This window comes from Bacillus atrophaeus (assembly GCF_001584335.1).
GTDB lineage: Bacteria > Bacillota > Bacilli > Bacillales > Bacillaceae > Bacillus > Bacillus atrophaeus.
The window spans coordinates 976,274-1,032,024 of the sequence record NZ_LSBB01000020.1; the positions used below are offsets into that span (position 1 = coordinate 976,274).

The following is a 55,751-nucleotide window of genomic DNA, read 5'->3' on the forward strand; positions in this document are numbered from 1 at the left end:
GGATGAATAATGGGCGTAATAGCGAATACTTGTAGAAGTACAAAAGTTCCAGCATTAAAATCCAAAGCAGAGGCAATTGCAGTAAGAAATCAAGAAGCGTTGGCTGAGGTTTATCTTGGGACAAATGAATTTGACAGAGCGGGCGAACACTATTTTGCAGGAGATAAGAAAAAAGCTATTGCTGCGATTAAAGAAGGGTTTAAAAAATTAAGGAATGCTAAAAGTCTACTAGTTGAAGTTCAACATAGAGAACTAGAAATGCATCCTCATAACACAAAGAAACTTGAGACCGAATATGAAGAATTAATGTACGATGAAAAAGAGCTGGAAGAAGTCTTTAGGGCAAGAGTTCGCGGAATACAAAGAGTCATTCAATGCATTGATCATTTGATGCATCTGAATGCAGAAGAAAAAGCAATTGAAGCATTAGAAAACAATAATTTTAATATGCTGTATAATTCAGTTTCTAATCCAGCAAGAGAGTTAATTACAGTTGCTCTTCAACATAACATGACGGTAATTCAACAATCGAAATACACACATGAAACATCAGATGTAATTAAAACATTGTTCCCAGAGGCAACAAAAATCATAGCTAATTAAAAATTTATTAGAGACTATCTTATTGGGTAGTCTCTATTCTTGAACCGGAGGCATGCTTTGAAAAACTTGTGGGTATTCAAAGGTGATTTCTTCAAATTGTGGTCGGGCACTTTTCTTTCCATATTAAGTTCTACGCTTTTCTATTATTCGTTGATTTGGTGGTCATTAAATGAAACAGAAAGCGCTTTGAGCGGCGGGTTAATTATTGGGCTTGGGATGAGTATATCAATTGTATTGTCTCCATTTACCGGATGGTTAGCAGACAGGTTTCACAGGGGGAGATTGATTGCTTATTCTGATGTCATCATTTCGATTTTATTTTTCACGATAGGACTCTTAGCTATTTTTAATTTTACATCTATACTGTTATTGATTATTACACGTGCTTTTATTTCTATTTGTTTGACTGCAATTGAACCGGCATCACGATCACTTATCTCTGATACAGTGGAAAAAGATTTAATTGAAAAAGGAATTGCATTTCAAGAAATCCTGAATCAAATCACGCAAGTGGCAGTTCCAATACTTACTGGTGTTTTATTTACCTTCCTGCCCTTTGGTTATGTATGGTTAATATGCGGCGGTTTAACGTTTGTTTCTATATTCTTAGAATTTTTGATAAAGGATAAGCGTGGAAATCAAAAACAAGTATCCTTTAATAAGAAACAACTTTTCAGTGGTTTTACTAATCTTTTTAAGAACAGACCTTTAAGAAACCTTTTATACGGTACAAGTATACAACAGCTATTATTCAGCGGTTTTCCAATTTATATAGCAATTTGGACTTCGATATTGATTAAAGACAAGGAATGGATAGGCGGCATTTTTCAATCTATCTGGGGAATAGGGACGCTTGTAGCGGCCATTACTCTTTCCTTTTTAGCAAAACAAGATCACCTAAAGATTGTCGCTCCAGTATTGATGATTATTTTTGGCTTATTGTTATCTCCTCTAGGGTGGATTAGCAATGTGTACTTAGGTTTAACACTACTTGTCTTAACTGGAGCAATCAGTGGTATTGTGAATATTTACCTTGAAGGGTATTTACAAAGGGTAACTGAGGGACGTGATAGAGGAAGGTCTCTTGGTGCATTTTTTGCTGTGAATAGTTCGTTAATGCCGTTAGGGTATGCCTTAGCTGGGATAATTTCAGAAATGGTAGATGTAAAGCTCTTATTTTTAATTGTAGCACTCCCTACACCTTTAGTTTCCTTTTTCATATTTAGATCTGTTCAAATGTGGGAAGGAAAGATTAAAAAACCATATGGGACAGAAAAAGCAACTCCTATGTAATTACACCTGCTGATTACACACACCATACAATACATGTTGTCAGCAGTATCTGTTTAAAACAATCATTTTATTTATAATTCGAAAAGAATTATTAAGCTTTCCCCTTCGTATGCATCATGAACCAGCAGGGGGAGATTAGCATTAACTAAGACCTGAAAAACAATGTGTATGGATAATCTCAGTTTGTGCTGCTATTGCATTAATTGGAAGGCATATACTGCTATCAGGTTTTAAAAAGTTTGAGCAGCTAGATGCATATTCTAAGAAAGAAGAAAATCTTGTTTCTAATATAGCTTCTCTAGGAGCAACTCCAGGAGGCAGAGTTACTGAAGTCCGAACAACCTGGCATGATGTTATCTTTTGTCCATGTATTAACAGAGAAAGCGTGCCGGAATCTGAAGCCAGGTACGCTTTTTTGTATCCAAAAGATTCAGGAATGGCGGTAGCAGCAGGTTGAAGGATGACAGAAGTAACTCTAAACAGTAGTATCAGAGGTAGATTTTTTATGAGGAAGGGCACGTTATAGATATGTCTAAGTGTGATTGGCAGCCAGCAGGCGAAACGGAATGGCGGGTATGGCAATCTGGAATCGAAAAAACTAAGAAAGTCATAGCGGCAGTCATGGCAGTCGCAGATACAGTTTTTACTAGTTTGATGGCCTCTCCCTTACAAAAAACATACCAAACGATGTTGGTATGTTTTTTGTTTTATAAATAATTCAAGTCCCCTAGTGTACCCATGACGAGACACCAAGTGTAAGTTGCAAAAAATGATTAATTTTTTAAACAAAAAAGCAGACAACAAATGAATGTCTGCTTTCCTCTTTTACGTTCACATAAGGACCTAAAGCTCTTTTAACATTACTTTTTCACCATTAAAATCCAGTTCTCCATTATATTTAAAACCAAATTTATGATAGAGGCGCAAAGCATGGGTATTGTTCTCAAAAATGCTTAAGTAAATCCTTTTACATTTATATAATTCAGCAAGGTGCTGAATGAGAGCTTGAAGCATTATGCTTCCCAGCCCTTGCCCTTGAAAGCGTTCATCGATGAAAAATCGATCAAGCCACACTCTTCCTTCTTCATTCTCTTCATCATACTCAGGAAACCAGCCGTACATTGCAAAGCCAACTAAGTTTCCTTCATAATACAGTCCGACTGGCTGATAGTAATGACATTCATCAGCTTCCTTTAAGCACTGCTCTGTTGATTCAATATATGATGTCTGACTTTTGTTGACATGAAGAGCCAGCATTGCAGCACGATTATCTTTTGTAACTGCTTTTATCTCGATACTCATACAAAATACTCCTTTTTTTCTTATTCATATAAGAAAGAAATAATCTGAGTGGTTTAGAATCTTTCATCTTAACCGATATTGAAACCATGTTTATCTATCCTTTTCATTGTTAATCAACCTTCTTTCAGGTACTATGAACATCATAAAGTATATGGTTGCCGTATAGTCAAGGAGGTTTTTATGAGCGAAGATATCAAAAAATATTTCACCACAGGTGAGTTTGCGAAGCTCTGCCACGTAAAAAAACAAACCCTGTTTCATTATGACGAGATTGGCCTGTTTTCTCCCGAAATAAAAAAAGAGAACGGATACAGGTATTATTCCTATAATCAATTTGAGCTTTTTCAAGTCATTGGTTTGTTTAAAGAGGTGGGTGTTCCGTTAAAAAGAATAAAACAGCTTTTAAAGGGCAAAACACCAGAGGATATCGTTGCACTCCTAAAAGAAAAGTCTTTCGAAATTGAGAACAAAATCAAAAAGTTTAAACATTTGCAAACGATTATACAGACGAAAGTGAAGTTAACGGAACAAGCACTGGAAACAGATTTTTCCTCAGTTTCTTTTCAGTATTTAGAAGAAGAAAAATTCATGATAAGCCGAAATACATTAAACTTACCGGAACGAAAATACATTGCGGCAATTTCAGAACTTATCCGCTATGTTCAATTACATGAATTAGATGAGGGGTATCCGGTGGGCGGAATATTTGCGCGTGAACAAATTCTTAAAAAAGATTTCTATAATTACAGTCACTTTTATATAAAAGTACAAGAAGGAATAGAGAAGATAAACTATCATGTAAGGCCAAAAGGTCTGTACGCTGCCGGATACCAAAAAGGTGATGAAGCCGAAGATGCCTACCGCAGAATCATTCAATTTATTGAAAAAAATAGAATGCGGATGGGTGAATATGCATATGAGGAATACATGCTTGATGAGGTGGTGGTCGATGGATTAGAAAATCAAATCACAAAAATTCTCCTTCAAGTGAAAGAGGGCAGCGGATAACAGAATGAAGTAGGAGTTATGCACTTACAACAGGTGATTGTGTTTTTTGGGTGGAGTTAAACGAACGTGGCACCAATGACATGTTCGTTAAGCTATCCATACCTAATAGATAAGAGAACAGATTTATTTTCGCGTTTCGCTTTTTAAATAATTCTTTCTCCCAACTGAAAATTGGACCTGAAAGCTTTACAGATTACTAAAAAAGCTCATAATATAAAGAAGATATATAGGTTGATTTACTTAAATTATGATAAAGCATTTATTTATGCTTTAGATATGTAAGAATATTTTGATAAGGGGTGTACATATGAAGTTAGACGAGTTTGCGATTGGGCAGGTATTTCATACAAAATCTTTTAAATTAACCAAAGAGAATATAATGGGATTTGCGGAAGAGTTTGACCCTCAATACATGCATTTGGATGAAGAGAAAGCGAAGGAGGGTAGATTTAATGGAATTATCGCTTCTGGAATACATACTATAGCAATCTCTTTTAAGCTCTGGATTGAAGAAGGTTTTTATGGTGACGATATTATTGCTGGAACAGAAATGAATAATTTTAAATTCATAAAACCCGTGTATCCAGATGATGAACTGCATACAATTGTTGAGGTTCTTGATAAACAGCCACGGAAAATTGACACGGGGATACTCACTGTATTGTTATCTACTTATAATCATAAAGAAGAACAAGTATTTGAAGGTGAGTTATCAGTATTGATTAAGCAATGAAGATAATGATGTAACACTTAAGGATACTTTACTTATAGAGCTAGCTGCCAATTTGGCAGCTAGTCTTTATTTAGTTATAAAAGGTAATGCCAGTTTGAATTTTAAAGAAGGCACCCCAGCTCAATTTTTTCAGTGGGGATACCTATAGATTCCTCTCTAACAATATTTCGATTTGTTCTTCCATAACATGGGGAGGATAAGGCATTTCATTCTTAAACCACCATTCCACTACTTGTACGTAAGCCGCTTCAAAAAAACTGAAGAATAACATCTTCAATTTTTCTTCTGTTGTTATATTGCATTCATTCTTAATATCTTCGATGACAAACTCAAGGAACCGTCTAAGAAAGAAAGGGGCTTCTACTGAATCATTTTTAAAGATATTAAAGATGAATTAGCCAGATACAAATTCCTCATATAACAGCAGGAGGATGATAAGTGAGATACGGTGATGTTTACTATTTTAAATGAAAGGATGTCGGACTTTCTCTTATTAACGAACGGGGGTGTTTAGTGGAAAAATACAGGATTGAAATAGAAAAGAACACTAACTCGAGTAGATAGTGCTCTTTTAATGCTTGCCAACCATTGAATAAAAGTGATGTGTTTTCTTATTTCCAGGCGGATAAATATTTCTTTTGATATTTGCTGTCTTCCTCGGACTCAATCAATTCCATTGCTATTTTCTTAATGTGCTCATCCTTGAGTTCATCGTATAATTTTCTCAAACCAACAATCAAATCATAGCGAATCAAGGTATAATGTTTTTCGTTCATTCCATTTTTGAAGCGATCAATAATATGAGTGAGCACCATTTCTCTTTGTTCTGGTCCAGCTAAGCCTACCTTCCAAATTGATTGTAAACTATGCCGAGCAGTTACAAATTTCGAATCTTTGGTCACTTCCCATAACGCTGGAAAGTCGCAAAGCATCCGTTTATCGGGATCACTGATTGCTAAACCAGCAAGAAACTGTGCAGCTCTCGCTCTCCTATGAGTATCGGGATCGGTTAACCATTCTAATAATTGATCCCAAACTTCATAAGCCCAGTCTACTTTTCCTTTAGTGGCATTAATAATATTCTGAAAGGCTTCTATTTGCAGGCTTTTATCCTTTGCTTCTAGATTTTTAAAATAAGTTTTAATTATACTGTCCATTGGACCACCTTAAAGTGATTAGTTGTTTTGATTATACCCTTTTCATTAGGGATCTTCCAAGAAATATTATTCCTGATAAATGAATGATTCGGTCTCAACTTTTTTTCAGAGCTATACATAATGGTTATGTTCAATATGTTGTATGTGTTGCCATTGTACTTAATGGGATTCGATTAGCTCAGGCGAATTGTTCTTAGGTGAGTTAACAAGTGGAGACACCTGGTATGCTTCCATGTCATCAGCATCATAGGGAAGAAGCAAGCTTTGAAGATAAGCAGCATCAGTATTCTGAGGATTCAACCATGCTGTCTGATTGTCGTGAGGGAGAATAACCGGCATCCGATCATGAATGTCTTCCATTAATTCGTTAGGCTTAGTTGTAATGATTGTGCAGCTGTATATAGGATTGCCTTGTGGTGAATTCCACTTTTCATACAAACCGGCGAAGGCAAAAAGATTGGTTGATTTAAGCTTAATGCGCATGGGGATTTTAGTCTTTGGGTCAAGACGTTTCCATTCGTAAAAGCTGTCGGCCGGTATGATGCAACGGTTGCTAATGAGCGGTTTTCTAAAGCTCGATTTCTCAGCGAGCGTTTCAGCACGAGCATTAATCATCTTATAGCCGATTTTCTCATCTTTAGCCCAAGGAGGAATTAGACCCCAACGAAGCTTTCCGAGACGATTACTGGAACCGTCATTGATAATTGTAAGTATGTTTTGTGAAGGAGCGACATTGTAACTTGGATCATATTCATCTTCAGGCAAGAATTGATCTATATCAAATTGTTCGAGTATATCATCAAACTCAGAGAATAACGTAAATCTGCCACACATGTTCATCATCCTTTAGTGTTTTTGAATATTGTACAGGCTAGAAACATGAAAATCAAAAGAGGAGGAATGTGATGCAGCAAGCAGCGATTCAACTTAAAGAAATCGAGGTATTGATAGGCGGAAGCCGCATAAACATTGACAACAAAAGAGTACCTATTTTAGATAAAAAAGTCTCCTTCTAAGTTTGTGTTAAGAAGGAGATCTCGGTATTACTCATCGAGAGGATCTTTAATATCTCTAGCCATTTAGGAACAAATGAAACACCAATTTCTTTTAAAACATAAGTTAAGATAGTTTCGTTTAGCTTTTATTATGGGTATGTTGTTTGATCAGATCAATTGTGTGGAAGAGTAAGCTCTCATCTCCCCAGTTTCCATGTCCGGGTACAACTGTTTTTACATCTGGATATTTTTCGATTACCTTTTTAACGGACTCATCCCACTGTTCTACATTTGCATCAGAAAGATTTCCAAGGTCTTTTGCATCTAATGATTTGATGAAGCATCCGCCGAATAATAAATTATATTGGGGAAGCCAAACAGTGATATTATCACTCGAATGACCTTCTCCAGGATAAAAGGCCTCAATTACTGTGTTGCCTACTTTTATCACTGGCTTTACATCGAGTGTCGGGCTGGGTGAAGGATATCCATATTCTTTAGCTAGTTTTGCTGTCAAAAGTGTACTGCGTACATCAATTCCCTGATTCAGTAACGCCCGAATACCTGAAATGCTGTCATCATGCGCATGAGTAATCAACGCGAGAACAACTTTTTTCTTAAAATGTTTTTTGATCATCTTTAATAACTCTTCAGTTTTTTGGTCATTCCCCCAAGCCGTATCAATCAGGACTATTCCTTTGGAAGTAGCAACGATTAACCCATTATGGTCATAGGTAGTACCATTCCAATCATTATATGACGTATGTGCCCATACTTTGTCATCCAATTTCGTTAAAACAATCGTCTTATCTGGATTGGTAATCTGAGTGGGAGGTGATTTTTTAGATTGAGCAATCATTTGATCATTAAACGATGTCATAAAAACGGATAATGTTAGTAACAAACTAAACACAACTTTTCCTATCCATCCCTTACTGATTTTCAAATGAATCTCACCTTTCTAAATTGGATTTCAACAAAAAAGGTTCGTTATATGTATAAAACATATTAGACATTACAGAATTAAATCCTTTTTACACGCTAACCAATACAAAAGTTTTATCAGGGAAGGATATCTTTATTCTGGTGATATTGGAGGAGCAATCTATAGTTTAACTTGTACAGATGGTTTTTAAAGTAGAAAAGAATGAACAATGAATTGGTTCAAGGTAAGTCCTATCATGGCAGCTCATGAGCGTTGCTTAAATTATTTGCGAGGAGAGCTGAAACTCGCGTTCCGGAAAAAGTGGATATGGGCTTGGTTGGACTGCGGTTATGTTGTTTTCGAATCTGAAAAACTGAGAGTATATCTTTATCGACAATTGCCTTTTGACCAGTTATCGTGTAAAAATGACCGATTATCGAAAATCCATTTACAATATGTTTCATAATTTATATATTTAGGTCGAGTGAAGGAGATGTGATGATGTGAAAGTTGAAGTGTCGATTGATCCATCTTATAAAGAGCCGAAAATCATCATTCAAACTGACAGAATGACAGATGAGATATCTGATATTTTGAAGCGGCTTTCGGAAACCTATATGGATTCATTAGCTGTTTTTTCAGATAGAGGTGTTGAAATTGTCGATTGTAAAGATATCGTCCGAATCTATGCGGCCAAACAGAAGGTTTTTGTACAAACTGGAGCTGGTATCTTTACCGTTCGCTCTAGGTTATATGAACTGGAAGAGAAACTGGAACGTCAATTTTTCGTTCGTATTTCAAATTCAGAGATCGTGAACATGAAAATGATTAAGAATATGGATATTAGTATGACGGGAACAATCGGCGTGTTATTAAAAGGGGATATCAAAACGTATGCTTCCCGGCGTTACGTTTCAAAAATTAAGAAACAGTTGGGAATATGAGGTGAAAACAACGTGAAAAGCTTAATTAGCCGAATTGTTGGTGGTTTTATCATCGGTGTGATGATCGGACAAATCGTACAAATCATTATTTCATTCAAATTAGAACAAAGAGAATATATGCCGGTTGTGGATCATTTTCGCTCTTTCTTTGTTAGTGAGACGGCAGCTGTCATCGTGCAAATACTTTTAACAGGCATTATTGGTGTTACATTCGCTACAAGTTCGCTCGTATTTGAGAAAGCGAAGTGGAGTCTGCTGAAACAGTACATCGTTCACTTTTGTATAACAGCACTAGTATGGATACCGATTGCGACGCTGCTTTGGATGCCAAAAACGTCTATGAGTACACTGATTTTCTTCATTAGTTTTTTAAGTACGTATGTTGTCACATGGGTTATTCAATATATGATTTCAAAAAATGATATTAAGAAAATAAATGCTGCGATTCGTTCAAACCAATTAGAAGAGAGAGATGATGAATAAATGGCTATTGAAATTAAAAATCTAACGAAAAAATTTAAAGAACGCAAAGCAGTCGACAATCTTTCTCTGACGATTGAGAAGGGAGAGTTTTTTGCACTTTTAGGGCAAAATGCCGCCGGGAAAACCACAACGATCAAAATGCTTAGTTGTTTAAGTACACCGACAAGCGGAGATGCATTGATGTTAAATGATAGTATTGTCAAAAATCCAGAGGCAGTTAAACAAAAAATAAACATTTCTCCGCAAGAAACCGCGGTCGCTCCAAATCTTTCTGTGAAGGAAAACTTAGAATTTATTGCGAGTATTTATGGCAGCAAAAAGCAAGAGGCTGAACAAAAAGCTGTGGAGATGATGACAAAGTTTGGACTGTTGGAGCGAGCAAAAAATAAAACAAAAACATTATCAGGCGGGTTGCAGCGCCGGCTCAGTATTGCGATGGCACTCATTTCAAATCCCCAAATCATCTTTCTAGATGAGCCGACTCTAGGACTTGATGTTCGGGCCAGACGTGATTTATGGAAGGTTTTACTTGAATTAAAGGGTAAAATCACGATTGTTTTAACGACCCATTATTTAGAAGAAGTAGAAGCGCTTGCTGATCGCGTCGGCATTATACATGGCGGTAAATTGCATGCACTTGGAACGATTGATGAGTTAAAAGAAAAAACGGGACACTCTTCTTTAGAAGATATCTTCCTTACCCTAACTGAAGAGGAGGTAACCTAATGAGATATTTAGCATTTGCTTCACGTAATTGTAAGCAGATGTTTCGAGATCCTCTGACACTCCTATTTGGGATTGCTCTCCCGATTATTGTTATGTATCTTTTTTCAATCATGCAAAAAAATATGCCTTTTGATCTTTATAGTATAGAAAACTTAACGCCAGGCGTAATCGTTTTCAGTTTTTCTTTCATTACGTTATTTTCAGGGATGCTGATTGGAAAAGATAAAAGCAGTTCGTTTTTAATGCGGATTTTTGCTTCACCAATGTCTGCGTCTGATTATATTATTGGATATACTCTCCCGCTATTGCCGGTTGCGATTCTTCAAATTGTCATTTGTTTTATCTCTGCATTTTTCTTAGACTTATCTTTTAATATGAACGTGCTCGGTGCCATGATTTTGCTCATTATCATTGCAATGCTTTATATTGGATTCGGTCTACTGCTTGGCACGTACTTTACGGATAAGCAGGTTGGTGGGATTTTTGCGATCTTCGTCAACCTTACAACATGGCTAAGCGGCACTTGGTTTGAGCTGGATATGGTTGGCGGTGCATTTAAAACGATCGGTTATGTATTGCCATTTGCTCATGCCGTTGATGCTGCACGATTTGCTTTATCTGGTGAGTATGCTGATCTCGTCATGCCTTTATTATGGGTAGTTGGCTATACGGTCATTATCTTTGTTATTGCAGTATTGGGTTTTAAGAAGAAAATGAAAAGCTAGATAAATTGTATTTGAAATACTTTATTATTTTAAGTAATGAAAACAAGATACAACTTTATTATTCTTGTTACTTTTAAACATACTGTTCAATTTAATAGGAGGGAAGTAGTGCATTGTATGCACATTGTTCAAAGGAAGAGTATTTAAAAAAAGTGATTTACGTGTTGCTCTCATTATTTAAGTGCCAGTAAACCTAAAGACATGAGGAGAAAACAGGGCTGTTTTATCACTTTACTTTATTGTCATTGGCTTTCTAGTCAGTGATCTTTATATTCATAGAAAAAAGCATGGTTATTGGAGAAACACTGTACACATTAAATACTGCAAAACCCCCTAACTATTTATCGTAAGGATTAGGGGGTTTTTCTAGTGACTGTCTTAATAAAGTAATGGGCAATTAGCCTCCTTACTTTATATTGGTGTCGATAAAGAAGAGAGGGCGTTAGCTTGGTCTGCACAGAAAGTTTCTTCAAAGGTGTTAAAAGGAAGGCAGCTGAGTCCTTACCTGCAAATACTCAAACTGCTTTTAAACGATTGTAAAGCAATTTAATGCACACAGTACCCGATATTAAAGGGACTGCAAACAATATAATGACTGCTATGGTTTCCCAGCCGTCAAAGAAGGCGTGGTTTTTAATGAAAACTTGTCCTTCTAAAATTATAAAAGTTAGGATTCCTATCAAGAAAAGAAAGCCTGCAAACAGAATAATCAGGGCTTTAAGTGTTAATTCTTTAAACTTATCTTTAAAGTAAATTAAAATGAAAACTAAAGAGCCAACGGTTGCTGCTGTACTTATTACTTGATGATTTTTCAATAAGCTTGCTACGATGACGCAAATGAGAAAAAGGTAAAATGCTAAGTTTTTAGACAAAAAATCTCTCCTTCTTGTAAACTAAGAAAAAGTTTACAAGTTTTTCTTAATAGAATCAATTAAATTTTCAAATAAAATGGTTACTTTATTGAAAAATGAACTAAAAAATCTATGTACCAAATTTTCATTATTGAAAATTGCTTTGTCATTAAGGAGTTATGTAACGGAGAGGGTTGAGTCTCTAAGATTTAAATGATGGTTACAGAGACAACTTACTATAGAATTTAGTTTATTCTAGTCATTCAATCAAATTAAACGCAGATTGTTTTACTGAGACCATTAAGGCTGCAATGCCTGTAGAGTTATTTAAGGCGTTGCACAAAGACCTTATTGAAGAGAAAATTTAAATGACATTAGAATATTAAAGACAATCGCCATCTATTCATGTTCATTTAGGAGGTTTTAAAATTGAGAAGTGAAAGCGAAATGATGAGATTAATTCTTGATTTAGGAAATAGGGACAAAAGAATCCGATTGGTAACCCTAGAGGGTTCCAGGACAAACAAAAATGTACCCAGAGACAAATTTCAAGACTATGACATTTCTTATTTTGTAACTGATATAGACTCTTTTAAATCTAATGATGAATGGCTGAAGCACTTTGGTGAAATGATCATGATGCAAAAACCTGAGGATATGGAGCTTTTCCCTCCGGAACTGGGAGATTGGTTTTCTTATTTAATGCTCTTCAAAGATGACTCGAAGATTGACTTAACTCTAATCCCAATCGATCAAATGGAGCAGTACTTTTCAGACAGTGATGGTTTAGTGGAAGTATTATTGGACAAGGATTTACGAGTCAAGAACACGATTACTGCTACTGATGAGAGGTATCACATTAAAAAGCCTACAGCACGGGAATTTGATGATTGTTGTAATGAATTTTGGATGGTCTCAACCTATGTTGTCAAAGGGTTAATGAGGAAAGAAATACTTTTTGCATGGGATCATTTAAATGAGATTCTTAGACCCAATCTTTTACGTATGATTTCTTGGAATATTGGGATACAACACAATTTTTCTTTAAGTGTCGGCAAGAATTACAAATATATTCAAAGATACATGGATGAAAAAGACTGGGGGCACTTGCTCAATACTTGTGTGGGTGATACATATGAAAACATGTGGAAGTCATTATTCGGTTGCTACGAACTTTTTAGAAAATACTCGCGCACAGTGGCTGCCCAATTTAATTATGATTATCCTCACTATGACGAACAACTCTCAGCTTATTCAATGAAATTTTATAACGCCTTTTCTGAAATGGACTAAAAATGACGAGGGGGTTTTGAATATCCATGCAAATATGTAACAGTTAAACAAGAAGTAACGGGTGTTCCTGTCACTATCCTTAAAACTGCATATGAAGTTGGGCGGAGCCTAATCTCTGAAGAGAAAAATAAACCTGTAATTGAAACGATTTTCAGACCAAGTTTAAAGACGTGGATACAAAAAAACCCGGTGGGTTGAACCGGGTAAAGAAAAGTGTATTTTGAGGAGATATTTAAAGGGATTCTAGTAGTATTTTTTATGGTTTTTATATTCAACAACATAATCATAATCTTTATCATGATCATAATGCTTTTTATAACGCTTTTTGTCTTGATAGTAATCTTTTTCATCATGGTCATCATATTTTTTGTCATAATCGTAGTACTTCTTGTAGTAAGTCTTTTTACAAGAATAAAATTCTTCTTTATACTTTTTGTAATAACCCATATATACTCCTCCTTTATATATTTATCGCTTTTATTATATGAAAGTTGGAGTATGTGGCTTGGACAAATAAATCATGAGAACAAAAAAGGGCTGTCCAATATTCAAGATCAACAGATCAGATTGCAGACGTAGCAATGGAGCTGTTTATGAGAGGACTCCGGAAGAGCTCAATGGTTTTGCTATATTACATGATGATCAGAGGGGATATGGGGTGCTTTTACATATGATGAGAGAATACTATAAGCAAATATAAATTACCTAGACTATTTGAGAAAATGATTTTCATGAATCGCCTAAATGCCTGATCATTCATTTCTCAATAAAATAAATATTTCTTACAAATGCCCATTTTTGTATGGACGACTAACGCGAATGTCATCTTTCAAATACAATATCACTGCAGGTTTAATGACTGGGGGTTTGATTTTGTATAGACAATACCCAATGGTATACTCCCCATATCCATACAACACAAATTACTATTCGCCATATTATCAAGTGTACTCAACTTATGGGGGAGACCGTTGCTTTCAACGCTGCATGTATCAAACTGGTGGAAATTATCAGCTGTGTGACACTCTTTGTTACGAAGAGTTTCCAGTGTAAAGGAGTAACACATAAAGAGGAGGGCGTTCCTCCTCTTCATAAATAAAAAATTAATGTGATAATAAAAAGCGGATATGAGATGATTGCCAAGAAATTCGTTGCTCTGTTTTTATTTCTTTGAAAAGTAAATATGAGAGTGAAATCTAAAAAGAACATGATACGAACAAGTTTTTGGATGGCCGAAGATTTTATCTGCGAAAATATTTGCTAATTCAAAAGAATTTTACGATTACATTAGTTCTCTTGGCATATCTCGTGTTAAGGCAAAGTGTTTCTCCGCGGGCAGTAAAATCTATGCTATTCTTAATTAGACCAGGTAAAATCATTTTTGTTATTTCACTTATTCATCGATTATAAGACTGGAGGGACAATTTTGCGATTTAATGTTGAATTTGAGTTCAGTAATGGAAATTATAGGGATGCGATTATTGAAGCAAAATCGGAAGAAATACTTATAAAAGAAATAAAAGAGTGTGCAGATTGGTATGAATACACTAAGAATAAGACTACATATAATATTAATATACGCAGTGTAACAAGTTTTTCGGTTAAAGCAAAATAAGCATCCTTCTGGGTGCTTTTTTAATATACTGAAAGCGGAGGTGTTTGAATGATTGGCCGAATAAAAGCGGCAATTGATAACAGCCCGGGAAAGCCGGAGAAAATTCTAGTCAGCGAAACCGTTCTTTATCAATTGGCATCTGAAACAATTTTTATTAACATCCCGAAGCCTAAAACGATCATGGGTATACCTATTGAAGTATCTGATGAAGTAGAAGATTTTGAGTTGAAGTATTAGGGGAGATATCCTAATGGGGTGTCTCTTTTATCTCTAGAAATTGATTTTAATTTTGTTTTTGTCTTTTCGCGATTGATCATCTGAAGTGAAAAAAAAGCATTTGATTGTCTCGTCGTTCTTCAAATGCTATTTTTGCTGAATTGTCATATATAATTGTTAGCTAACCCTGCTAGGCGGCAGCCGGTCCAAGTTAACTCCAGCTCCCCAGATTCATTCATTGCGGGTGAAAACTTTTTATATTGTTATCCGTAGAAGAGGTACAGAGTAAAGGAGGGGAAACGGTGTTGGACAAATGACTCTTGATTTCTATTATATTTCACTTATAAATTTGCCCAAGCTTATCAAGTCAAAGGAGTCCCCAGGTCAAATGAAAAATGGCCAGTGTATTGTATAGGTTTGTAATAGCAGGACTATCAGCGGCACAATTCAATTAAACTTTATCAATTGTACGATTTCAGGAAGAGAGGAAGATAAAATTGAGAAAATTTTTATCCATTTTTACGATGTTAATGTGTATATGTCTATTTTCTAGACATGTCGGTGTTGAATTTGTAAACCAGTACTACTGGTGGTTTGCCTTTCTATTTCTGATTGGGCTCTTCAGTCAAATTATTTTCTTTATCATGCATAAAAGAAATAAACCAACCGAACAATAAGCCATGAAACTAGTAAAAATGAATCCACAATGGAGTTTAGCTAAATTGAGTAAGCAGACAAGGAGAGAGTGATGGAAACAAGAAATACTTTGATGATCCTTCGCGGTTATTCAGTCAACATTCAGAAATTTTATTTTTTGAGGGGGACGTATGGTTAATAAAGAGAAAATCATTCACATCGTTTTTGGCATGTCGATTGCCGGTTCTTTAAAGTTTGCTCTCAAAAAGTTGGGAAAAGAAGATAAGGAGAAAGTGATCTGTTTTTCTGACATTTTTTCTGTAGGTCCCATAAAGCGTTTGCATGAAAAGGAAGGTCTTGAAGAAAGGAAAAATTGGTTGCGATCACATTTTAGTACTTATGATGATTATTTTAATCACGATTATATACACGACTTTACGGAAGCTTTGATTGCCCTCACTCAGGCGCCAGAATACATTCCTTTAATGATTTGGACAGGGGAGAATTCCCACGAACAAACAGGACTAAGGTTGGCTCTGTTTTTATTAAAAGACAAGAAAAATGACATTGTGTTAATCAATACGAATCAAGCTTATCAAGAACAATTTCAAAGACCCGACCGTGATTATACTCCTCTCTGCTCGGGTGAAATTTCTCCAGAGAAATTCGGAATCCTTTACAAGAAGTATAAACTAACCAAGCCAATTTCACTTGAAATGAAAAAAAGTTTAGCAAAAGAATGGGAAACACTATCAGAATCACAAGACAAGCTGCGTTTATGGACAGATAAAATACATAGTGTTACAGAAGATCATTATGACTCTTTCATTATAAAAATGGCACAAAAATTACACGATAAGCTGGGAGGAAAAGAATTTATAAAATCTGTAATGTTAGTTGGAGAGGTGCTAGGACATTTAGAACAATATCTAGGCGACCAATTTATTGAATACCGAGTGAGACATTTAATAAAAAACGGTACGTTTGAAATGAAAGGCTCATCGAGAGCGATGAGATACTATAGCATAAAACTTGCAAGGCAGAATAGATGAAATGTAGTAAATTCTAGAAGTATTCATATTCTCTTTGTTCTAAATATAGTATTATATGGAAAAAGGAGGAATGTGAATGAAGAGGTTGATTATTGTTGTAGCATTGACCTTGTTATTAGTCTGGAATTTGAGTGTGCAGCAAGCATATGCAAAGATCACACGTGATGAAGAAAAAGTGAGTTTTACTATGTCTGAAGATGTAAAAGGTTTCTTCATGGCAGACGATACTAACTCAAATTATTATCCGACCAGGCTCGGCTACAGATTCACGATATTCGATGCAGTAGGTTGTACTCTCAATATCAAGCTGCAGAGGATTACGCTTGACGGTTACAGAGTTACATTAAGTGAGAAAGAATTCAAAGGAAATCACTTTGATTTCAGTGCAAGAGACATGGTAAGTGGTACACCGAATAGAAACCACTACTTAGAAATCACCAAAAAACCTGGCTGCGGAGATGTAAAGATTAAGGGAGTATACGGGTTTGAGCATGACGAACCAGACGATTATTCTTTTGATTAAAACGAAGGTCAAGGCGATCACGAGCCTTGACCGTTTTTTCGGATGTTATAAGGGAAAGAAAACCGCGAAAAGAGGGTAACAGATGTACAAAAATGAAGAATTGCTCATTCGCCCGATGAATGAATCTGAATTACCCAGACATAAGCTCGGCATGCAAATGGAGGCTGGAATTAGAAAAGTAAGATACTATAGCTGTGTTCTGAATATCAAAGCTTAAAGAACGAGTGGAAAAAAGACTCAAGGAAATAAAAACAAAATTTAAAACATACAAGATCAGAAAGGGTGATTTCCTCACGTTTTCTTTTTATATTGGTTCATTCCGTTAGGCAGACCTGCCTTTATCAATTAATGAAAAGTTTGAACTAAAATAATTGATAACAATTAAAAAAGGAGAGAGAGTCAGTTTATGTCTAACAAGAAAATGATCAACACGAGAAGAACAATAAAACTTTTTTGTTTCTTGTTTGGGCTGCTTGTGTATCTCACTGGTTTTTTTCCAACGATGGTATATGCTTTTTCCACGGATATGTATTGCAACTTTGAAGATCTGAAGGCACATGAAAGTCCTGATCATTATAATGTTTATACAAGATCTGCAGACTCCAATATTTTAATTTTGGCTCCTCACGGTGGCGGAATAGAAGGGGGCACTAGTGAGTTGGCGAGGGAATTAAGCAAAACATATTCTGTCTTTCTATTTGAAGGCCTAAAAAATGATTGCAACGAGAATCTCCATGTTACAAGTGAAAACTTTGATGAACCTGCAGCTGTAAAAATGGCAGCCAAACATGACAATGTTATTTCCTTACATGGATATGCGGATGCCAAACAGCACATTTTGATTGGCGGAACAGATGAAAAAAGAGCCGTAAAACTGGCTGAACTTTTTAACAAAAGTGGGTTTTCTGCAGAAGCGATTTCTCGCAATCATCGTTTTGGAGGTCGTGAAGAGGATAGTATCGCAAACCGCAATAAATCAGGCAAGAGTATTCAGATTGAAATCAGTTTGGCGCTTCGTGAATCTATGTTTGATCATTTTACTCTTGATGGCCGAGAGCATTCTAAGAACAAGACATTTTATCAGTTCACTGAGTCATTATCAGATTTTATTGCGGAGAATTACTAAAAAGCAGCGGAACTGGACACGCTTGAAATGAAATTGTAGACTTACGAGTTAGAATATGCTCGGAAAGGATTGAATCGTATTTGACAGATGCTATTTATCGAAACATCATGATTTTACTTCTTTGTCTGACAGCAGGCATAGTGGATGTGATTGGTTATCTAAGTTTGGATCACGTATTTACCGCTAACATGACGGGGAATATCATTCTTTTAGGCTTAGCTATCGGCAACTCTTTTCAAACGGCAATACTGAATTCGCTTACGGCCTTGGCCGGTTTTATTACTGGAGTAATCCTTGCGTCGGCTATTGTCACAAACAAAGAAAAAACGTTTTGGCCTCCTGCTGTTACAACAGTACTTGCAGTGGAAGGAGCCGTTTTGCTGCTATTTGCACTCCTTTCTTATTTTGCAGTATCTTCCAGTTTCCCATACCTTCTTATTATCCTGCTGAGCATTGCAATGGGGCTTCAGACAACTGCTGCAAGAAAACTGGGTATAGCAGGCATTTCAACAACTGTGTTAACCGGAACGCTCGCTACCTTTTTTGAAGATTTCACCGCCCGCTTTTTCGGCGGAGGCAAAAAGAAAGGCTTCACAACAGATGCTTTGTTACGCGCCGCAGCACTTGTTTTATATTGCTCTGGTGCCGTCATCGCAGCCCTTGCCGAACCCTCTTATCAATTTGCAATCATTTGGCTTCCAATTGCCATTATCATCGGAATTATTATCCTTGCTGTGACTAGGTTTCACAATGCTTTTGAAAAAGATTGAAGAAAGCTGGCGGCTTGAACGTCAGCTTTCTTAATAACTCTGCCGGGCCTTTGTGGATACCTGCAAAGAAGAGGATAAAACTATCCTTGAATTCGGAGTGGAAAACAAAGGAGCAATTCTTCTGCACAAGCCCTCTTTGGTAAGAGTTCATTAGGATTAATGTTTTTGGCGATTGCGTTTTCTGAAAACAGTAGATATCGCGACAGCTAGTACGATAAGTAATGAACTTCCTATTATAATGATGGCTTCCAATTCAACGACCTCCGTTCATTGAGCATTCCTGACATCTATTCCTATAGTATAAGAATTTGACATGCATCGTGATAATCCTTTGACATATTGTCATATTCAGATGTGAAAGAAAAGAAAAATCCATTTTTTACAATCTGGAAAAATGGTATTCTAAATATGCGGGCAAATTACTAGAGAGGGGGGCGTGACGAATGAAGCAAGCTCCCATTTATGTTGAAATACAAATTGAATCAGACGTTGAACGGCTTTGGGAGTACACGCAAAACCCATCGCTTCATAAAGAATGGGATCTTCGCTTTTCAGATATTACTTATCTTCATAAAAAAGAAAACGAACCGCAGGCATTTTTATATGAAACTAGGATTGGATTCGGTTTGAAAATAACAGGTACCGGAGAATCCGCAGGAAGCATTCATAAAAATTCTTCCGAAAGAGCATCATCCTTAGTGTTTTATTCCGGTCACCCGTTATCTCTTATAAAGAAGGGAAGAGGGTACTGGAAGTACAAACAAATAGATAATCGTCACGTCACGTTTATCACTGAGTACCAATATGAAACGTCTTACGGTGCATTCGGGCGATACATAGACCGGTTTATGTTCAGGCCGCTCCTTGGCTGGGCAACCGCTTGGAGCTTTGATGCTTTAAGACTATGGCTTGAAAAAAAGAAGCATCCAAAACAATTGATCCGCAGAACAATGGTATATAGTATCATCAGTTTGTTTTTCTCATTTGGCTGGATATTCCACGGAATAAACGGTCCCTTTCCTGAAACAATCAATTTGTTAAAGAATATTCAGGCTGAATGGCTTGCTGGCTGGCTTGAAGCAGGAATTGGCGTCTTATTTCTGCTTCCTTTACGCAGGAAAAGTATCCTGTATAGTGTGCAAATGCTTATTCTGGCGTTGCTGTGCTTTTACCAATCAGGAGAATTGTTTTCTTTCTTTTGTTACATATTCTTTTTTGCGCTGTCCTCAGCCGGTTATGCTTGCTCCCTTCAACTTCCAAGCGCCTTAAATACAAAACGAAAAAGAAAGAAGTGAAATTGTGGTCTCCATTTATGAACATCATATTGTCAATAGTCATTTGCTGCACCCCAAGCTACGAAAACGATATCAGTTAGATCTTACACACACGTTCCGGGCAAAAGGGGTTATGTCTGAAATAAGCGGCGGTTCCTTTATTGCCAGGGGGCTTTTAAAGTTTGGGGTTCTCTTTCGCTGTTTTTTTTCGGAAAGAGGAAAGGATGTTCCTTTTATCATTGAGAATAAAACATTCAGCACAGAGCAGCATGAGGTTGCTGTGCAGTGGAATCGTACTTTTTTCTTTAGCGGGAAAAACCGATTTTTTGACGCCGTCATGATCCATGATGAAAAAGAAAAAAGAATTCTTGATTATTTCGGAAAGCCCCATCTGCTGCTTTCTGTTTTATCCTTTGAAGCGGAACAAAACGGAGCGCTTAAAATAACGTCAGGACAGCAATGGTTTTTAATTTTCGGCAAGAAAATCCCTATCCCTAAGTGGCTTCGTGGAAAGTCAACTGTTTATGAGTCCTATCATGATGAAAACGCCTGTTTCACTATAGAAGTAAACGTGGAAAATGATATTCTCGGAACTCTTTTCTATTACAAAGGATCATTTCAGGAAGTCGGGACAGTTGAATGATGAAATTAAATATGTCTGTAAGCACTTTTTGTTTTCTCGTGTTTTTCTTTATTGAAACGCCGGATGTATCTGTCGCGGAAGCCCTTGTTTTACTTTCTGTTCTTTTTTTCGTTCCAAACATTTTTCCATTTGTGTTTTATCAAACGGCTGATCGGCTAGTTATTATTTTGGAAAAGACACTTATGCTATGTTACCCGATTGCTGCAGTTTCGGCTTCTTTAGCGTTTTTAACTGATGCTGTATTGTTTGCGCTGATATGGTGGGCCTATACGTCTTTACTGGCAGCATACGGAGTGATTCGGCTTCGGAAAACAAAAATACATAGAATTGAAGAGACATCCATTTATCTGGGTCTTATTTATTTGTTTATGGGCGGTTTTTGGTTTTTTGCTTATACGTCAAATATGAATATCATGAATTTTAGCCGTCTCATTATTTTGCTGACAGCGGTGCATTTTCATTATTCAGCTTTTCTGATCCCTATCTTTAACGGCTTACTAGGGAGAAAGATAAGAGTGAAACGGAGACTTTATCTTTGGGTCACATGGACGATTTTACTATCGCCTATGCTTATAGCAGCCGGCATTTCTTTCTCGAAAATCCTTGATTTCATTGCGGTCTCACTATATATGATCGCTTTGTATGTGAATGGTTACTTGGTGTTTCATACACCCTTTCATCGTAAACTTGCAAAAATACTTGTTGCGATTTCCGCCATTGTATTAATGATTACGATCCTCTTCTCTCTTATCTATTCTTTTGGCGTATTTCAGGAGAAAGTGACCCTTTCCATCAGCCAAATGATTTGGATTCATGGTTTTTCCAATGCTGTTGGTGTGATCATCCCGGCGTTGTGTGGGTGGAGGCTTGAAAATCCGCAGCCGACAGATAATAGCTGCGAAAAACCATTCAGCCGTATTTATGGAAAATGGAAGATAGGAAAAGGCTTTTTGAAAAGAAATGATTTGGAAACGTCAGACTCGTATTCAGGGCTTGTTGAGAATATGAAAAACTTGGAATCAAAAGATTTTTCAACTGAAAATCTGCAGCCATTGATCAAGGATTTTTATGAACAGACAAACAATTTTCGGTTAAAAGCAAAAGTGACATGGACTACTTGGTTTAAACCGTTTGCTTTCATTTACAACGGCATCAGCAAAAGAACCGGCCAGATTCATCTTTCAATGAATCCTGACTGGTATATGATGCATAGTGAAATAACGGGTGTGGATTCTCAAAAGGACGGCAGAGAAAAGGTTCGTGCCTGGATCAGAACAAATGAAAAAGATGAAACGATTTTCACAGCACTATATTCGCTGCATAAATCCAACGGGACAGGCTATATGAATATCTCACTTCCATTGCCTTTTTCAAACATGACTGGTATTTTAAAGCCTTATCCTCATAGTGGCGGAATGACGCTGACTAGTAAACGAAGAAGAAGCGGAGCAGGAGATGAGGGGATCTATCTCCATACTGCATGCGGAACGATCCCATTGCCTTTATCGGAAACCTTCTATATAGAAGCAAAAGGTCTAAACCGCTTGACGGCTACTCACCATATGTGGATATTTGGCTTTAAATTTTTGTTTGTCCAATACGAAATTGAAAAAAAGTGATAAAAATCAAAAAACAGATGCACTTGACCATTTACCGGCCAGGGCATCTGTTTTTTTCTGTGCAGGAAAAAAGGACTAAATCATAAGTGGAATTCTAGTTGAAGTAACAATGGGGCGGAGTAAAGACCATTAAAATATTACAAATGTAAGAACGATGTTCGGGATAAAAGTATATAATATTGTGAATTTAACAAAAATTTAACAAAGGAGAAGAGATTGATTCATGAAAAACTCTCGGCGAATCATTCATAATGTTCATTCGGGATTAGAGGCGGAGTAGATGAAACCGGCCAAAGTAACCCTACTCCACCGTATGCTCCATTGCTTGAAGCATGTTGATTGTAACATAGTAAAGTATTTCACTTCAACTTATCTTCTGGTAAATATTTCATTGTTTGCAATAATCTTATTTCCATTTTCCGTCATAGCAGAAGCTGAGGATGAATATGCAAACTTTGAAGAATTAAAAAACAATACAAATCCATCTGATTATGGCATATCAACGCAGGAAGGAAACACCAGCGTCTTAGTGTTAGCCATACACGGAGGCGGGATTGAAGGAGGTACAAGTGAATTAGCAAGAGAACTCAGCAAACATCATTCCATGTATTTGTTTGAAGGGTTGATGCCCTCCGGCAATTCCGTTTTGCATATCACAAGCACTCACTTTGATGAACCTGCCTCGCTTACTATGGTCAGAGGACACAGGAGTGTTATATCTTTACACGGTTACTCTGCTGATGAAAAAAATATTAAAGTAGGCGGCACTGATCGAAACAGAGCCGCATTGCTGGTGGAAACGCTTCATAAAGCAGGATTTCCGGCGGAATTGCTGAGTGCGCAAGATAAGTACGCGGGAGTCAGCCCGGACAATATAGCGAATAAATCAATATCAGGGTTGAGTATCCAGCTGGAATTGAGCATGGGATTTAGGAAATCTATGTTTGAAACGTTCTCATTAAAAAGCAGATCCAGCACGCAAAATCAAACGTTTTATAAGTTCACCGAAACTATTTCAGATTTTATTAACGCTCAATATTAAGCCAGCTTCAAATGTATAAAAATAAAACCCAAGCGACTCGATGATTTCTATTTTTTTGAGTTTACTTGGGTTTTGATACATATAAATGATAAAAATATAAAGTTATGATTTAATTTATGAAACTTTAAGGTCATACGATCGTATATTAAACAGAGTAAGTTATTTTGCTATTAAATGATAAAGCTGCAAGAGAGGTGAAATATATGAAGGTCATAATTGGTTCCATTATTCTTCTGGTCATCATTGGATTCGGTTTATGGCTTATGTTAAGCCCATTCTTTAAAAAGGTGGGAAGCGGAGCAAGCAAGTTTAAAAAATCATGGGAGGAAGATCGTAATGAATGAAAATAAAAAAAACAGCACAAAAAAGATTATAGGCGGAATTATTGTAGGCGCAGCGTTGATCCTTGGAGGGATTACAGCCTCATTATTTATTGAAAAGATTCCAAACGGCTATGTCGGCGTTGTTTACTCACCGAATGGCGGGGTGAAATCAGAAACGCTTGATCAGGGCTGGCATTTAGTCGGGCTGTTTAATAAAGTTACTGAATATCCGGTGCGTATGCAGACAGTAGACAATGAAGATATTAAAGTAGCAACCTCTGACGGTAAAAACATTTCTATGGATATTGCCTACAACTATGTTGTGCAGCCTGATAAGGTGGTGGAACTGTTCAACAAGTTTGGAGCGGTTGACATTGAGACAATTGAAAATACATACCTCAAAACAAGATTGTGGGATGCCGCTAGAAAATCCATTTCTAAATACTCCGTAATTGATACATACGGTCAGAAATCATCTGAGGCCGCGTCAGAAGTTCAAAAAACATTTGCTGACGATATGAAGGACCTGGGCTTCCTTATCGATGATTTGACGTTAGGTGTTCCTAAACCTGATAAAGCAACACAAGAAGCAATCGACGCGCGTGTGAAATCTTCACAAGAGCTGGAAAGAACACAAACGGAAATCAAAATTGCTGAAGCAGAAGCCAAAAAGAAAAAGATCGAAGCTGAAGGAATCGCCGATTATAACCAAATTATCAAGAAATCGATGTCAGATGAAATGATTAAATACAAATGGATTGAAAAATGGGATGGTAAAACACCAAAAGCGACAGGCACTGATTCATTGCTTCAGCTGCCATTGGATGACGAAGAAGAAAGTAAATAAAAAAAGGAGGCGATTTCGGCCTCCTTTTTGTGTTTTAAGAATCTTCCCAAACAAAAAGATCTTCAATATGGCAGCCGATTGTTTTTGCAACCGTCATAGCAACATTCATTGTCATGGTTGTCTTGATTCCATCTATATAATCGTTCAGCCGTCTTTCACTGAGGTTGGTATTTTCAGCGATGTCAGAAATGGTCATATCGTATTCCTTCAGAACATCTCCTAATCTGCATTTGAGCACTCTATAAACAGGCATTTGTGAACCCCTTTTTAGACATATTGTAGCATACATGCCGCAGATAAAACATAAGGCTCTCGTGATAGAGATTTACTCCTTATGTTTATTAGGCAGATCTGGAGATAACTCGTCTGACACTTCAGTTTGATATTGCAACCGGCTGTCTCTTGAAGCAAGTTGGTCACGGTAATCTTCATTCAACACATTAGCCAGCAAATATCGATGAAAAAAGTATTCAAATACGCCTACACCAAGTGAGGCGATAAGAGCCGCAAAAAATGGAGAAAAATCACCGCCGGTGCGATTGATAAGAAATACCCAGAGGATAATTAACGACAACCCAAAATCAGCGGCTGTGGCAATAAAATTGCTAGCCCTTGGCAATATAAGCATATCCCCTGTAAGATAAGAGATCAGCCCTAAAACAAATGTGATGAATAATACACTTAAAAAAGATACATGATAGATTCTGTCCAAAATGACATATAAAAGGGAAAGGGTCAAAGTGATTTTTGATGCGAGTGCAATTATATGTTTCATTTTACCACCTTACTGATTATTTAATGAAAGCACAAACTTATTTTTTCACTTTTTTATATCCAAATGAATAGAAAAACTGTCGAGAAAGTCTCAGCAGCTTGAATGAAGAGAGCATCCGAATTTAAATTTGAGGCAAGTCTTTAGCTGTTTCAGCGGCCTGAATATCAACGTTTATCTGTTCGGATAAATTTCTGGGGTGATAAAAGCCCTTTGCAACCATGTAATTGAAAATTTGTTCATGTGTATCAATAGCATCGTGCAAATACTCATGTAATGTATCTCTCACTTCCGGAGAAGCCGTCTCGGTAATGGCTATGGCAATATCTTTAATTCCAGTTTTTGCCGAAATTAAAAAATCAGTGGCAATGACCTGTTCTGTCATACTGCCCATTCCGGCAAGCTTTTGAAAAAATTCATTCATATTTGTTCACCTCGCTCAGCCAGTAAGCTTTGCAAACGCTCAACCTGCCGTCTTGTTTTTAACGCATCCTGTTCTAAAATGTCTCTTAATTCTTGATCCTGCACTAAACCGGTCATCGTTGAAGACTTAGTCAAACAAAGGTTTTTAAATACAAGCAGTTCATGAAGATCTAAAGTCTCATGAAACCCATTCATATAAGTCATTCCTTTCTAAGAAAAGTTAGACAATCAATATTATTTTGAGCAATGGGGTGCTGCTTAAAACAGGAACTTTGTGGAATGCATTATTTTTGAAGAGAGAAGGATTATTATCAGAAGAAGCAGCTATTGGCGATATGTATCAGGTTTAACCGAAACTGAGTGCACGTAGTTCATTAGGCAGATGGGGAAAGGGTGGGAGGAGGCAGCGAATATCAAAGAAGATCATTCACTGTTTACTTTCAGTAGTGCAAATGCCGAAACAATTATCGTAAAGCTGAAGCAAGCATAATTTGGGGAGATATCGGGGACTGGTTTGATTTTACGCTCACAAGTTCTATGATAAGTGAGTTTATTACATTGAATAAACACTAAAAGAACTAATTAAACTATGTACTAAATTTTCAATTTATTTATTATCATCTCGCCCCAAAATATCATAAAACTTGTCACTTCTCACGAACTAAAACATGAAACAAATTAGGAATAAATTCGACTACTTATAAACAAGGCTGATTATGAATACTTAACAAACGTATTTTACTAAGTGCTTACTTACACTTGGATGGGGCTTGTTCTCAACTGTCAAGATTTATTTCTCGGCAGAGAGACACCAGAAACTCAGAAAAAGTTTCCTTAAGGAAAAATTATTTGTTGACTTCAACTTAAAAATGTAGGATAATAATGGGTGTAAACATGATGTAATTTTTTCCTCCTTTTCAGGTTCGTTTCTAAGCCAGGGCGAACCTGCTTTTTTTGTTTTGTTATGAATAGAACCCCCTTTATATAAAAGAAGGGGGTTTTATCTATGAAAAAAACTGCCGAAATGAAGTTCGGCAGTTTAAAAGTTTCTAATGAACGGTTCTGAATACACCGATCACTTTTCCTAGTATACTGACATTCTGTAAAATAATCGGCTCCATTGTTGGATTTTCCGGCTGCAGCCGCACATGAGTATCTTCTTTATAGAAGCGTTTGACTGTAGCTTCATCATCCTCCGTCATGGCGACAACGATCTCTCCGTTGTTGGCAGTGCTTTGCTGCTTTACAATGACGTAATCTTTATCGAGAATTCCGGCATCAATCATACTTTCACCCATAATCTCCAGCATAAACACGTGCTCGTCCGGCGGAACCATCCGATCAGGCAGCGGGAAATACTCCTCAATATTCTCTACTGCTGTAATGGGGCTTCCTGCCGTTACTTTTCCGATAACAGGCACATTAACAACTTGGCTTTTCGGAATTTGCACTTCTTCTTCATCTAGTATTTCTATCGCTCTTGGTTTTGTCGGATCACGCCTGATCAGCCCCTTCGTCTCTAAACGAGCCAAATGCCCGTGGACAGTCGAACTGGACGCAAGGCCTACAGCCTCCCCAATCTCCCTTACAGAAGGCGGATATCCTTTTGTTTTTACCTCTGCTTTTATAAAACGGAGGATATCAAGTTGCCTTTTTGATAGCTTCGTCATTTTTCGCACCTCTAACGTCGATTTTAAGTAGATTATAGCATGATTTTCCTTACAGTACAAACATAGGTTCGAAAAAAACAATTGACAGAAACATTTGTTCGTATATACTTGAGTTATAAAAAGCGAACAAACATTCTTATCGGAGGTTGTTTTTATGATTAAAGAATTTATTATCTTTGTCGGCCTGTTCACGGGAGTTTTAAGTGCTGTTATTCTTCTTTTATCATTTACAAACAATGATCAAGAGCAAAATCAATATGTTAAAATAGAAGTCCAATCGGGAGATACGCTTTGGTCGTTGGCTGATCAGGTGTCTCATACGAAAAAGATAAACAAAAAGGATTTTATTGAATGGGTAACGGAGGAAAATAATCTTCAGACTTCTGATATACAGGCGGGAGATGTATTAATGCTTCCCTTAAAAAAGGAACATCCTGCTGCATATCAATTGGCAACTGTTAAATAGAGAGGAAAGATAGCAAGAAATGAAGGCGCTCATTTATGCCCGCGTTAGTACAAACAAAGAACAGCAGCAAACCTCTTTAAAGCGGCAGGAGGAGGAGCTTGCAGCGATTGCATCCGAAAATGGCATGGAGGTCGTTAAGGTAATATCCGAAAAAGCCAGCGGATATGAAATGGACCGGGACGGTGTGTTTGAGATGCTTGATGAATTGAAGAAGTCCCATATTGATGCGATTCTCGTTCAAGATGAGACTAGGCTTGGCAGAGGGAATGCAAAAATCGCTCTTCTCCATTGCATTTATCGGGAAAATGTAAAAATATACACGACAGCGCACAGAGGAGAACTTGAGCTGTCCGAAGCCGATTCTATGGTGCTTGAGATCGTCAGCATTGTGGAAGAATATCAGCGGAAGATACATAATATGAAAATCAAAAGAGGAATGAAACGCGCGGTGAAAAATGGATTTAAACCGCAAAAAAATCTTAAAAACCAACATGAAAACAGCGGGAAAGTCAAAATTGAGGTTCCTATTTCAGAAATTGTACGACTGAGAGCCAATAAGCTGACCTTCGCTGAAATAGCCGCTACATTAAGAGGCTTTGGTTATGAGGTATCAAAAGCAACCGTTCACCGGCGTTTTCAAGAATATATGGAGAACGAAACAGACAAATAATGAGTGAATCGTTTGTAAAACCTCTGCTGATTTAGTAGTATAAAGGCAAAATGGAATAAAGGAGTTTAACATGATTTCAAACGAAAAAATTGCCAGAATCAATGAGCTTGCTGCAAAAGCGAAATCAGGCGTTATTACTGATGATGAAAAAGCTGAGCAGAAGAAGCTTCGTGAAGAATACCTCAAAGGATTTCGCTCTTCTATGAAAAACACACTGAAAAGTGTTAAAATCATTGATCCTGAAGGCAATGATGTAACACCAGAAAAACTAAAAAGAGAAAAAAGAAATAACAAGCTGCACTAATATAAAAGGAATACGTCAATATCGTATTCCTTTTTGGTATATACTAACAACGTCAGTGTAAGCGACATTTTTCAACAAGTTTCTCTCAAATTTAAGCTGAAACAGTTGAGAAAAACGCTTCGGAGATTTATGATGAAGAGGTACAACACATATGGAAGGGGATTTTTATGGATACAATTGAAAAGAAATCAGTTGCTACCATACGCACACTATCTATAGACGCTATTGAAAAAGCAAACTCCGGTCATCCGGGAATGCCTATGGGGGCTGCTCCTATGGCATATACGCTATGGACAAAAATTATGAATGTAAGTCCGAAGAACCCTGGCTGGTTTAATCGTGACCGTTTTGTTTTATCTGCGGGACACGGCTCAATGCTTTTATACAGTATGCTTCATTTAAGCGGGTACGATCTCAGTATTGATGATCTAAAGGGATTCCGCCAATGGGGCAGCAAAACACCTGGACATCCTGAATACGGGCATACAGCAGGTGTTGACGCGACAACAGGGCCGCTCGGACAGGGAATCGGAATGGCAGTTGGGATGGCTATTGCAGAACGCCACTTAGCAGAAACATACAACCGCGATTCATTCAACGTAGTAGATCATTATACATACAGCATTTGCGGTGATGGTGACTTGATGGAGGGTATCTCTTCAGAAGCGGCTTCACTGGCAGGCCATCTTCAGCTGGGACGTCTGGTCGTACTTTACGATTCTAATGACATCTCGTTAGACGGAGACTTAGACCGCTCATTCTCAGAAAATGTAAAGCAGCGTTTTGAGGCAATGAATTGGGAAGTTCTCTATGTCGAAGACGGTAACAATATCGAAGAATTAACTGCCGCTCTTGAAAAAGCGCGCCAAAATGAAAAAAAACCTACATTAATTGAAGTAAAAACAACCATTGGATTCGGTTCACCTAACCGCGCAGGTACATCAGGTGTTCACGGTGCGCCGCTTGGTTCAGAGGAAAGTAAATTAACTAAAGAAGCTTATGCATGGACATATGAAGAGGACTTCTATGTACCGTCAGAAGTATACGACCATTTTAAACAAACGGTAAAAGAAGCAGGAGAGAAGAAAGAGCAGGAATGGAACGAGCTCTTCGACAAATATAAAGAAATCTACCCTGAACTTGCTGAACAGTTAGAGCTTGGCATCAAAGGAGAACTTCCGAAAGATTGGGATAAAGAGGTTCCTGTTTATGAAAAAGGAAGCAGCTTAGCTTCACGCGCATCTTCCGGAGAAGTTTTAAATGGCATTGCAAAGCAGATCCCTTATTTTGTAGGAGGATCGGCTGACCTTGCAGGGTCAAATAAAACCAATATTAAAAATGCCGCAGATTATACGGCAGCCGACTATTCAGGCCGTAATTTCTGGTTCGGTGTTCGTGAATTTGCAATGGGTGCCGCATTAAACGGAATGGCGCTTCACGGCGGTCTTCGGGTATTCGGCGGAACATTCTTTGTCTTCTCTGATTATTTAAGACCGGCAATCCGTCTCGCTTCATTAATGGGGCTTCCGGTAACCTATGTATTCACTCATGACAGCATTGCTGTAGGAGAAGACGGACCGACGCATGAGCCGGTGGAACAGCTTGCTTCTTTACGTGCTATGCCTAATCTCTCAGTCATCAGACCGGCTGACGGCAATGAAACGGCAGCTGCTTGGAAGCTCGCATTACAAAGCAAGGATCATCCGACGGCCTTGGTGCTCACCCGTCAAAACCTTCCTACTATCGATCAAACTGCTGATGTAGCTTTAGCAGGTGTTGAGAAAGGTGCTTATGTCGTATCTAAAGCACAAAATGATTCACCTGATGCCCTTCTTTTAGCTACAGGTTCTGAAGTAGGACTTGCGATTGAAGCACAGGCTGAATTGGCAAAAGAAAATATCCACGTGTCAGTCGTAAGTATGCCGGCATGGGATCGTTTTGAAAAGCAATCAGACGAATATAAAAATTCCGTACTTCCAGCAGATGTGAAAAAACGTCTTGCTATTGAAATGGGAGCTTCATTTGGATGGGGTAAATATACAGGGCTTGAGGGTGACGTGCTTGGTATTGATCAATTCGGCGCCTCCGCTCCTGGTGAAACCATTATGAAAGAATACGGTTTCTCTGTATCAAACGTAGTTGATCGTGTGAAGAAATTAATAAGCAAATAAGTGTTTGTAAGGGGATGAGTCAAATCATCCTCTTTTTCATGTTTATACGACAAAAATAGTATAATGATTTTAACAGTAATAGACATTTCTTTCTTTTCTTCTTTTGTATAATAGAGAGCATATTAAGGCGCTGAATAAGGGGATGAGAGAATGGAACGTCATTACTATACCTATTTAATTAAAGATGAGTTTGCCAATCACTATTTTGGTCGGGAATCAGTCATGTTTAAGCTTTTTCAAGACTATCATTGGACGAATCTGACACCTCAGCAATATCAAATGACTGAAAGACAAATTCAATATATTACGAAGCCGATCCCGATGTTACATATGCACCAGCGTTTAAAAATGAATTTAAGCAATGTAGATTATACGCAGCTGGATCATATTTATAGATTATCTCTTCCGAAAGCAAAGGGTTATGCAACGTTTATGATGAAAGAACAGATGATTGAGATTGTAGCATCCGGAGATTACGAGTCAGAAACGATTTTCTTTGAAGTTCTTCGAAAAGTGAGCCCTTGTTTTCTCGCAATGGATTTTGGAGCGCAGCGGTATGGGTGGCTAAATCCGGTGAAAGAAAGAAATTTTGTCTAAAACCGAAGAAAAAGAGATGTAAATGTTGTATAATAGCCTTTGGTTTAGTACACTTTAAACTAGACAACATGAAGGAGGAAGTAAAATGGATTTATGGGTTGTCATCCTAGTGGGCGTTTTAGCATTGCTCGCGGGTGTTGCACTCGGATTTTTTATCGCTCGTAAGTATATGATGAGCTACTTGAAAAAGAATCCGCCTATTAATGAACAAATGTTACGCATGATGATGATGCAAATGGGAATGAAACCTTCTCAAAAGAAAATTAATCAAATGATGAAAGCCATGAATAATCAAACGAAATAATACGTAAAGATTATGACATAGAAGAAACATGGTTATGAAATAAAAAACCCGCTTAAAGGGTTTTTTATTTTGGAATCATTATTAACCGGTGCCTCCGGAATGCTGTTGTTTTTGATATTGTATGAGAAGGTGGTCAAGCTCCTGACTGAGTTCTATCGTAATGTGGGACGTCATTCCATTGGCCATGACAATTTGCAAAAGCTCGGCTCTCTTTTTTTCAATTTCATTTAATAGATGCTCTCTAATCACAGGGATGTATCCTTTCATACATAGATCTTTCATTTTGAATGCCATTATTATATCCCATATTTATACTGATTTTCAAATGAGAAGGAGTATAATATCTCAATGTCAAATTAAATTATATAAGGTTTTTCTCTAAATAGAAATCCTTCAGGCTGAAGTGTTAAAAAAATGAAATGATTTTGTCATAACTTGAAAGGTTTGCTAACTTGAAAGGAGTTTATATGCATGGATATTAATTATTTTTTGGCATTCGGAGCCGGCTTCTTATCGTTTATTTCACCTTGCTGCCTTCCGTTGTACCCTGCTTTTCTGTCATATATTACTGGTGTCAGTATGGATGAAGTCAAGTCGGAAAAGCTTCTTTTGCAAAAAAGGAGCCTGATTCATACACTGTTTTTTTTGCTGGGTTTTTCAGTGATTTTTATCGCACTTGGTTACGGCACTTCGTTAATCGGCGGCTTTTTTAGAGATTATCATGATGCCATCCGTCAAATAGGAGCTCTATTCATCATCCTGTTTGGCTTCATCACACTTGGTGTGTTCCGTCCGGACATACTGATGAAAGAGCGCAGAGTTCATTTCAAACACAGGCCTGCCGGGTTTGTAGGTTCTATTTTAACGGGAATGGCTTTTTCAGCAGGGTGGACACCGTGCACAGGACCGATTTTGGCTGCCCTCCTTGCGCTTGCTAACACAAATCCTGCCTCAGCTGTTCCGTACATGATTTTATATGTTCTTGGTTTTGCAATTCCTTTTCTATTATTGTCTTTCTTCATTACGAGATTGAAATGGATAAGAAAGAATCAGCTTCTAATCATGAAAATTGGCGGGGTCCTTATGGTATTGATTGGTGTGCTGTTATTTTTTGATTGGATGACCTTAATCATCATTATGTTATCATCGCTATTCGGAGAATTTACAGGTTTCTGACACATAAACAACTTTTGAACTACTATTTACCCCTTTGTTTTTGGTACAATAATACTATTGATAAAGGATATCGTTTTATTTGGAGGGGAATATGACAAGAGTTTTAGTTGTAGACGACGCCAAGTTCATGAGGGTGAAGATTAGAGAGATCTTAGAAGCCGCAAATTACATAGTAGCAGGTGAAGCGGCGGACGGTGAGGAGGCAGCTGATTTGTACCAGAGGCTCCGTCCTGATCTTGTGACAATGGACGTTACAATGCCGCTCAAAAACGGCATACAGGCGCTTCAGGAAATCATGTCGTTTGACCCGAAAGCAAATGTCATCATGTGCACCGCAATGCGGCAGCAGCGGATAGTAGTGGAAGCAATTGAACTGGGTGCAAAGGATTTTATTATGAAACCATTTGAGGAATCAAAAGTTTTGGAAGCTGTTAATCGCGTGATGGGAAAATGAAGGATTAATCTTTTCGAAATGGTTTTTTTTATTGTTTTGGAGTATAGTATATAGTATCAATACTCAGAGCAAACAAAGGAATGATATGTATGATGATTATAATTTCATCAATTATTGCCGTCTTAATGGCTGCAGCAGTGATGGTTGTCAGAATTAAATCTTCCGATAAGCCAGTTTCACCGAAAAAAATTATTCTTCCGCCGATTTTTATGAGTACGGGTGCATTAATGTTTTTGTTTCCGGTTTTCTGGGTGACGGGTGAAGAGTTTTTAGAAGCGATCACGCTAGGCGTCATTTTCTCTATTTTTCTTATAAAAACGTCTAAATTCGAAATTAAAAATAATGAAATTTACATGAAGCGGTCCAAAGCATTCGTTTTTATACTGGTCGGCCTTTTGGTGATCAGGATAGTGATGAAATCTATTTTGAGCACATCAGTAGATTATGGAGCCTTGAGCGGTATGTTTTGGATCTTAGCCTTCGGAATGATAGTGCCTTGGCGAATCGCAATGTATTTATCTTATCGCAAGCTTCATAACGAGATGCAAGCTGCTGATATTCAAATGAATTAAACCTTTCCTATTAGGGGAAAGGTTTTTTACTTGAGGAGGGATTTGTAAGGGTTGATGTCTATATCTTTTTCTCGAAGGTGTTTCTTTAAAAAGGTTTGGTCTCTTTTCGGGGTTGCCAAAATATAGCCTCTGATGATAAGGTCCTGATTGATTGCAGATGCCTGTTCCTTGATGGAAAGCTCTCCGATTTTTCCGGCAATTTTTGCTTTTGCGATGTCCCGGAACAGCTCTGGCACAGGCTTAACCAACTCTTCAAGAAACTCTTTGTCTTGTTTGCTCCATAAATGCCTGCTTTTTTCAATATAGTAATCCTGCCAGTCCAGCTCTGATCGGCCATCTTCTTTCGGTAAGCGCTTTAGAAATTTGCGGAACATAAAAAAGCCGCCAATAGATAATAAAACAACCATCACAATGACCCAAAACAAAATAAACCACATAAATAAGCCCTCTAGCATCTATGTTCACCCCCTTATTCTATCCATATTGTACATGAAGAAAGTTTAGAAGAACATCATAAAAAATAATAGAAAGAAATGATAGATGTCTAGTCAAACGAGATGATAGAGCATACTCTATTGTATAGTGATTCTGCTATTTGGCCATGGGAGTTTCACTATGAAGGGTATTTGACGACAAACGGACGGAAGAAAAGTCACTTTCACATGAAAGTGACTTTTTATGTTAGGAGATAGGAAATTGAAGAGAAAAGGAAGTCTGTTCTTCACTCTCTTCCTTATTCATAGCGACTGTCAGAATGCTGTTGGTATAATCGGTCTGAATTGTTTTGTTACTCAGGTAAAAGGGAAGCAAGAGGCTTTTTTCTAGAGACTGTTCCGCCGTCTTGACTATCAGAATGAACTCGCACCCGCACAGGGTAATGGTCAGCTGAACCGGCTGTAATGACGTCAAGTCTGCTTCAATGATATATTGCTGACTTGTTTCATATAAATCAATAGGCAGTGTTTCATCATACCAAGCATAAGGATCCTCGTAAAATTGGCGCAGCCAATCCTCCATACCGTCGAAGTCATTGGAGCCAGAACGTTTTGAATGAGTCATGGAAGCATTCCTCCATATATAAATCCTTGCGTTATGTTATGCGGAAAATAATAAATGGGTGAAGATATAAAAAAACAGACGCTAAGGTCTGTTTTTTTATTTACATATCATGGCTTGAGTTATGCTTTTGTCTTGTGTGGTTGCGGTTCTTTACTTTTTTGCTCCCGCTTAAAGGTTCCGGCTGTCCGGGATTATGCCCTTTAGGCGCATTTTTATGCATATCTTTACTTGTATTTTTATTCGTCACGTAAAGAGCCTCCTGCCGATTTTATTATTGGTTTGTTTTTCTTTTTTTATTGTTCTGCCGTTCTTCTTCGGTCAGGACAAGCTGATCATTTTCAATATAGCCAGCACCTTTGCCTTGGCTTTTAGCGTCATTCATTCCATTTATGACATGATTGGCTTTTCTTTTCACCATGATAATCACCTCATGTATAATATGGCTTTCTCTTTTGATTTGTATGAGGACGAAAAAAAACAAAAATTTTCCGAAAAAACGCTCTGATAAGGTGATCTTATTATATTTAATAAAAACATTGATATTTACTTATGTATGATTTTGTTTTAAGATGAAATTGTGAGAAAATTGTGGTGAAAAATAGCGTTTCATCGAAGAAGGATCTTGATCTTTGAAGGGGGATTTTGGAGAATGGCAAATCAGAAAGTCGCAACTCAAGATGTTTTCCAAGCAAAAAAGACGTTTTCAACTAATGGAAAAACTTATCATTACTATTCCTTAAAAGCATTGGAGGACCTGGGTGTCGGGAATGTTTCAAAACTTCCATACTCCATTAAGGTTCTTTTAGAATCTGTTTTACGCCAGGTTGACGGGCGAGTGATTACGAAAGAGCACGTGGAAAATTTAGCAAAGTGGGGAACTGCTGGATTAAAGGATATTGATGTACCATTTAAGCCTTCACGTGTTATTTTGCAAGATTTCACCGGTGTTCCTGCTGTAGTTGATCTTGCTTCACTGAGAAAAGCGATGGATTCTGTCGGCGGGGACCCTGACAAAATCAATCCTGAAATTCCTGTGGATCTGGTTATTGACCACTCAGTACAGGTTGATAAAGCAGGCACAGAAGATGCTTTAGCTATTAATATGGACTTAGAATTCGAAAGAAATGCAGAGCGTTACAAATTTTTAAGCTGGGCAAAGAAAGCGTTTAATAATTATCAGGCAGTGCCGCCTGCTACAGGTATCGTGCATCAGGTCAACCTTGAGTTCTTGGCAAGCGTTGTACATGCGAAAGAAGTGGACGGTGAGCTTATCACTTATCCTGATACACTTGTGGGTACGGATTCCCATACCACTATGATTAATGGTATCGGTGTTCTCGGCTGGGGCGTAGGAGGAATTGAAGCGGAAGCGGGCATGCTTGGCCAGCCTTCTTATTTCCCGGTTCCAGAAGTCATCGGCGCAAAACTTGTCGGAGAGCTTCCAAACGGAACTACTGCCACTGATTTGGCATTAAAGGTTACGCAAGTGCTGCGTGAAAAAGGCGTTGTAAACAAATTTGTTGAGTTCTTTGGCCCGGGAGTGGCAGAATTGCCGCTTGCAGACCGCGCAACCATTGCAAATATGGCTCCGGAATACGGCGCAACATGCGGATTCTTCCCGGTTGATGAAGAAGCGCTGAATTATTTACGTCTGACAGGCCGGGACGCAGAGCAAATTGACATTGTAGAAGCGTATTGCCGAAATAATGGATTGTTTTATACTCCGGATGCAGATGAGCCAAACTTTACAGATATTGTGGAAATTGACTTGTCTCAGATTGAAGCCAATCTTTCAGGTCCAAAACGTCCGCAGGATCTGATTCCGCTTTCTGTCATGCAGGAAACCTTCCAAAAACACCTAGTCAGTCCTGCGGGTAACCAAGGATTTGGTCTGGAAGCTGCTGAAGCGAACAAAGAAATTAAGTTTAAACTGCTTAATGGCGAAGAAACAGTCATGAAAACAGGCGCAATCGCCATCGCTGCCATTACAAGCTGTACAAACACGTCAAACCCTTACGTCTTAATCGGTGCAGGCCTAGTCGCTAAAAAAGCTGTTGAATTAGGACTGAAAGTGCCAAACTACGTAAAAACATCTCTGGCGCCGGGATCCAAAGTCGTTACAGGATATTTGGTGAATTCAGGTTTGCTGCCTTATATGAAAGAGCTTGGGTTTAACCTTGTCGGTTATGGCTGTACAACTTGTATCGGAAACTCAGGCCCGCTGTCTCCGGAAATTGAAGAAGCCGTTGCGGAAAATGATCTTTTGATTACGTCAGTCCTTTCCGGAAACCGTAACTTTGAAGGCCGGATTCACCCGCTTGTGAAAGGAAACTATCTTGCTTCTCCGCCGCTTGTCGTTGCATACGCATTAGCGGGAACGGTTGACATCAATTTGAAAACTGACCCAATCGGTGTAGGCAAAGATGGTCAGAACGTATATTTCAGCGATATTTGGCCGGAAATGGACGAGATTAATTCAATCGTGAAACAAACGGTGACTCCTGAGCTGTTCCGTAAAGAATATGAAACCGTGTTTGATGACAATAAACGCTGGAATCAAATCGAAACGACGGATCAAGCATTGTATAAATGGGATAATGATTCAACCTATATCCAAAACCCGCCGTTCTTCGAAGAAATGTCAGTGGAGCCGGGCAAAGTAGAACCGTTAAGAGGGCTGCGCGTTGTCGGTAAATTCGGTGATTCAGTCACAACTGACCATATTTCACCTGCCGGCGCAATCGGCAAGGATACTCCTGCCGGAAAATACTTGCAGGAAAAAGGCGTTTCACCTCGTGATTTCAACTCTTACGGATCACGACGCGGAAACCATGAAGTCATGATGAGAGGAACGTTCGCTAACATTCGGATTAAAAACCAGATCGCTCCGGGGACTGAGGGCGGATATACAACATACTGGCCTACCGGTGAAGTGACGTCCATTTATGACGCTTGTATGAAATATAAAGAAGATAAAACGGGTCTTGTTGTTATTGCGGGCAAAGATTATGGTATGGGATCTTCCCGTGACTGGGCAGCAAAAGGAACCAATCTTCTCGGAATCAGAACGGTTATTGCCGAAAGCTTTGAAAGAATTCACAGAAGCAACCTTGTATTTATGGGCGTGCTTCCGCTTCAATTCAAAGCAGGTGACAACGCAGAAACACTAGGATTAAGCGGAAAAGAAGTGATTGAAGTAGATGTTGACGAAACAGTTCGTCCGCGCGATCTTGTAAAAGTAAGAGCAATTGATGAAGATGGTAATGTAAAATCGTTTGAAGTTTTAGTGCGCTTTGACAGTGATGTTGAGGTTGATTACTATCGCCATGGCGGTATTCTGCAAATGGTGCTTCGCGATAAAATGAAAAAGTAAGCTTGTAATTGGGAAGAGAGGGCAGAGGTGCTTTCTCTTCTTTTTATGAAATATTGGCCGCGGGGGTGGCATATGCTGAAAAAATGGCTTGCGGGAATTTGTCTCAGTGGACTTGCTGTGTATATGTGCTGGACTTTCTATGAGAACTATACGAAAAAAGAAGAAGTCGGCATTGAAGAAGGGCAGAAAGCACCCGATTTTAGTTTGAAAACGCTTTCTGGGGAAGAAGCCTCTTTATCGGATTATAAAGGAAAAAAAGTTCTTCTTAATTTTTGGGCCACTTGGTGTCATCCTTGCCGAAAAGAAATGCCTGCAATGGAAGAGCTTCAAAAAGAGCACTCAGAGATTGCTGTGGTTGCCGTTAACTTTACCTCTGCTGAAAAGGGGGAGAAAACGGTCAAACAATTTGCTGACTCGCTCCATTTAACTTTCCCGATCCTTATTGATAAAAGCGGAATCAATGCGGATTATAGTGTTCTAACATATCCGACGACTTATATTTTGGATGAAAAAGGTGTCATTCAGCAAATTTATGCCGGCACGATGACAAAAAAACAAATGAAACAAAAACTGGGTCTCAACTAGGACCCAGTTTTTTAATTATTGAAATGCAACAATGCTTATAATTTTCAAAATTGGTAAAAATAAAAGAATACCCGGAGGTGAGAAGTATGAAAAAAATGAGAAAACGTTCTTTTCATGAACTGGTCATGGAAAATAAAAAAGAGCTGATGACCAATACTGAGTATTTACATCAGCTTGAAGAAAAGCTTGAACAGCGTTTTAAGCAAAAATAACCTTTAATTTGTATTCATGTTTACTCCTCCTTTTGAGAATCCTACTTGTTAAGGAGGGATAAACATGGGTACCAACAAGAAAAATGGTCAGCCTCAATATGCTCCGAGCCACTTGGGCACGAAACCTGTTAAATATAAGCGTAATAAAGGGGAAAAAATGCACGACACATCTAATGAGCAGCCAATTATTATGCAAACAAAGGGCGAATAGTGCCCCGTAATCATCATAAGGAGGGCTAACAAGTGACAAAACAATATCAACCAAACCCTGATGACCGTTCGGATAATGTAGAAAAATTGCAAGACATGGTTCAAAATACAATTGAGAACATTGAAGAAGCTGAAGAATCCATGAAAAACGCTTCAGGTGAAGACAAACAGCGCATCAAAGAAAAAAATGCCAGACGAAATGAAAGTCTTGAAGCCTTCCGCAGTGAAATTCAAGATGAATCCCAAGCAAGAGAAAACGGTTATCAATCGTAAAAACCAGGGAAACCTGGTTTTTTCTCTTTCATCATTTGATGTGATAGAATAGGGCTAAATCGTGAAAAAGGGAGCAGAGAATCTTGCATGTTTCAAAAAAAGAAATAGAAGTGCGTTATTCAGAAACGGATCAAATGGGGATTGTATATCATGCCAACTATCTTGTCTGGATGGAAGTGGGCAGAACCGCTTTAATTAAAGATCTTGGTTTTTTATACAGCGATATGGAAAAGAAAGGTGTACTGTCACCTGTCGTAGACATCAATATTTCTTATAAAAAACCGCTTCATTACGGAGAAACGGCTGTTGTGCATACCTGGATAGAAGAATACAACGGATTTAAAACGATATATGGCTATCACATATTAAATCCTGAGGGAGATATCTCAATTACAGCAAAGTCCTCACACATTTGTGTTGATAAAGAAAGCTTTAAACCGATTCAGTTTCGCAAAGCCTTCCCTGATTGGCACAAAGCTTATGAAAAGGCCAAAAAATAGGGAAGTGAAATATGATGGCGTTTGGAATTCATCGCGGTGAACTGAATCGCTGGAAAGAAGCTGTTAAGAGCGGAGAAATCGCGTTTTTAACCCATTACTGGCTGGATGACCGCTTTCCGGAAGCGAAAACAGTGACAAAAGTCGGTTGCAGTGACTTAGAAAAGCTGAGTTCGTGGGGTGAAAAATACGGATTAAAAAAAGAATGGATACATAAAAGAGATGAATTTCCACATTATGACCTTCTTGGTGAAACCCAAAAAATGATTTTGGAAAGGGAGAGGCTGACCGATCATCTCTCACGTTTTAAATTATAAAAAAAGAACGCACATCACATGCGTTCTTTTTTCTTATTGATATTCGAATACCGGCTCTTCGGATGCTTCAGAATAACTGACGAGTAGATCATGATTATCGAAGTACCAAATATCACTTTCTTCAATAAAGAAGGTAATGCCTTCTACTTCAGTGCTGATTCCGATATCCTGGGGTTCATCTTTTGAGACACCGAGGGAAAAGCCTTTTTGAACGCTGCTGCAGCCTCCGTAACGGACAAAGAACCGAACTTGATCGCCGTTCTCTAGCTCTAGCTCATCTTTATACCAATTCAACGCATCTTTCTGAATTTCCATATTCATACACGGCCACTCTCCTTTTATTATCAAAATGAATTTTCTCTATTATAACCGTACACGGTTTTACTGTGTCAAAAAAAAGCTCTTACCCCGAAGTTAAAGCCACTTCACCTTAGGCTCGGTTTTATTGATAATCCGTTTGATGTTTGTTCTGTGTCTGTAAACGACAAAGGCAGTCAGCAAGGTGACCACAATCAATAAATATGTATCCTGTTCAAAGAGGCTGTATATAATGGTATAAACCCCTGTTAACATTGAAGACAGAGAAACATATTTCGTAATGAATAAAAATATGAAAAATACCGCCAGCATTGTAACAAATAAAAGCGGAGCATAAAACAGCAAAACGCCTCCGGAAGTCGCCACGGCTTTACCGCCTTTAAATTTTGCAAACAAAGGAAACACATGGCCTATAACAGCTATAACCCCGGCAAGCAGAGGATGAAAATCAATATGCATGAGGTACGGGAGAGCAGCGGCAAGCGTCCCTTTTAAAATATCCCCGGCAATCACTACAGATCCGGCTTTCACACCCAGTGTCCGAAACGCGTTGGTGGCTCCTAAATTTCCGCTGCCGTGTTCCCTTATATCAATCCCTTTGGCAAGCTTGCCGACAATTAAGCCTGATGGAATGCTGCCTAGTAAATAAGCTAAAATAATCAATAAAGCAATTAACATCTACATTTCTCCTTTTTCCAATGTTCCTGATCTTTATTTTAACATGAGATGTCATGATCTGATGATAAGTTTTTTGTGAAGTTTGCTAACAATAACATAATGGCAGGCCATATACAATCACATCAGGCTTTGATTTCGCGGCTATCCTTCCTGTAGAATAGATAAAAAGGAGATGATGAAAGGTGCAAAATCCAACAAAAGCTGAGATCAAAGCGATTCTGGAAAAAAGCAAGCGAATAGCGGTCGTCGGTCTTTCTGATCGGCCGGATAGAACGTCTTATATGGTTTCAAAAGCCATGCAGGATGCAGGGTATGACATTATCCCTGTGAATCCGACAATTGACGAAGCGCTTGGCGTAAAAGCCGTGTCGTCTTTAAAAGAGGTTGAAGGGCATATTGATATTGTAAATGTATTCAGACGGTCAGAACAGCTCCCAGGCGTTGCTGAGGAGTTTTTAGAAACAGATGCTGACGTTTTTTGGGCGCAGCAAGGACTAGTAAACGATGAAGCTTATGAAATGTTGAAAGAAAAAGGCCGCACGGTGATTATGGATCTGTGTATAAAAGTTGCACATGCTGTAACAAAATAGATGAAACCAGTCAAAAATCCTTGTGAATTCAAGGATTTTTGCTTTTTTATTTCAAGATTATATTTGCGTATTATTGTGAAACAGATACAATAAAGCTTGAACAGCTTTTTTGCATACTTTGCCAAGTAAGGCTTTTACCCGCTCCATTTGCTAAGGTTCGCTGAATTATATATAATAAAAACAAACGTACGTTCGATTTTCGAAAAACGGCACCAAAAAGCCGAAAAGCGAATCGAATGTATGTCTTGCGGCGTTTATCAAAATGGATTATTAGCTAAAATGTTGCTAAATCAAGCACATTGGTTATAATGATGAGTCCGAGGAGCAGAAAGACAGAATCAAAAGCCTGCTTTGATACTTATGACAATGACATGTAAGATGAAAAAAGAGAAAGACAATGTTAGTTTTTTGAAAGGGGTTTGTACGTTTGGCTAGAAAACAGCAACAATTTGATTACAACGAAGATGCCATACAGGTGCTGGAAGGCCTTGAAGCTGTCAGGAAAAGGCCGGGAATGTACATTGGTTCAACCGATTCCCGGGGTCTGCATCACTTGGTATATGAAATTGTAGACAACTCTGTCGATGAGGTTCTCGCCGGTCACGGAGATCATATTATCGTAAAAATACATAAAGACAATAGTATTTCAGTACAAGACAGAGGCCGGGGCATGCCTACAGGGATGCATAAACTCGGTAAACCGACCCCAGAAGTGATTTTTACAGTGCTTCACGCCGGCGGTAAATTCGGACAGGGCGGCTACAAAACAAGCGGAGGCCTCCACGGAGTCGGAGCGTCCGTCGTAAATGCCTTATCCGAATGGCTTACAGTTACGATTGAGCGGGATGGCTATGTATATAAGCAGCGGTTTGAAAATGGCGGGAAACCCGTTACATCTCTTGATAAAATTGGCACAACCAAAAAGACCGGGACCCTGACACATTTTAAACCTGATCCTGCGATGTTCAGTGTGACGACCTACAATTTTGAAACGCTTTCGGAACGATTAAGAGAATCAGCATTTTTATTAAAAGGATTAAAGATTGAGCTGATAGATGAACGTCATCAAGTGCAAGAGGTTTTCTATTATGAAAACGGAATTGAAGCATTTGTTGCCTACTTAAATGAGGAAAAAGACTCCTTGTCTGAAGTGGTTTCCTTTGAAGGGGAGCATAATCAGATTGAAGTGGACTTTGCATTCCAATTCAATGACGGTTACTCCGAAAACATCCTCTCTTTTGTAAACAACGTCAGAACAAAAGACGGCGGAACCCATGAATCAGGCGCCAAGACAGCTATGACAAGAGCTTTTAATGAATATGCGAGAAAAGTGTCTCTTTTAAAAGAGAAGGATAAAAACTTGGAAGGAACCGATATCCGTGAAGGGCTTTCAGCCATTATTTCGGTGCGGATTCCTGAGGAGCTTCTTCAGTTTGAAGGACAAACGAAAGGGAAGCTTGGCACAAGTGAAGCAAGGTCGGCAGTTGACGCAGTAATATCAGAACAGCTTGCTTACTTCTTAGAAGAAAACCGTGAGACTGCCACACTTCTTGTGAAAAAAGCAATTAAAGCGAGCCAGGCCCGGGAAGCTGCGCGTAAAGCGCGGGAAGAGGCAAGAAGCGGGAAGAAACGCAAAAAATCAGAGGCAACGCTAAGCGGAAAGCTGACACCGGCGGGTTCCAGAAATCCTGCGAAAAATGAATTGTATTTGGTTGAAGGAGACTCAGCAGGCGGATCAGCGAAGCAGGGCAGAGACCGGAGATTCCAAGCCGTCCTGCCGCTCCGCGGAAAAGTTATCAATACAGAAAAAGCAAAGCTTGCTGATATTTTCAAAAACGAAGAAATCAACACGATTATCCATGCAATCGGCGGAGGTGTCGGAGCGGATTTTGAAGTCGAGGACATTAACTATGACAAAATCGTGATTATGACGGATGCCGATACAGACGGCGCCCATATTCAAGTGCTGCTTCTCACTTTTTTCTATCGCTATATGAAGCCGCTTATTGAGCACGGAAAAGTGTTTATCGCATTACCGCCTTTATATAAAGTCAGCAAAGGCAGCGGCAAAAAGGAAATTATTGAATACGCCTGGTCTGACGAAGAGATGGATGATGTATTGAAAAAAGTCGGCAAGGGCTATACGATACAGCGTTACAAAGGTCTTGGAGAGATGAACGCGGACCAGCTGTGGGAAACGACAATGAATCCTGAATCACGTACGCTGGTAAGAGTGAAAATTGATGATGCGGCGCGTGTAGAGAGACGTGTGACAACGTTAATGGGCGACAAAGTAGAACCGCGCAGAAAATGGATCGAAAAGAATGTTGCATTTGGTTTAGATGAAGAAAGCAATATTTTAGAAAATGAAAACTTATCGGTCGCTGAGGAGGTTTAATGATTGCAACAGCCAGAAATTTTTCATGATTTACCATTAGAAGAGGTGATCGGCGACCGTTTTGGACGCTACAGTAAATATATTATTCAGGACCGTGCACTTCCTGATGCAAGAGACGGATTAAAGCCCGTGCAGCGCAGGATTCTTTATGCGATGCACGCTGAGGGTAACACATCAGATAAAAACTTTAGAAAAGCGGCCAAGACGGTCGGAAATGTCATCGGGAATTATCATCCGCATGGAGACAGCTCTGTATATGAAGCTATGGTGCGGATGAGCCAAGATTGGAAGGTACGGAATGTCCTGATTGAGATGCATGGAAATAACGGAAGCATAGATGGCGATCCGCCGGCGGCTATGCGTTATACGGAAGCAAGGTTATCTCCGATTGCGTCAGAGCTTTTGCGTGATATTGATAAAAACACGGTTGAATTTGTTTCAAACTTTGATGATACGAGTAAGGAGCCGGTCGTTTTGCCGGCGATGTTCCCTAATTTGCTGGTCAATGGTTCCACGGGGATATCGGCAGGCTATGCGACAGACATACCTCCACATCACTTAGGAGAAGTCATTGACGCCGTCATCAAACGGATTGATTCACCTGACTGTACTGTAACTGAACTCATGGAAGTGATCAAAGGCCCTGATTTCCCGACAGGCGGGATTATTCAAGGCGTTGACGGCATCAGAAAAGCTTACGAAACAGGTAAAGGGAAAGTCATTATTCGCGGAAAGGCAGAAGTTGAAACCATCAGAGGCGGCCGTGAACAAATTGTAATTACGGAAATTCCGTTTGAGGTCAACAAAGCCAACCTTGTGAAAAAAATGGACGAATACCGAATTGATAAAAAGGTGGAAGGCATTTCCGAGGTCCGCGATGAAACGGATCGTACAGGCTTGCGTGTTGTCATTGAGCTGAAAAAAGAAGCGGATGCAAAAGGCATACTTAATTTCTTATATAAAAATACGGATTTGCAGATCACTTATAACTTTAATATGGTGGCCATTCATAATCGCCGCCCGATGCTGATGAGCCTGACTGCCATTTTGGACGCTTATATCGCTCATCAAAAGGAAGTTGTGACAAACCGGTCCATTTATGAGCTGCAAAAAGCAAAAGACAGACACCACATCGTCGAAGGGCTGATGAAGGCACTGTCTATATTGGATGAAGTGATCGCAACCATCAGGTCTTCAAATGACAAGCGGGATGCTAAGAACAATTTAATCTCGAAGTTTGAATTTACTGAGCCTCAGGCGGAAGCGATTGTATCCTTGCAGCTTTATCGTTTAACAAACACCGACATCACCGCTTTGAAGGAAGAGGCGGAAGAGCTCAGCAAAAATATACAAGAGCTTGAATCTATTTTGAACAATGACAAAAAGCTGTTAAAAGTCATCACAAGCAGTTTGAAAAAGCTGAAAAAGACTTATGCGGACGGCAGACGATCTGTCATTGAAGAAAAAATTGAAGAAATTAAGATTAATCTTGAAGTAATGGTTGCTTCAGAGGATGTCTATGTGACTGTAACGAAGGACGGATATCTGAAACGCACGAGTCAGCGGTCATTTGCCGCTTCAAACGGACAAGATTTCGGGATGAAGGATACAGACAGGCTGCTTCATCAATTTGAGATGAATACAACAGACGTGTTGCTGATGTTCACCAATAAGGGGAGCTACATCTATTGTCCTGTCCATCAGCTTCCTGATATCAGGTGGAAGGACATGGGGCAGCATTTCACAAATATGATCTCCATCGACCGAGATGAAACGATTGTCAAAGCCGTCCCGATAAAAGAATTTGATCCGTCCGCTTATCTTTTATTTTTTACAAAGAACGGTATGGTGAAAAAGACAGAACTCACGCACTATAAAGCGCAGCGTTACTCAAAAGCGCTTGTTGCCCTTAATGTAAAGGGAGACGATGAACTGACAGATGTGCATGTAACAAATGGTGAAAGTCAATTGTTTATTGCGACTCATCTCGGATATGGCTTATGGTTTGGGGAAGATGAAGTGAATGTTGTCGGAGCTCGTGCAGCCGGCGTAAAAGGAATAAACCTGAAAGAAGGAGACTTTGTCGTATCAGGCCAAATTCTTCACGAAGCAGACTCGCTTGTTCTTGCTACGCAGCGGGGAGCGGTGAAAAGAATGAGCCTTTCTGAATTCGATAAGACTTCCCGCGCCAAACGCGGTGTCATCATGCTGCGTGAATTGAAAAAGAATCCCCATCGCGCAGTTGCGGTATTTGCTTGCAGGCTTACTGACCGATTGATGTTTGAAACGGAAAAAGGGGAAACGAAGGAATTACTAGTGAAAGAACTAAGAACAAATGACAGGTACAGTAACGGCTCTTTCCTTATCGATGAGGAAGAAGCAGGCAAAGTTATTGCCGCATGGCGCCTGGAGAAAGAAGAATAAACAAAAAAACCCGCTCGGCAGTATACCTGAGCGGGTTTACTTATATGCTGATCAGCTTTCGTGAGAGCTGAAAAGTTCGGTAACGGCGTGAATGACTTCAATTCCCTGCCAAACAAATAGGTTTAATGCAGTGAATGAAAACAATCCTAAAATCACCATTCTTAAGATAAACAACATGTTTAACGACCTCCTCATATTATGTTACATAAGCGGGCGATGTTGAACATGAAGTTGATCGAAATAATTCGACTGATAAAATTTAGCCAGTAAAAAGCTTTTTTTGCGCCGCGGCCGCCGGGAGAAAAATGATTCCCTGTCTGCCATGGCGACAAGCAAAACGCCCATCGTCAAAATAGCTGTAAGAGCAGCTGCTCCCGCTATTGCTTTTTTTTCATCATCTGCATTCTGTCCGGCCTTCAGATCATGGATTTCCTGCTGATCGGCCATAGCTTTGTAATGATGTCCTATATCAAAAGTATGGGGAATGGAGAGCAAATGAAAACTGGCGATAGCCAAGAATAAGATAGACGCTTTTAATATCATTACTTTTTTCATATGATCGATCTCCCCCTTTCGATATACTGAATATTTTTATAATTATATCCTGCTTCATTTGAAAAGTAAACCTGATTAAATAAATTAAAAAACGTTTTCCGTATTTTTCTTAAGTATATACTGATTGATTACTCATTTCACCCATAAAGTACTGTCGTTTTTTAGGGAGATAGGATTAAAGGTGCATTGTAGTGTTACAACGTAAAAGATTGATAATATGGTTTATGAACAATAATGCTATTTCGTGACTATGCCGTGGTCTTTTTAGATTGTATGCTCGATCTGCCGCTTTTATATTGATTTCTCGTTTTAAGAGGTTTTGAAACATGCTGTGTGTTTGTTGAGACACATTTGGATGTAATTGAGCATGGGGGAGACGTACTGCGATAAACGTTTGCTCTGGCTGCAAAAGATAGGGAGGAGAAGGCATGAAAAGCCATTGTTTCGCTGAAATTTCTTATAAAAACTTCTCAATTCAACATATTGTGATATAATTATACTCGTTGTGTTAAAAAATCTAACATGAACTGTATTCACAGTAAATGATGAAAAACGGGAGGTTAAACATGGAGGCTTTTTTAAATGATGTCATTAATATACCAAATAACTTCATTTGGAAATACCTGGTTTATATTTTGGTAGGGACGGGCTTGTTTTTTACATTCCGCTTCCGATTTATTCAATTTCACTATTTTATTGAGATGTTTAGAATTGTGGGAGAGAAGCCAGAAGGGAATAAAGGCGTTTCCTCTATGCAGGCTTTCTTCATATCAGCGGCTTCCCGTGTCGGAACGGGGAACTTGACCGGTGTTGCCTTGGCAATATCAACGGGCGGACCCGGAGCGGTTTTTTGGATGTGGGTCGTTGCAGCCGTAGGAATGGCTTCCAGTTTTGTTGAGAGTACTTTAGCTCAGTTGTATAAAGTGAAAGACGGAAGTGAATTCCGCGGCGGTCCAGCTTATTATATGCAAAAAGGGCTCGGTTCCCGGTGGCTGGGCATTGTGTTCGCCGTCTTAATTACAGTCTCGTTCGGGCTGATTTTTAATGCTGTACAATCAAATACGATAGCAGTCGCTTTTGATGAAGCATTTCATGTGAATAAAACGATAATTGCTATTATTCTAGCTGTATTGACAGCTTTTATTATTTTCGGAGGATTACAACGGGTCGTGTCGGTCTCACAGCTTATTGTACCGGTAATGGCAGGCTTATACATTATCATTGCTTTGTTTGTTGTTGTTGTAAACATTAACACAGTACCAGGCTTGCTGATGACCATTGTGAAAAATGCTTTTGGTATTGAGCAAATTGTCGGCGGCGGTTTAGGCGGCATCATCGTAATTGGTGCCCAGCGGGGACTTTTTTCCAACGAAGCGGGAATGGGGAGCGCTCCGAATGCGGCCGCAACCGCTCATGTATCGCATCCTGCAAAACAAGGTTTAATTCAAACGCTAGGTGTATTTTTTGATACTTTTATCGTCTGTACGTCAACAGCGTTTATTATTTTATTGTATAGTGTAACGCCAAAAGGCGACGGCATCCAAGTGACGCAGGCGGCTTTACAGCACCATCTCGGAAGCTGGGCGCCGACATTTATAGCAATCGCAATGTTTTTATTTGCTTTTAGTTCGGTTGTCGGTAACTATTATTATGGACAAACGAATATTGAATTCATTAAAAAGAGTAAAGTATGGCTAAATTTATATCGAATCCTTGTTGTTGCAATGGTCGTATACGGATGTGTGGCGAATTTTCAGATTGTTTGGGACATGGCCAACTTATTTATGGGATTATTAGCGTTGTTTAACCTAATATCGATATTGCTACTGTCAACCATTGCGTACAAAGTGTATAAGGATTATGCGAAACAGCGCAAGCAAGGACTTGATCCGGTGTTTAAAGCCAAAAATATTCCTGAACTGAAAAACATTGAAACCTGGGAAGATGAACATCTTATGCAGGAAGAAAATAAAGCAGCTAACTAAAAACATTTTTCTGCACTCAATATTTGTTGAGTGCAGTTTTTTTGTCTTTCGTCTCAATATCTTAAGTATACTTATTTAATGAGACGTAATTTATGTCTTTATATATAACTTCCTAGAATATATATTATGTAAACTAATTATTTTTGGCATCATTCTGTCATTACAAATTAAATGACTGTCTGACGCCTCCTCCATCGGTCTCTTCCGCAGGTCTCCATATTGATGTGATTAATAATGACCTTATTTTGCAGTACTTGGTGACTCAATTGTACTAGATGATGTCAAGCTAAGACAGAATATGTCACTTGTTGCTGGTCTTCTTGATCAAGTCCACGCCATCGTATGCCAGACTCTCCACACTTGCAGCCTTCTGCAGTATGTAATGATCAAAAAAGTTCTTCGTATAGTCTGTAACAAGATTTCGCATCTCCATAGCATCCCGTTCGCCTCTGAGTTCCTCATTAACACTGGTAAACACGATGTCGCAGTAATCTAAATGCGCAACACGATCAACAGAGAAATAATAGGTTTCAATGCTATTGTTAGCGCCAATTATCGCATTCATGTTATAGTTAGGTTCACAAAACAGTAGCAAAAAGGGTTTCTTAAGGTCGCTGTCGAGAAGGCCGAACGCACCGCTATCCAAGCCAATCCCGCAGGCGAACCGGTCGTCGTCCCGGCAAACAATCGCCGTCGTGGGCCCTCCATAAGAATGTCCGACTATGCCCATACCGATGTCAAGCAACAATCTGCCCTTAAAGATGGAATTCAGCTCTCCAGAGTCCAGTTTGTAAAGATAATCGGCTACACACCTTACATCTTCTGCCTGTAATTCACTATACTCTGTTAACTTGGCAAGTATCGGCAGTGTAAGCACGTTATGGCACATCTCAATGGCAGTTTCATCGTCAGGCCGCATCTCCATCTTACCAGCCAACGCCAGCATCTCCGGATCTTCAGAAAACGCCATAATGACATCCGAAAAATCCTTTGATACATTAAACAGGCGCCCATCTTTACGCTTATACATCGTGCTATTCTGATGGCCGATGCTTACCACAACATATCCCATGCTTGCCAAGTCTGTACAGATCACTGTACCCCATTCTGGAGAACCTCCCCCGCCGCAAACATAGAATAACACCGGATAGCGCTTTTCCTTCCCGGAGAGAGCAAGGTCGTCGTAACACTGGGTCTTGATATCTATAGAGAAAACATCCTTCCCTTTAAGATACGCAGTGATAAGTGGCTGCTCATTAAACATTTCGTAGACTTCAGGAAACATGTACGTTGATGTAGTCTTACCTTCGCTACTGTCGGACGGATAGTACACAAACGCCGTCAGTTCTCTTTTTGAGTGATCTGATGCCGTATACTCAAAATCCATCTGGGTTCGACCGACAGTATAGCCGCCAATTGGTTCTGGAAATGCGTCATAAGTTTTCATTCTCTTGTTCCCCCTTAATTAATAAAAGTGGCGAATGTGAAATACATACATTGCGCTATAAGCGCTTTTCAAAACTGTGAAACTATTACATCCTATCTTCAGTGAATCATATCTACTCCTTGGCTTTCTTGAGATCGCTAACAATTTCAGAATATTTATGATCTTCAAGCCCCATGACCCTTAAAGTCAGCAAAGTACTTGCTAATCTTATGTTGCAGCTTAGAGTCCTTAATATCGAATTCCCTAAAAAACATGACTAAATTAAACTGCATTGACTCAAACATAAAAGAAATCAGGTCGTCGTCAATATCAGGTCGGAGATATCTATCAACCCTCATTCGGCGTAAAATGTCCTTGATTAAGAGGAATGACTCGCCCTTTAGCACATTCAGATATATTTTAAGCAAAATGTTCTCAGGAATGTATAAAAATGTTTCAGTGAGTTTGATTTCCAACTCATTCAGTGGCTCGGTCACAATGCCATTAACGTTGCTGCTTCTTTTAATGTTAATGGGTGAATACATGTGCACACCTCTTTTAACAAGATTTTTCTATAAAATTTCGACAAGGTTCTACAATACCCTTCTATAAATATTCATAATATCTCAGTAATAGTGCATCAGTCGTTCAGAATGGATCTACTTTTACTTTACATATAAATGATAAAATACTTATTTGACTAGTGTTTACAACGCATAAAATGGATCTATGTTTACTTCCTTGTACACCATCTTAGACTTAAAGTGACCTTCCCCACCTGTATTACCATCCCGGAGGGTTTCCAATTTATCACCATCAAATGTTTAATTTTAATTTCCACTTTACTATTTGAAATATCCCTACCTGTACGATTTTTTAAATCAATTTGAATCTTAACATTTTCCCCTGGTCTATACTTTGTGAGCCAGATATACCTATTATCATAGGTGGAATTGGTAACTATTTAGGAAGTGGTTTTCTTGGTCATTACTTTCCAGAACACTCTGAGGTTAATCAGGAATTACTGGAGTTTGCTAAAAAGGAAAAGAACTGTTATTTTGCAACAGCATTGGGACTAACACCTAATCCTGACGGTATTCATTTGAATGCAGTTTCACAGAGAATATTTGGTCTTCGCTATTTTGAGGCATATAATAAACGAGAGCATATATTAGAACCCCTAGAAGGTGAAGAAAATGCTATTAATATCGATAGTGAAAGACCTTTAACAAAGACTGAAAAGACTGCAATACTAGAAAAACAATTTGCTGGAGGAGAGATATCTTTAGAAGAGTATCAATCGCAGTTGATGAGTTAAAATCTAGAAAAATGCACATATATTTCTGTCATTCGTACATCAGGGTAACACAATTCTGTCATTTTCAGTGACAGAATTGTGTTACCAACTTCTTCTCTTCTTCCTGCGGTACCGCTTGCCTTAGGTGCCCTTAACGATTTGCGACAAATGTTGTCACGCTTTGAGCTGGAAGATGGGCCCAAAAATGATTGCCCGTTACATTGAGATTCGTTCCAGGTTGAAGATTGCCGCTTCCGCTTGTTATCCATCTAGATACCTGAGAAGCAGATCCATTCTGCAAAACAAAGTTTTGGTTGACCCCTGTGTTGCTTTTGTTAATGGCAACAATAACAACCTTGTTGTCACCTTTATAGGCCGACACGTAAACGTTCGCATTAGGATTTTTCGTTGCATCAACCCTTACATAGCCGGGACGCACAAACTTCGAGAAATGAGCCATATTGTAACCGCGTTTGCTGATCGTACCGTCTTCTTTCATAGGACTGTATGATCTGCGGATGTACCACCAAACATAAGCTTGAAAATCTCCCTCCACCATTGAATGGTGAATATGCTCTGAAACGCCTAATGCCTCGGGCCAGCGATCCGCTGAATTGTTGTCACTGTTTGGATAGTATACTTCCGTCATCCATAGCTCTTTCCCTGCTCCTTTTTGTTTGAAAAGAGGATAAGGAAACTGACTGACCTGAGTACCGTACAGGTGAGTTCCGAGAATATCCATGTTCCTAAGCGCCTGTGGATCGTTCAAAATGGGGTCCGATATATTTTTCAGGTATTGAAATGATTCTGGTGCAATGACACGTGCATTAATAGAACCGGCATTTTCTCTCATGAAACGAAGTATTTCTTGCGGCGTCCACCACGTCCATTCGTGTGCATAATCAGGCTCGTTTTGAACAGAGATCGCATAAAGATTCACGCCATTATTCTTCATGTAGGTAACAAAATCGTTAAGATGCTGCGCGTATGCGGCGTATTTATCGTATCTTAGCCGTTTAGCTGATGCGTCACCATTACGATTGAAGGTTTCAACCATATCGCTTGGAGGATTCCAGGGAGAAGCAAAAACGATTGCTCCATGTTTGATTGCACTCTTTGCAGTCTCCACTTCTCTGTACCAATTATTTCTATTTTCATCTATATGAATTCTTAAAATTGAAAAGCCTAACTGATTCTGTCCATTACCAAAAGCGGTTTCTCTTTGAGCAGCTGTCAAATCTCCAATCCAAGCCGGGTGGTTCATTCCTCCAAAACCGCGAATCACTTGTTTTTCTGCAGATAAATTAACTGTCACATCACTTGCTGCCAAAACTTCAGTAGCACCTGGCCCTGCTAACATGACTGACAGCATAGTGAAACATACCAACAATAAACAAATTGGTTTTTTTACGCATGACATCATTTTTTTTCCTCTCCTTCATATATCTTTTTCTGTCTCCTTTTATATTGCAAACAAAAGATTTTTATCTCTTTTGAAACAGCCCTTTGCTTTCATGCGATATATCAAACTTTTCAGCTGAACCCGTTATAATTACCTAAACCATTTTTTCGCCCAAGTCGCACGCGCATTAGAGTTGACTTATCCAATCCAATCAATGGAGGGCTGCTCCGGCGTTGGTCAGTTCTGCACCCTTCTCGTTTCTTAAGCGGTGCCATTACAGGTGCTATCGTTGCGTAAACTGCCAGTAATCAAAATTAAACAAGTTTCCTGTACCTGTTCCGGTAAATACAAAGAATACTTTGTGCACACCGGTTACACCGCTTACCGCAGTTTCTATTTCTCTCCAGGTTTGCGCTCCACCTGTGGAAGGTACATTCAGGGTTCCTGCAAGCTTACCGTTTGCACTGTCGAGGCGCACTTCTATTTTCCCGCCTACAGTGGATGCTACATTTGCTTTAAACGTCCTGGTACCGCCCGCCCCGAAGTCTGCATTTCCAACAGCAATCCAGTCTCCGTTATGAATGCTTGTTACATGGTGATTATTTACCGGCCCGCCGGGTGCTGAGGATTTCTCTGTCAAAATGCGTCCATTCCAGGCAAACGTTTCAGCTTCTACCCGGTTATATGGATTCAAATTGGAAAGCTGTGTTACGCCTGCATAATTTGCCGCAACCTCTTGAATGGATCCATCTGCATTGTGCACCAGCTTATTAATATGGGGAGAACGGTATCCTTTCCCGGCCCCGAACAGAGCGGAACTGACAGTTTGAGTATGGTACACCACATACCACTCGTTTTTAAAATTGAAAACAGCATGATGGTTGTTTCCGCCACCTCCGAAAAATGCTCCCGGATTTTTCAGGAAGTGCCCTCTATCTGTAAAGGGACCCATGGGACTTGAGCTGGTCATATAGCCGATCTCACCTGGGGGTTTATCGGCCGGGTGCGTGCCCCCGAAATTGATGCAATAGGAATAATAATATTTTCCGTTATGCTTATGCATTCCCGAATCTTCAAACATAAAAGGCGCATCAATTGTAGCTGCACTTCCAACAACACTGGTCATATCAGGTCCCAATTTCATGACTCTTGCTGTTTTAGGATTGGCCCATTGTCCCTGCGTTGGATTTGAACCGCCAGGAACGCCTCCCCCGGCATACAGGTAACCAGTGCCGTCATCATCTACAAATACTGCCGGATCAAAAAGCCATACAACACCAGACATTCCTGGCGTACTTGGCGTTACGAGCGCTTTTCCGATTGGGTCGGTCCATGGACCAATCGGGCTGTCTGAGGTGAGAACCCCGATACCTCCGCCGCTGTTTGCGAAATAAAGGAAGAATTTATCCTTGCCGTTTATTTTTTTAACTGCGATTGACGGGGCCCAGGACGCACCTGCCCATTTCGCAATCCCCTGGCCGCCATTAGCCCCGTTGGCACCTGCTACCGGAATGGCTCCGTGGTCTGTCCAGTTCACCATATCCGCTGAAGATATAACGAATATTTTATTCAAATTGGCAAAAGAATTATCCTTAATCGTTCCGTCGCTATTATATTCATAGTCATCACTTGACATATAGATGTAGACTCTTCCGTTATAAGTCAGCGCAAACGGATCCGCTCCCAAATGATGGTCTATAAGCGGGTTTGAATTCCCTACATGTTTTGCAATTGTAGTACTGGCAGCATACGCAGACTTCCCAGATAAGCAACTCAATAATAAAGCAAGAATCCATAAACATACGCTACACTTTTTACTCATAATTTAACATCCTCCTTTTTCCTAAAA

66 protein-coding genes are annotated in these 55,751 nt (G+C 39.0%); 42 read left to right on the plus strand and 24 right to left on the minus strand.

Annotated elements, in window-relative coordinates; translation table 11 throughout:
• The first annotated feature begins 9 nt into the window (after nucleotides 1–9).
• Together AXI57_RS22210 and AXI57_RS18280 are read left to right on the plus strand one after the other, a co-directional pair.
• Nucleotides 10–603, plus strand: a complete 594-nt coding sequence (locus AXI57_RS22210) for a hypothetical protein (RefSeq protein ID WP_238380198.1) — start codon at nucleotides 10–12, stop codon at nucleotides 601–603.
• 57 nt (nucleotides 604–660) lie between these two features.
• Nucleotides 661–1,896, plus strand: coding sequence for an MFS transporter (locus AXI57_RS18280; RefSeq protein WP_003328682.1), 1,236 nt, complete (start codon nucleotides 661–663; stop codon nucleotides 1,894–1,896).
• An 843-nt stretch (nucleotides 1,897–2,739) separates the two neighbouring features.
• On the opposite strand, the gene AXI57_RS18290 is transcribed toward AXI57_RS18280, so the two are convergent.
• Nucleotides 2,740–3,198 (minus strand): GNAT family N-acetyltransferase, encoded by a 459-nt coding sequence (locus tag AXI57_RS18290; protein ID WP_061670861.1) that lies wholly within the window; start codon nucleotides 3,196–3,198, stop codon nucleotides 2,740–2,742.
• A gap of 180 nt (nucleotides 3,199–3,378) precedes the next feature.
• Between AXI57_RS18290 and AXI57_RS18295 the strand changes: the two genes are divergently transcribed.
• Both AXI57_RS18295 and AXI57_RS18300 read left to right on the plus strand, forming a co-directional pair.
• Nucleotides 3,379–4,206: a MerR family transcriptional regulator gene (locus tag AXI57_RS18295; protein ID WP_061670862.1), complete on the plus strand. Its 828-nt coding sequence runs from the start codon at nucleotides 3,379–3,381 to the stop codon at nucleotides 4,204–4,206.
• Nucleotides 4,207–4,513: 307 nt separating this feature from the next.
• Nucleotides 4,514–4,939, plus strand: coding sequence for a MaoC family dehydratase (locus AXI57_RS18300; RefSeq protein WP_003328688.1), 426 nt, complete (start codon nucleotides 4,514–4,516; stop codon nucleotides 4,937–4,939).
• 142 nt (nucleotides 4,940–5,081) lie between these two features.
• Here the strand turns inward: AXI57_RS18300 and AXI57_RS22405 are convergent, their stop codons facing one another.
• The 4 genes from AXI57_RS22405 to bla form a co-directional block, all read right to left on the minus strand.
• Nucleotides 5,082–5,330 (minus strand): TetR-like C-terminal domain-containing protein, encoded by a 249-nt coding sequence (locus AXI57_RS22405; protein ID WP_307724901.1) that lies wholly within the window; start codon nucleotides 5,328–5,330, stop codon nucleotides 5,082–5,084.
• 220 nt (nucleotides 5,331–5,550) lie between these two features.
• The gene (locus tag AXI57_RS18310; protein WP_061670863.1) at nucleotides 5,551–6,096 is read right to left on the minus strand and encodes a hypothetical protein; all 546 of its coding nucleotides are present in this window, start codon (nucleotides 6,094–6,096) and stop codon (nucleotides 5,551–5,553) included.
• A 159-nt stretch (nucleotides 6,097–6,255) separates the two neighbouring features.
• Nucleotides 6,256–6,930: an SOS response-associated peptidase gene (locus tag AXI57_RS18315; protein ID WP_061670864.1), complete on the minus strand. Its 675-nt coding sequence runs from the start codon at nucleotides 6,928–6,930 to the stop codon at nucleotides 6,256–6,258.
• A 300-nt stretch (nucleotides 6,931–7,230) separates the two neighbouring features.
• The gene (gene bla / locus AXI57_RS18320) at nucleotides 7,231–8,037 is read right to left on the minus strand and encodes a subclass B1 metallo-beta-lactamase (RefSeq protein WP_061670865.1); all 807 of its coding nucleotides are present in this window, start codon (nucleotides 8,035–8,037) and stop codon (nucleotides 7,231–7,233) included.
• Between the two features lie 482 nt (nucleotides 8,038–8,519).
• On the opposite strand from bla, the gene AXI57_RS18325 reads away from it, so the two are divergent.
• From AXI57_RS18325 to AXI57_RS18340, 4 genes are read left to right on the plus strand one after another with little or no spacing between them, the layout of a single operon-like run.
• Entirely contained in the window at nucleotides 8,520–8,960 is a 441-nt protein-coding gene (locus AXI57_RS18325; RefSeq protein ID WP_061670866.1) for a LytTR family DNA-binding domain-containing protein, read from the plus strand.
• 12 nt (nucleotides 8,961–8,972) lie between these two features.
• Nucleotides 8,973–9,443 (plus strand): DUF3021 domain-containing protein, encoded by a 471-nt coding sequence (locus AXI57_RS18330; protein WP_061670867.1) that lies wholly within the window; start codon nucleotides 8,973–8,975, stop codon nucleotides 9,441–9,443.
• On the plus strand, nucleotides 9,444–10,169 hold the full coding sequence (locus AXI57_RS18335; RefSeq protein WP_061670868.1) for an ABC transporter ATP-binding protein: 726 nt from the start codon (nucleotides 9,444–9,446) through the stop codon (nucleotides 10,167–10,169).
• Nucleotides 10,169–10,894 (plus strand): ABC transporter permease, encoded by a 726-nt coding sequence (locus AXI57_RS18340; RefSeq protein ID WP_061670869.1) that lies wholly within the window; start codon nucleotides 10,169–10,171, stop codon nucleotides 10,892–10,894. The genes AXI57_RS18335 and AXI57_RS18340 overlap by 1 nt, the downstream gene beginning before the upstream one ends.
• Before the next feature lie 515 nt (nucleotides 10,895–11,409).
• Here the strand turns inward: AXI57_RS18340 and AXI57_RS18345 are convergent.
• The gene (locus AXI57_RS18345; protein WP_061670870.1) at nucleotides 11,410–11,766 is read right to left on the minus strand and encodes a YoqO family protein; all 357 of its coding nucleotides are present in this window, start codon (nucleotides 11,764–11,766) and stop codon (nucleotides 11,410–11,412) included.
• Nucleotides 11,767–12,174: 408 nt separating this feature from the next.
• Between AXI57_RS18345 and ant(6) the strand changes: the two genes are divergently transcribed.
• Nucleotides 12,175–13,038 (plus strand): aminoglycoside 6-adenylyltransferase, encoded by an 864-nt coding sequence (gene ant(6) / locus AXI57_RS18350; RefSeq protein WP_061670871.1) that lies wholly within the window; start codon nucleotides 12,175–12,177, stop codon nucleotides 13,036–13,038.
• A 243-nt stretch (nucleotides 13,039–13,281) separates the two neighbouring features.
• Here the strand turns inward: ant(6) and AXI57_RS18355 are convergent, their stop codons facing one another.
• Nucleotides 13,282–13,485, minus strand: coding sequence for a hypothetical protein (locus AXI57_RS18355; RefSeq protein WP_061570442.1), 204 nt, complete (start codon nucleotides 13,483–13,485; stop codon nucleotides 13,282–13,284).
• Between the two features lie 979 nt (nucleotides 13,486–14,464).
• Between AXI57_RS18355 and AXI57_RS18360 the strand changes: the two genes are divergently transcribed.
• The 12 genes from AXI57_RS18360 to AXI57_RS18410 all read left to right on the plus strand — a co-directional run bounded on the left by AXI57_RS18360 (nucleotide 14,465) and on the right by AXI57_RS18410 (nucleotide 24,724).
• Nucleotides 14,465–14,653 carry a hypothetical protein gene (locus AXI57_RS18360; protein WP_061670872.1) on the plus strand — a complete coding sequence of 63 codons (189 nt, stop codon included), beginning with the start codon at nucleotides 14,465–14,467 and terminating at the stop codon, nucleotides 14,651–14,653.
• Nucleotides 14,654–14,701: 48 nt separating this feature from the next.
• The gene (locus tag AXI57_RS18365; protein ID WP_061670873.1) at nucleotides 14,702–14,890 is read left to right on the plus strand and encodes a hypothetical protein; all 189 of its coding nucleotides are present in this window, start codon (nucleotides 14,702–14,704) and stop codon (nucleotides 14,888–14,890) included.
• A gap of 806 nt (nucleotides 14,891–15,696) precedes the next feature.
• Nucleotides 15,697–16,557 (plus strand): DUF1835 domain-containing protein, encoded by an 861-nt coding sequence (locus AXI57_RS18370; protein ID WP_061670874.1) that lies wholly within the window; start codon nucleotides 15,697–15,699, stop codon nucleotides 16,555–16,557.
• Nucleotides 16,558–16,633: 76 nt separating this feature from the next.
• Nucleotides 16,634–17,080 carry a hypothetical protein gene (locus AXI57_RS18375; protein ID WP_061670875.1) on the plus strand — a complete coding sequence of 149 codons (447 nt, stop codon included), beginning with the start codon at nucleotides 16,634–16,636 and terminating at the stop codon, nucleotides 17,078–17,080.
• Between the two features lie 406 nt (nucleotides 17,081–17,486).
• Nucleotides 17,487–18,206 (plus strand): poly-gamma-glutamate hydrolase family protein, encoded by a 720-nt coding sequence (locus AXI57_RS18380; protein WP_081112791.1) that lies wholly within the window; start codon nucleotides 17,487–17,489, stop codon nucleotides 18,204–18,206.
• An 80-nt stretch (nucleotides 18,207–18,286) separates the two neighbouring features.
• A complete protein-coding gene (locus tag AXI57_RS18385; protein ID WP_061670876.1) occupies nucleotides 18,287–18,976 on the plus strand; it encodes a YoaK family protein in 690 nt (229 codons plus the stop codon).
• Between the two features lie 443 nt (nucleotides 18,977–19,419).
• On the plus strand, nucleotides 19,420–20,271 hold the full coding sequence (locus AXI57_RS18390; RefSeq protein ID WP_061670877.1) for a hypothetical protein: 852 nt from the start codon (nucleotides 19,420–19,422) through the stop codon (nucleotides 20,269–20,271).
• A 4-nt stretch (nucleotides 20,272–20,275) separates the two neighbouring features.
• A complete protein-coding gene (locus tag AXI57_RS18395; protein WP_061670878.1) occupies nucleotides 20,276–20,893 on the plus strand; it encodes a DUF4166 domain-containing protein in 618 nt (205 codons plus the stop codon).
• Nucleotides 20,893–22,512 carry a YndJ family protein gene (locus tag AXI57_RS18400; protein ID WP_061670917.1) on the plus strand — a complete coding sequence of 540 codons (1,620 nt, stop codon included), beginning with the start codon at nucleotides 20,893–20,895 and terminating at the stop codon, nucleotides 22,510–22,512. The genes AXI57_RS18395 and AXI57_RS18400 overlap by 1 nt, the downstream gene beginning before the upstream one ends.
• A 280-nt stretch (nucleotides 22,513–22,792) precedes the next feature.
• Nucleotides 22,793–23,554: a poly-gamma-glutamate hydrolase family protein gene (locus AXI57_RS18405; RefSeq protein WP_061670879.1), complete on the plus strand. Its 762-nt coding sequence runs from the start codon at nucleotides 22,793–22,795 to the stop codon at nucleotides 23,552–23,554.
• Nucleotides 23,555–23,757: 203 nt separating this feature from the next.
• The gene (locus AXI57_RS21810; RefSeq protein ID WP_167375101.1) at nucleotides 23,758–23,898 is read left to right on the plus strand and encodes a hypothetical protein; all 141 of its coding nucleotides are present in this window, start codon (nucleotides 23,758–23,760) and stop codon (nucleotides 23,896–23,898) included.
• Nucleotides 23,891–24,724 (plus strand): prohibitin family protein, encoded by an 834-nt coding sequence (locus AXI57_RS18410; protein ID WP_003328719.1) that lies wholly within the window; start codon nucleotides 23,891–23,893, stop codon nucleotides 24,722–24,724. Before AXI57_RS21810 ends, AXI57_RS18410 begins: the two co-directional genes overlap by 8 nt.
• Nucleotides 24,725–24,758: 34 nt before the next feature.
• Here AXI57_RS18410 and AXI57_RS18415 read toward each other — a convergent pair whose 3' ends face one another.
• The 5 genes from AXI57_RS18415 to lexA all read right to left on the minus strand — a co-directional run bounded on the left by AXI57_RS18415 (nucleotide 24,759) and on the right by lexA (nucleotide 27,589).
• Complete coding sequence (locus AXI57_RS18415) at nucleotides 24,759–24,977, minus strand: helix-turn-helix domain-containing protein (RefSeq protein ID WP_061670880.1); 219 nt, start codon at nucleotides 24,975–24,977, stop codon at nucleotides 24,759–24,761.
• A 72-nt stretch (nucleotides 24,978–25,049) separates the two neighbouring features.
• Complete coding sequence (locus tag AXI57_RS18420; RefSeq protein WP_061670881.1) at nucleotides 25,050–25,499, minus strand: YndM family protein; 450 nt, start codon at nucleotides 25,497–25,499, stop codon at nucleotides 25,050–25,052.
• Between the two features lie 121 nt (nucleotides 25,500–25,620).
• A complete protein-coding gene (locus AXI57_RS18425; protein WP_003328722.1) occupies nucleotides 25,621–25,920 on the minus strand; it encodes a spore coat protein in 300 nt (99 codons plus the stop codon).
• Nucleotides 25,917–26,114 (minus strand): hypothetical protein, encoded by a 198-nt coding sequence (locus tag AXI57_RS18430; RefSeq protein ID WP_061570428.1) that lies wholly within the window; start codon nucleotides 26,112–26,114, stop codon nucleotides 25,917–25,919. The genes AXI57_RS18425 and AXI57_RS18430 overlap by 4 nt, the downstream gene beginning before the upstream one ends.
• Nucleotides 26,115–26,968: 854 nt before the next feature.
• Nucleotides 26,969–27,589 carry a transcriptional repressor LexA gene (gene lexA / locus AXI57_RS18435; protein WP_003328724.1) on the minus strand — a complete coding sequence of 207 codons (621 nt, stop codon included), beginning with the start codon at nucleotides 27,587–27,589 and terminating at the stop codon, nucleotides 26,969–26,971.
• Nucleotides 27,590–27,743: 154 nt separating this feature from the next.
• Here lexA and yneA point away from each other — a divergent pair, with 154 nt between their 5' ends.
• From yneA to AXI57_RS18465, 6 genes are all read left to right on the plus strand, one after another.
• Nucleotides 27,744–28,055 carry a cell division suppressor protein YneA gene (yneA, locus tag AXI57_RS18440; RefSeq protein ID WP_003328725.1) on the plus strand — a complete coding sequence of 104 codons (312 nt, stop codon included), beginning with the start codon at nucleotides 27,744–27,746 and terminating at the stop codon, nucleotides 28,053–28,055.
• A gap of 19 nt (nucleotides 28,056–28,074) precedes the next feature.
• The gene (locus AXI57_RS18445; RefSeq protein ID WP_003328726.1) at nucleotides 28,075–28,725 is read left to right on the plus strand and encodes a YneB family resolvase-like protein; all 651 of its coding nucleotides are present in this window, start codon (nucleotides 28,075–28,077) and stop codon (nucleotides 28,723–28,725) included.
• A 70-nt stretch (nucleotides 28,726–28,795) separates the two neighbouring features.
• Nucleotides 28,796–29,029: a DUF896 domain-containing protein gene (locus tag AXI57_RS18450; protein WP_003328727.1), complete on the plus strand. Its 234-nt coding sequence runs from the start codon at nucleotides 28,796–28,798 to the stop codon at nucleotides 29,027–29,029.
• Nucleotides 29,030–29,196: 167 nt separating this feature from the next.
• Nucleotides 29,197–31,200: a transketolase gene (gene tkt, locus AXI57_RS18455; protein ID WP_061670882.1), complete on the plus strand. Its 2,004-nt coding sequence runs from the start codon at nucleotides 29,197–29,199 to the stop codon at nucleotides 31,198–31,200.
• A 150-nt stretch (nucleotides 31,201–31,350) separates the two neighbouring features.
• Nucleotides 31,351–31,797, plus strand: coding sequence for a sporulation inhibitor of replication protein SirA (gene sirA / locus AXI57_RS18460; protein ID WP_061570424.1), 447 nt, complete (start codon nucleotides 31,351–31,353; stop codon nucleotides 31,795–31,797).
• An 85-nt stretch (nucleotides 31,798–31,882) separates the two neighbouring features.
• Nucleotides 31,883–32,101 carry a YneF family protein gene (locus AXI57_RS18465; RefSeq protein WP_003328731.1) on the plus strand — a complete coding sequence of 73 codons (219 nt, stop codon included), beginning with the start codon at nucleotides 31,883–31,885 and terminating at the stop codon, nucleotides 32,099–32,101.
• Between the two features lie 81 nt (nucleotides 32,102–32,182).
• On the opposite strand, the gene AXI57_RS18470 is transcribed toward AXI57_RS18465, so the two are convergent.
• Nucleotides 32,183–32,350, minus strand: a complete 168-nt coding sequence (locus AXI57_RS18470) for an aspartyl-phosphate phosphatase Spo0E family protein (RefSeq protein ID WP_010788816.1) — start codon at nucleotides 32,348–32,350, stop codon at nucleotides 32,183–32,185.
• Between the two features lie 222 nt (nucleotides 32,351–32,572).
• Between AXI57_RS18470 and AXI57_RS18475 the strand changes: the two genes are divergently transcribed.
• The 3 genes from AXI57_RS18475 to AXI57_RS18485 all read left to right on the plus strand — a co-directional run bounded on the left by AXI57_RS18475 (nucleotide 32,573) and on the right by AXI57_RS18485 (nucleotide 34,303).
• On the plus strand, nucleotides 32,573–33,277 hold the full coding sequence (locus AXI57_RS18475; RefSeq protein WP_003328733.1) for a cytochrome c biogenesis protein CcdA: 705 nt from the start codon (nucleotides 32,573–32,575) through the stop codon (nucleotides 33,275–33,277).
• 91 nt (nucleotides 33,278–33,368) lie between these two features.
• Nucleotides 33,369–33,731 (plus strand): response regulator, encoded by a 363-nt coding sequence (locus AXI57_RS18480; protein ID WP_003328734.1) that lies wholly within the window; start codon nucleotides 33,369–33,371, stop codon nucleotides 33,729–33,731.
• Nucleotides 33,732–33,811: 80 nt separating this feature from the next.
• Nucleotides 33,812–34,303 (plus strand): CcdC family protein, encoded by a 492-nt coding sequence (locus AXI57_RS18485; RefSeq protein WP_087941786.1) that lies wholly within the window; start codon nucleotides 33,812–33,814, stop codon nucleotides 34,301–34,303.
• A gap of 26 nt (nucleotides 34,304–34,329) precedes the next feature.
• On the opposite strand, the gene AXI57_RS18490 is transcribed toward AXI57_RS18485, so the two are convergent.
• From AXI57_RS18490 to sspO, 4 genes are all read right to left on the minus strand, one after another.
• Nucleotides 34,330–34,758, minus strand: coding sequence for a DUF2621 domain-containing protein (locus AXI57_RS18490; protein WP_061670883.1), 429 nt, complete (start codon nucleotides 34,756–34,758; stop codon nucleotides 34,330–34,332).
• A 226-nt stretch (nucleotides 34,759–34,984) separates the two neighbouring features.
• On the minus strand, nucleotides 34,985–35,362 hold the full coding sequence (locus AXI57_RS18495) for an Hsp20/alpha crystallin family protein (protein WP_061670884.1): 378 nt from the start codon (nucleotides 35,360–35,362) through the stop codon (nucleotides 34,985–34,987).
• Between the two features lie 100 nt (nucleotides 35,363–35,462).
• Entirely contained in the window at nucleotides 35,463–35,609 is a 147-nt protein-coding gene (locus AXI57_RS18500) for a small acid-soluble spore protein P (protein WP_003221237.1), read from the minus strand.
• Between the two features lie 24 nt (nucleotides 35,610–35,633).
• Nucleotides 35,634–35,780: an acid-soluble spore protein SspO gene (gene sspO, locus AXI57_RS18505; RefSeq protein WP_003153982.1), complete on the minus strand. Its 147-nt coding sequence runs from the start codon at nucleotides 35,778–35,780 to the stop codon at nucleotides 35,634–35,636.
• 231 nt (nucleotides 35,781–36,011) lie between these two features.
• Here sspO and acnA point away from each other — a divergent pair, with 231 nt between their 5' ends.
• From acnA to AXI57_RS18535, 7 genes are all read left to right on the plus strand, one after another.
• Nucleotides 36,012–38,735 (plus strand): aconitate hydratase AcnA, encoded by a 2,724-nt coding sequence (acnA, locus tag AXI57_RS18510; protein ID WP_010788820.1) that lies wholly within the window; start codon nucleotides 36,012–36,014, stop codon nucleotides 38,733–38,735.
• Nucleotides 38,736–38,807: 72 nt separating this feature from the next.
• Nucleotides 38,808–39,320, plus strand: a complete 513-nt coding sequence (locus AXI57_RS18515; RefSeq protein ID WP_061670918.1) for a redoxin domain-containing protein — start codon at nucleotides 38,808–38,810, stop codon at nucleotides 39,318–39,320.
• Between the two features lie 86 nt (nucleotides 39,321–39,406).
• Nucleotides 39,407–39,532, plus strand: a complete 126-nt coding sequence (locus tag AXI57_RS21140) for an FbpB family small basic protein (protein WP_003328742.1) — start codon at nucleotides 39,407–39,409, stop codon at nucleotides 39,530–39,532.
• Between the two features lie 64 nt (nucleotides 39,533–39,596).
• A complete protein-coding gene (locus AXI57_RS18520; protein WP_003328743.1) occupies nucleotides 39,597–39,743 on the plus strand; it encodes an acid-soluble spore protein N in 147 nt (48 codons plus the stop codon).
• Nucleotides 39,744–39,775: 32 nt separating this feature from the next.
• Nucleotides 39,776–40,015, plus strand: a complete 240-nt coding sequence (tlp, locus tag AXI57_RS18525) for a small acid-soluble spore protein Tlp (protein WP_003328745.1) — start codon at nucleotides 39,776–39,778, stop codon at nucleotides 40,013–40,015.
• Nucleotides 40,016–40,098: 83 nt separating this feature from the next.
• On the plus strand, nucleotides 40,099–40,515 hold the full coding sequence (locus AXI57_RS18530; protein WP_061670885.1) for a YbgC/FadM family acyl-CoA thioesterase: 417 nt from the start codon (nucleotides 40,099–40,101) through the stop codon (nucleotides 40,513–40,515).
• Between the two features lie 14 nt (nucleotides 40,516–40,529).
• Nucleotides 40,530–40,829 (plus strand): hypothetical protein, encoded by a 300-nt coding sequence (locus tag AXI57_RS18535; protein WP_003328747.1) that lies wholly within the window; start codon nucleotides 40,530–40,532, stop codon nucleotides 40,827–40,829.
• Nucleotides 40,830–40,862: 33 nt separating this feature from the next.
• Here the strand turns inward: AXI57_RS18535 and AXI57_RS18540 are convergent, their stop codons facing one another.
• Both AXI57_RS18540 and plsY read right to left on the minus strand, forming a co-directional pair.
• Nucleotides 40,863–41,150, minus strand: coding sequence for a HesB/YadR/YfhF family protein (locus tag AXI57_RS18540; protein WP_003328748.1), 288 nt, complete (start codon nucleotides 41,148–41,150; stop codon nucleotides 40,863–40,865).
• Nucleotides 41,151–41,243: 93 nt separating this feature from the next.
• Entirely contained in the window at nucleotides 41,244–41,825 is a 582-nt protein-coding gene (gene plsY / locus AXI57_RS18545) for a glycerol-3-phosphate 1-O-acyltransferase PlsY (protein WP_010788825.1), read from the minus strand.
• Nucleotides 41,826–42,007: 182 nt separating this feature from the next.
• Here plsY and AXI57_RS18550 point away from each other — a divergent pair, with 182 nt between their 5' ends.
• The 3 genes from AXI57_RS18550 to parC all read left to right on the plus strand — a co-directional run bounded on the left by AXI57_RS18550 (nucleotide 42,008) and on the right by parC (nucleotide 47,237).
• Nucleotides 42,008–42,415, plus strand: coding sequence for a CoA-binding protein (locus AXI57_RS18550; protein ID WP_003328752.1), 408 nt, complete (start codon nucleotides 42,008–42,010; stop codon nucleotides 42,413–42,415).
• Between the two features lie 427 nt (nucleotides 42,416–42,842).
• Nucleotides 42,843–44,813, plus strand: coding sequence for a DNA topoisomerase IV subunit B (gene parE, locus AXI57_RS18555; protein ID WP_010788827.1), 1,971 nt, complete (start codon nucleotides 42,843–42,845; stop codon nucleotides 44,811–44,813).
• Between the two features lie 3 nt (nucleotides 44,814–44,816).
• Entirely contained in the window at nucleotides 44,817–47,237 is a 2,421-nt protein-coding gene (gene parC / locus AXI57_RS18560) for a DNA topoisomerase IV subunit A (RefSeq protein ID WP_061670886.1), read from the plus strand.
• Between the two features lie 51 nt (nucleotides 47,238–47,288).
• On the opposite strand, the gene AXI57_RS22320 is transcribed toward parC, so the two are convergent.
• Both AXI57_RS22320 and AXI57_RS18565 read right to left on the minus strand, forming a co-directional pair.
• Nucleotides 47,289–47,414: a hypothetical protein gene (locus AXI57_RS22320; RefSeq protein WP_003328755.1), complete on the minus strand. Its 126-nt coding sequence runs from the start codon at nucleotides 47,412–47,414 to the stop codon at nucleotides 47,289–47,291.
• A 24-nt stretch (nucleotides 47,415–47,438) separates the two neighbouring features.
• Nucleotides 47,439–47,792 carry a hypothetical protein gene (locus AXI57_RS18565; protein WP_003328756.1) on the minus strand — a complete coding sequence of 118 codons (354 nt, stop codon included), beginning with the start codon at nucleotides 47,790–47,792 and terminating at the stop codon, nucleotides 47,439–47,441.
• Nucleotides 47,793–48,358: 566 nt separating this feature from the next.
• Between AXI57_RS18565 and AXI57_RS18570 the strand changes: the two genes are divergently transcribed.
• Nucleotides 48,359–49,777, plus strand: coding sequence for an alanine/glycine:cation symporter family protein (locus tag AXI57_RS18570; RefSeq protein ID WP_010788829.1), 1,419 nt, complete (start codon nucleotides 48,359–48,361; stop codon nucleotides 49,775–49,777).
• Nucleotides 49,778–50,078: 301 nt separating this feature from the next.
• Here AXI57_RS18570 and AXI57_RS18575 read toward each other — a convergent pair whose 3' ends face one another.
• Entirely contained in the window at nucleotides 50,079–51,224 is a 1,146-nt protein-coding gene (locus tag AXI57_RS18575) for an alpha/beta hydrolase (protein ID WP_061670887.1), read from the minus strand.
• Nucleotides 51,225–52,089: 865 nt separating this feature from the next.
• On the opposite strand from AXI57_RS18575, the gene AXI57_RS18585 reads away from it, so the two are divergent.
• Nucleotides 52,090–52,521 carry a sialate O-acetylesterase gene (locus AXI57_RS18585; RefSeq protein ID WP_202906619.1) on the plus strand — a complete coding sequence of 144 codons (432 nt, stop codon included), beginning with the start codon at nucleotides 52,090–52,092 and terminating at the stop codon, nucleotides 52,519–52,521.
• A 130-nt stretch (nucleotides 52,522–52,651) separates the two neighbouring features.
• Here the strand turns inward: AXI57_RS18585 and xynC are convergent, their stop codons facing one another.
• Both xynC and xynD read right to left on the minus strand, forming a co-directional pair.
• Entirely contained in the window at nucleotides 52,652–53,923 is a 1,272-nt protein-coding gene (gene xynC, locus AXI57_RS18590) for a glucuronoarabinoxylan endo-1,4-beta-xylanase XynC (protein WP_061670888.1), read from the minus strand.
• A gap of 262 nt (nucleotides 53,924–54,185) precedes the next feature.
• Nucleotides 54,186–55,724 carry an alpha-L-arabinofuranosidase gene (gene xynD / locus AXI57_RS18595; protein ID WP_061670889.1) on the minus strand — a complete coding sequence of 513 codons (1,539 nt, stop codon included), beginning with the start codon at nucleotides 55,722–55,724 and terminating at the stop codon, nucleotides 54,186–54,188.
• Between the last annotated feature and the right edge of the window lie 27 nt (nucleotides 55,725–55,751).

What these genes read in the sequence shown, in the direction of transcription:
- AXI57_RS22210 (WP_238380198.1), top strand. Translation starts at nt 10, where the DNA reads ATGGGCGTAATAGCGAATACTTGTAGAAGTACAAAAGTTCCAGCATTA.
- AXI57_RS18290 (WP_061670861.1), bottom strand. Translation starts at nt 3,198, where the DNA reads ATGAGTATCGAGATAAAAGCAGTTACAAAAGATAATCGTGCTGCAATG.
- AXI57_RS18295 (WP_061670862.1), top strand. Translation starts at nt 3,379, where the DNA reads ATGAGCGAAGATATCAAAAAATATTTCACCACAGGTGAGTTTGCGAAG.
- AXI57_RS18300 (WP_003328688.1), top strand. Translation starts at nt 4,514, where the DNA reads ATGAAGTTAGACGAGTTTGCGATTGGGCAGGTATTTCATACAAAATCT.
- AXI57_RS18310 (WP_061670863.1), bottom strand. Translation starts at nt 6,096, where the DNA reads ATGGACAGTATAATTAAAACTTATTTTAAAAATCTAGAAGCAAAGGAT.
- AXI57_RS18315 (WP_061670864.1), bottom strand. Translation starts at nt 6,930, where the DNA reads ATGTGTGGCAGATTTACGTTATTCTCTGAGTTTGATGATATACTCGAA.
- AXI57_RS18335 (WP_061670868.1), top strand. Translation starts at nt 9,444, where the DNA reads ATGGCTATTGAAATTAAAAATCTAACGAAAAAATTTAAAGAACGCAAA.
- AXI57_RS18340 (WP_061670869.1), top strand. Translation starts at nt 10,169, where the DNA reads ATGAGATATTTAGCATTTGCTTCACGTAATTGTAAGCAGATGTTTCGA.
- AXI57_RS18355 (WP_061570442.1), bottom strand. Translation starts at nt 13,485, where the DNA reads ATGGGTTATTACAAAAAGTATAAAGAAGAATTTTATTCTTGTAAAAAG.
- AXI57_RS18365 (WP_061670873.1), top strand. Translation starts at nt 14,702, where the DNA reads ATGATTGGCCGAATAAAAGCGGCAATTGATAACAGCCCGGGAAAGCCG.
- AXI57_RS18370 (WP_061670874.1), top strand. Translation starts at nt 15,697, where the DNA reads ATGGTTAATAAAGAGAAAATCATTCACATCGTTTTTGGCATGTCGATT.
- AXI57_RS18375 (WP_061670875.1), top strand. Translation starts at nt 16,634, where the DNA reads ATGAAGAGGTTGATTATTGTTGTAGCATTGACCTTGTTATTAGTCTGG.
- AXI57_RS18380 (WP_081112791.1), top strand. Translation starts at nt 17,487, where the DNA reads ATGTCTAACAAGAAAATGATCAACACGAGAAGAACAATAAAACTTTTT.
- AXI57_RS18390 (WP_061670877.1), top strand. Translation starts at nt 19,420, where the DNA reads ATGAAGCAAGCTCCCATTTATGTTGAAATACAAATTGAATCAGACGTT.
- AXI57_RS18400 (WP_061670917.1), top strand. Translation starts at nt 20,893, where the DNA reads ATGAAATTAAATATGTCTGTAAGCACTTTTTGTTTTCTCGTGTTTTTC.
- AXI57_RS18405 (WP_061670879.1), top strand. Translation starts at nt 22,793, where the DNA reads ATGAAACCGGCCAAAGTAACCCTACTCCACCGTATGCTCCATTGCTTG.
- AXI57_RS21810 (WP_167375101.1), top strand. Translation starts at nt 23,758, where the DNA reads ATGAAGGTCATAATTGGTTCCATTATTCTTCTGGTCATCATTGGATTC.
- AXI57_RS18410 (WP_003328719.1), top strand. Translation starts at nt 23,891, where the DNA reads ATGAATGAAAATAAAAAAAACAGCACAAAAAAGATTATAGGCGGAATT.
- AXI57_RS18415 (WP_061670880.1), bottom strand. Translation starts at nt 24,977, where the DNA reads ATGCCTGTTTATAGAGTGCTCAAATGCAGATTAGGAGATGTTCTGAAG.
- AXI57_RS18420 (WP_061670881.1), bottom strand. Translation starts at nt 25,499, where the DNA reads ATGAAACATATAATTGCACTCGCATCAAAAATCACTTTGACCCTTTCC.
- AXI57_RS18425 (WP_003328722.1), bottom strand. Translation starts at nt 25,920, where the DNA reads ATGAATGAATTTTTTCAAAAGCTTGCCGGAATGGGCAGTATGACAGAA.
- AXI57_RS18430 (WP_061570428.1), bottom strand. Translation starts at nt 26,114, where the DNA reads ATGAATGGGTTTCATGAGACTTTAGATCTTCATGAACTGCTTGTATTT.
- lexA (WP_003328724.1), bottom strand. Translation starts at nt 27,589, where the DNA reads ATGACGAAGCTATCAAAAAGGCAACTTGATATCCTCCGTTTTATAAAA.
- yneA (WP_003328725.1), top strand. Translation starts at nt 27,744, where the DNA reads ATGATTAAAGAATTTATTATCTTTGTCGGCCTGTTCACGGGAGTTTTA.
- AXI57_RS18445 (WP_003328726.1), top strand. Translation starts at nt 28,075, where the DNA reads ATGAAGGCGCTCATTTATGCCCGCGTTAGTACAAACAAAGAACAGCAG.
- AXI57_RS18450 (WP_003328727.1), top strand. Translation starts at nt 28,796, where the DNA reads ATGATTTCAAACGAAAAAATTGCCAGAATCAATGAGCTTGCTGCAAAA.
- tkt (WP_061670882.1), top strand. Translation starts at nt 29,197, where the DNA reads ATGGATACAATTGAAAAGAAATCAGTTGCTACCATACGCACACTATCT.
- sirA (WP_061570424.1), top strand. Translation starts at nt 31,351, where the DNA reads ATGGAACGTCATTACTATACCTATTTAATTAAAGATGAGTTTGCCAAT.
- AXI57_RS18465 (WP_003328731.1), top strand. Translation starts at nt 31,883, where the DNA reads ATGGATTTATGGGTTGTCATCCTAGTGGGCGTTTTAGCATTGCTCGCG.
- AXI57_RS18475 (WP_003328733.1), top strand. Translation starts at nt 32,573, where the DNA reads ATGGATATTAATTATTTTTTGGCATTCGGAGCCGGCTTCTTATCGTTT.
- AXI57_RS18480 (WP_003328734.1), top strand. Translation starts at nt 33,369, where the DNA reads ATGACAAGAGTTTTAGTTGTAGACGACGCCAAGTTCATGAGGGTGAAG.
- AXI57_RS18485 (WP_087941786.1), top strand. Translation starts at nt 33,812, where the DNA reads ATGATATGTATGATGATTATAATTTCATCAATTATTGCCGTCTTAATG.
- AXI57_RS18490 (WP_061670883.1), bottom strand. Translation starts at nt 34,758, where the DNA reads ATGCTAGAGGGCTTATTTATGTGGTTTATTTTGTTTTGGGTCATTGTG.
- AXI57_RS18495 (WP_061670884.1), bottom strand. Translation starts at nt 35,362, where the DNA reads ATGACTCATTCAAAACGTTCTGGCTCCAATGACTTCGACGGTATGGAG.
- sspO (WP_003153982.1), bottom strand. Translation starts at nt 35,780, where the DNA reads ATGGTGAAAAGAAAAGCCAATCATGTCATAAATGGAATGAATGACGCT.
- acnA (WP_010788820.1), top strand. Translation starts at nt 36,012, where the DNA reads ATGGCAAATCAGAAAGTCGCAACTCAAGATGTTTTCCAAGCAAAAAAG.
- AXI57_RS18515 (WP_061670918.1), top strand. Translation starts at nt 38,808, where the DNA reads ATGCTGAAAAAATGGCTTGCGGGAATTTGTCTCAGTGGACTTGCTGTG.
- AXI57_RS21140 (WP_003328742.1), top strand. Translation starts at nt 39,407, where the DNA reads ATGAAAAAAATGAGAAAACGTTCTTTTCATGAACTGGTCATGGAAAAT.
- AXI57_RS18520 (WP_003328743.1), top strand. Translation starts at nt 39,597, where the DNA reads ATGGGTACCAACAAGAAAAATGGTCAGCCTCAATATGCTCCGAGCCAC.
- AXI57_RS18535 (WP_003328747.1), top strand. Translation starts at nt 40,530, where the DNA reads ATGGCGTTTGGAATTCATCGCGGTGAACTGAATCGCTGGAAAGAAGCT.
- AXI57_RS18540 (WP_003328748.1), bottom strand. Translation starts at nt 41,150, where the DNA reads ATGAATATGGAAATTCAGAAAGATGCGTTGAATTGGTATAAAGATGAG.
- plsY (WP_010788825.1), bottom strand. Translation starts at nt 41,825, where the DNA reads ATGTTAATTGCTTTATTGATTATTTTAGCTTATTTACTAGGCAGCATT.
- AXI57_RS22320 (WP_003328755.1), bottom strand. Translation starts at nt 47,414, where the DNA reads ATGTTGTTTATCTTAAGAATGGTGATTTTAGGATTGTTTTCATTCACT.
- AXI57_RS18565 (WP_003328756.1), bottom strand. Translation starts at nt 47,792, where the DNA reads ATGAAAAAAGTAATGATATTAAAAGCGTCTATCTTATTCTTGGCTATC.
- AXI57_RS18570 (WP_010788829.1), top strand. Translation starts at nt 48,359, where the DNA reads ATGGAGGCTTTTTTAAATGATGTCATTAATATACCAAATAACTTCATT.
- AXI57_RS18575 (WP_061670887.1), bottom strand. Translation starts at nt 51,224, where the DNA reads ATGAAAACTTATGACGCATTTCCAGAACCAATTGGCGGCTATACTGTC.
- xynC (WP_061670888.1), bottom strand. Translation starts at nt 53,923, where the DNA reads ATGATGTCATGCGTAAAAAAACCAATTTGTTTATTGTTGGTATGTTTC.
- xynD (WP_061670889.1), bottom strand. Translation starts at nt 55,724, where the DNA reads ATGAGTAAAAAGTGTAGCGTATGTTTATGGATTCTTGCTTTATTATTG.